Annotated in this window: 43 protein-coding genes, 2 tRNA genes, 2 rRNA genes and 1 pseudogene (1 of these 48 running past the window's edge); 20 read left to right on the top strand and 28 right to left on the bottom strand. The window is 41.4% G+C overall.

The window, feature by feature from the left end:
• The 3 genes from C9J38_RS03940 to ppx all read left to right on the top strand — a co-directional run.
• Nucleotides 1-13, top strand: partial view of a glycine cleavage system protein R gene (locus C9J38_RS03940; RefSeq protein WP_107205967.1) — the end only. It extends 488 nt beyond the left edge of the window; 13 of the gene's 501 nt are visible here — the last part of the coding sequence; the start codon falls outside the window, past its left edge; its stop codon occupies nucleotides 11-13.
• A gap of 121 nt (nucleotides 14-134) precedes the next feature.
• Nucleotides 135-2,222, top strand: coding sequence for a polyphosphate kinase 1 (gene ppk1, locus C9J38_RS03935; protein WP_107205966.1), 2,088 nt, complete (start codon nucleotides 135-137; stop codon nucleotides 2,220-2,222).
• 1 nt (nucleotide 2,223) lies between these two features.
• Nucleotides 2,224-3,744: an exopolyphosphatase gene (gene ppx, locus C9J38_RS03930; RefSeq protein WP_107205965.1), complete on the top strand. Its 1,521-nt coding sequence runs from the start codon at nucleotides 2,224-2,226 to the stop codon at nucleotides 3,742-3,744.
• Nucleotides 3,745-3,841: 97 nt separating this feature from the next.
• On the opposite strand, the gene C9J38_RS03925 is transcribed toward ppx, so the two are convergent.
• The 5 genes from C9J38_RS03925 to C9J38_RS03905 form a co-directional block, all read right to left on the bottom strand.
• Entirely contained in the window at nucleotides 3,842-4,852 is a 1,011-nt protein-coding gene (locus C9J38_RS03925) for a PstS family phosphate ABC transporter substrate-binding protein (RefSeq protein ID WP_233217656.1), read from the bottom strand.
• A gap of 14 nt (nucleotides 4,853-4,866) precedes the next feature.
• Entirely contained in the window at nucleotides 4,867-6,198 is a 1,332-nt protein-coding gene (gene phoR / locus C9J38_RS03920; RefSeq protein ID WP_107205964.1) for a phosphate regulon sensor histidine kinase PhoR, read from the bottom strand.
• Nucleotides 6,199-6,357: 159 nt separating this feature from the next.
• Nucleotides 6,358-7,047 carry a phosphate regulon transcriptional regulator PhoB gene (gene phoB, locus C9J38_RS03915; protein ID WP_107205963.1) on the bottom strand — a complete coding sequence of 230 codons (690 nt, stop codon included), beginning with the start codon at nucleotides 7,045-7,047 and terminating at the stop codon, nucleotides 6,358-6,360.
• A 187-nt stretch (nucleotides 7,048-7,234) separates the two neighbouring features.
• Entirely contained in the window at nucleotides 7,235-11,032 is a 3,798-nt protein-coding gene (locus C9J38_RS03910) for an AAA family ATPase (protein WP_107205962.1), read from the bottom strand.
• A gap of 14 nt (nucleotides 11,033-11,046) precedes the next feature.
• Nucleotides 11,047-12,279: an exonuclease SbcCD subunit D C-terminal domain-containing protein gene (locus tag C9J38_RS03905; protein WP_107205961.1), complete on the bottom strand. Its 1,233-nt coding sequence runs from the start codon at nucleotides 12,277-12,279 to the stop codon at nucleotides 11,047-11,049.
• 335 nt (nucleotides 12,280-12,614) lie between these two features.
• Between C9J38_RS03905 and C9J38_RS03900 the strand changes: the two genes are divergently transcribed.
• Nucleotides 12,615-13,403: a glycosyltransferase family 2 protein gene (locus C9J38_RS03900; RefSeq protein ID WP_107205960.1), complete on the top strand. Its 789-nt coding sequence runs from the start codon at nucleotides 12,615-12,617 to the stop codon at nucleotides 13,401-13,403.
• A gap of 505 nt (nucleotides 13,404-13,908) precedes the next feature.
• Here the strand turns inward: C9J38_RS03900 and C9J38_RS03895 are convergent.
• Nucleotides 13,909-14,067, bottom strand: a complete 159-nt coding sequence (locus C9J38_RS03895) for a hypothetical protein (protein WP_369919083.1) — start codon at nucleotides 14,065-14,067, stop codon at nucleotides 13,909-13,911.
• A gap of 268 nt (nucleotides 14,068-14,335) precedes the next feature.
• Nucleotides 14,336-15,643 (bottom strand): annotated as a pseudogene (locus tag C9J38_RS21970) (serine hydrolase domain-containing protein).
• A 514-nt stretch (nucleotides 15,644-16,157) separates the two neighbouring features.
• Between C9J38_RS21970 and C9J38_RS03875 the strand changes: the two are divergent.
• The 4 genes from C9J38_RS03875 (at nucleotide 16,158) to rdgC (ending at nucleotide 19,555) form a co-directional block, all read left to right on the top strand.
• Nucleotides 16,158-16,400: a hypothetical protein gene (locus C9J38_RS03875; protein WP_107205957.1), complete on the top strand. Its 243-nt coding sequence runs from the start codon at nucleotides 16,158-16,160 to the stop codon at nucleotides 16,398-16,400.
• A 172-nt stretch (nucleotides 16,401-16,572) separates the two neighbouring features.
• Nucleotides 16,573-16,965, top strand: a complete 393-nt coding sequence (locus tag C9J38_RS03870; protein ID WP_005369367.1) for a hypothetical protein — start codon at nucleotides 16,573-16,575, stop codon at nucleotides 16,963-16,965.
• A gap of 294 nt (nucleotides 16,966-17,259) precedes the next feature.
• The gene (locus tag C9J38_RS03865) at nucleotides 17,260-18,486 is read left to right on the top strand and encodes an NAD(P)/FAD-dependent oxidoreductase (protein WP_107205956.1); all 1,227 of its coding nucleotides are present in this window, start codon (nucleotides 17,260-17,262) and stop codon (nucleotides 18,484-18,486) included.
• Between the two features lie 157 nt (nucleotides 18,487-18,643).
• Entirely contained in the window at nucleotides 18,644-19,555 is a 912-nt protein-coding gene (gene rdgC, locus C9J38_RS03860; RefSeq protein ID WP_199195411.1) for a recombination-associated protein RdgC, read from the top strand.
• 102 nt (nucleotides 19,556-19,657) lie between these two features.
• Here the strand turns inward: rdgC and C9J38_RS03855 are convergent, their stop codons facing one another.
• The 3 genes from C9J38_RS03855 to C9J38_RS03845 form a co-directional block, all read right to left on the bottom strand.
• A complete protein-coding gene (locus tag C9J38_RS03855) occupies nucleotides 19,658-21,049 on the bottom strand; it encodes a permease (RefSeq protein WP_107205954.1) in 1,392 nt (463 codons plus the stop codon).
• 132 nt (nucleotides 21,050-21,181) lie between these two features.
• Nucleotides 21,182-21,775 carry a DNA-3-methyladenine glycosylase I gene (locus C9J38_RS03850; protein ID WP_107205953.1) on the bottom strand — a complete coding sequence of 198 codons (594 nt, stop codon included), beginning with the start codon at nucleotides 21,773-21,775 and terminating at the stop codon, nucleotides 21,182-21,184.
• 69 nt (nucleotides 21,776-21,844) lie between these two features.
• Nucleotides 21,845-23,206, bottom strand: a complete 1,362-nt coding sequence (locus C9J38_RS03845) for a GntP family permease (protein WP_107205952.1) — start codon at nucleotides 23,204-23,206, stop codon at nucleotides 21,845-21,847.
• Between the two features lie 163 nt (nucleotides 23,207-23,369).
• On the opposite strand from C9J38_RS03845, the gene C9J38_RS03840 reads away from it, so the two are divergent.
• Genes C9J38_RS03840 through C9J38_RS03830 form a run of 3 tightly spaced genes read left to right on the top strand, consistent with a single transcriptional unit; the run spans nucleotide 23,370 to nucleotide 26,330 of the window.
• Complete coding sequence (locus C9J38_RS03840) at nucleotides 23,370-23,882, top strand: gluconokinase (RefSeq protein ID WP_107205951.1); 513 nt, start codon at nucleotides 23,370-23,372, stop codon at nucleotides 23,880-23,882.
• The gene (gene edd, locus C9J38_RS03835; protein WP_107205950.1) at nucleotides 23,879-25,669 is read left to right on the top strand and encodes a phosphogluconate dehydratase; all 1,791 of its coding nucleotides are present in this window, start codon (nucleotides 23,879-23,881) and stop codon (nucleotides 25,667-25,669) included. Before C9J38_RS03840 ends, edd begins: the two co-directional genes overlap by 4 nt.
• Before the next feature lie 22 nt (nucleotides 25,670-25,691).
• On the top strand, nucleotides 25,692-26,330 hold the full coding sequence (locus C9J38_RS03830; protein ID WP_045127690.1) for a bifunctional 4-hydroxy-2-oxoglutarate aldolase/2-dehydro-3-deoxy-phosphogluconate aldolase: 639 nt from the start codon (nucleotides 25,692-25,694) through the stop codon (nucleotides 26,328-26,330).
• Nucleotides 26,331-26,413: 83 nt separating this feature from the next.
• Here C9J38_RS03830 and C9J38_RS03825 read toward each other — a convergent pair whose 3' ends face one another.
• Entirely contained in the window at nucleotides 26,414-27,442 is a 1,029-nt protein-coding gene (locus C9J38_RS03825) for a substrate-binding domain-containing protein (RefSeq protein ID WP_107205949.1), read from the bottom strand.
• A gap of 278 nt (nucleotides 27,443-27,720) precedes the next feature.
• Here C9J38_RS03825 and yegQ point away from each other — a divergent pair, with 278 nt between their 5' ends.
• On the top strand, nucleotides 27,721-29,109 hold the full coding sequence (yegQ, locus tag C9J38_RS03820) for a tRNA 5-hydroxyuridine modification protein YegQ (protein ID WP_045084309.1): 1,389 nt from the start codon (nucleotides 27,721-27,723) through the stop codon (nucleotides 29,107-29,109).
• A gap of 5 nt (nucleotides 29,110-29,114) precedes the next feature.
• Nucleotides 29,115-29,369: a YfhL family 4Fe-4S dicluster ferredoxin gene (locus tag C9J38_RS03815; RefSeq protein ID WP_005369403.1), complete on the top strand. Its 255-nt coding sequence runs from the start codon at nucleotides 29,115-29,117 to the stop codon at nucleotides 29,367-29,369.
• A gap of 82 nt (nucleotides 29,370-29,451) precedes the next feature.
• On the opposite strand, the gene mepA is transcribed toward C9J38_RS03815, so the two are convergent.
• Complete coding sequence (gene mepA, locus C9J38_RS03810; protein ID WP_107205948.1) at nucleotides 29,452-30,282, bottom strand: penicillin-insensitive murein endopeptidase; 831 nt, start codon at nucleotides 30,280-30,282, stop codon at nucleotides 29,452-29,454.
• 314 nt (nucleotides 30,283-30,596) lie between these two features.
• Nucleotides 30,597-31,424 (bottom strand): formate dehydrogenase accessory sulfurtransferase FdhD, encoded by an 828-nt coding sequence (fdhD, locus tag C9J38_RS03805; protein ID WP_107205947.1) that lies wholly within the window; start codon nucleotides 31,422-31,424, stop codon nucleotides 30,597-30,599.
• Nucleotides 31,425-31,525: 101 nt separating this feature from the next.
• On the opposite strand from fdhD, the gene fdnG reads away from it, so the two are divergent.
• From fdnG to selB, 6 genes are all read left to right on the top strand, one after another.
• The gene (fdnG, locus tag C9J38_RS03795) at nucleotides 31,526-34,540 is read left to right on the top strand and encodes a formate dehydrogenase-N subunit alpha (RefSeq protein WP_146144055.1); all 3,015 of its coding nucleotides are present in this window, start codon (nucleotides 31,526-31,528) and stop codon (nucleotides 34,538-34,540) included.
• A gap of 3 nt (nucleotides 34,541-34,543) precedes the next feature.
• On the top strand, nucleotides 34,544-35,419 hold the full coding sequence (gene fdxH, locus C9J38_RS03790; RefSeq protein ID WP_005369414.1) for a formate dehydrogenase subunit beta: 876 nt from the start codon (nucleotides 34,544-34,546) through the stop codon (nucleotides 35,417-35,419).
• Nucleotides 35,416-36,051, top strand: a complete 636-nt coding sequence (locus C9J38_RS03785; protein ID WP_005369417.1) for a formate dehydrogenase subunit gamma — start codon at nucleotides 35,416-35,418, stop codon at nucleotides 36,049-36,051. Before fdxH ends, C9J38_RS03785 begins: the two co-directional genes overlap by 4 nt.
• A gap of 97 nt (nucleotides 36,052-36,148) precedes the next feature.
• Complete coding sequence (gene fdhE / locus C9J38_RS03780; protein WP_107206455.1) at nucleotides 36,149-37,039, top strand: formate dehydrogenase accessory protein FdhE; 891 nt, start codon at nucleotides 36,149-36,151, stop codon at nucleotides 37,037-37,039.
• Between the two features lie 13 nt (nucleotides 37,040-37,052).
• The gene (gene selA, locus C9J38_RS03775; protein WP_107205945.1) at nucleotides 37,053-38,522 is read left to right on the top strand and encodes an L-seryl-tRNA(Sec) selenium transferase; all 1,470 of its coding nucleotides are present in this window, start codon (nucleotides 37,053-37,055) and stop codon (nucleotides 38,520-38,522) included.
• 23 nt (nucleotides 38,523-38,545) lie between these two features.
• A complete protein-coding gene (selB, locus tag C9J38_RS03770; RefSeq protein ID WP_107205944.1) occupies nucleotides 38,546-40,468 on the top strand; it encodes a selenocysteine-specific translation elongation factor in 1,923 nt (640 codons plus the stop codon).
• 10 nt (nucleotides 40,469-40,478) lie between these two features.
• Here the strand turns inward: selB and C9J38_RS03765 are convergent.
• From C9J38_RS03765 to C9J38_RS03710, 12 genes are all read right to left on the bottom strand, one after another.
• Nucleotides 40,479-40,573: transfer RNA gene (locus tag C9J38_RS03765), tRNA-Sec, on the bottom strand.
• 106 nt (nucleotides 40,574-40,679) lie between these two features.
• Nucleotides 40,680-41,660: a sugar-binding transcriptional regulator gene (locus tag C9J38_RS03760; RefSeq protein WP_005369422.1), complete on the bottom strand. Its 981-nt coding sequence runs from the start codon at nucleotides 41,658-41,660 to the stop codon at nucleotides 40,680-40,682.
• A gap of 267 nt (nucleotides 41,661-41,927) precedes the next feature.
• Entirely contained in the window at nucleotides 41,928-42,704 is a 777-nt protein-coding gene (locus C9J38_RS03755; RefSeq protein ID WP_107205943.1) for an ABC transporter ATP-binding protein, read from the bottom strand.
• Nucleotides 42,704-43,780, bottom strand: coding sequence for an iron ABC transporter permease (locus C9J38_RS03750; RefSeq protein ID WP_107205942.1), 1,077 nt, complete (start codon nucleotides 43,778-43,780; stop codon nucleotides 42,704-42,706). Before C9J38_RS03750 ends, C9J38_RS03755 begins: the two co-directional genes overlap by 1 nt.
• 90 nt (nucleotides 43,781-43,870) lie before the next feature.
• Nucleotides 43,871-45,013 (bottom strand): ABC transporter substrate-binding protein, encoded by a 1,143-nt coding sequence (locus C9J38_RS03745; protein WP_233217655.1) that lies wholly within the window; start codon nucleotides 45,011-45,013, stop codon nucleotides 43,871-43,873.
• Nucleotides 45,014-45,088: 75 nt separating this feature from the next.
• Complete coding sequence (locus C9J38_RS03740) at nucleotides 45,089-47,053, bottom strand: TonB-dependent receptor domain-containing protein (protein WP_107205940.1); 1,965 nt, start codon at nucleotides 47,051-47,053, stop codon at nucleotides 45,089-45,091.
• Nucleotides 47,054-47,200: 147 nt separating this feature from the next.
• Nucleotides 47,201-47,908 (bottom strand): response regulator transcription factor, encoded by a 708-nt coding sequence (locus C9J38_RS03735; protein WP_107205939.1) that lies wholly within the window; start codon nucleotides 47,906-47,908, stop codon nucleotides 47,201-47,203.
• Between the two features lie 131 nt (nucleotides 47,909-48,039).
• Complete coding sequence (locus tag C9J38_RS03730) at nucleotides 48,040-48,879, bottom strand: sugar phosphate isomerase/epimerase (RefSeq protein WP_107205938.1); 840 nt, start codon at nucleotides 48,877-48,879, stop codon at nucleotides 48,040-48,042.
• A gap of 1 nt (nucleotide 48,880) precedes the next feature.
• On the bottom strand, nucleotides 48,881-50,155 hold the full coding sequence (locus C9J38_RS03725) for a DUF6005 family protein (protein ID WP_107205937.1): 1,275 nt from the start codon (nucleotides 50,153-50,155) through the stop codon (nucleotides 48,881-48,883).
• Between the two features lie 9 nt (nucleotides 50,156-50,164).
• Nucleotides 50,165-51,421 carry an AMP-binding protein gene (locus C9J38_RS03720; RefSeq protein WP_107206454.1) on the bottom strand — a complete coding sequence of 419 codons (1,257 nt, stop codon included), beginning with the start codon at nucleotides 51,419-51,421 and terminating at the stop codon, nucleotides 50,165-50,167.
• Nucleotides 51,422-51,431: 10 nt separating this feature from the next.
• Nucleotides 51,432-53,162, bottom strand: a complete 1,731-nt coding sequence (locus tag C9J38_RS03715) for an IucA/IucC family siderophore biosynthesis protein (protein ID WP_107205936.1) — start codon at nucleotides 53,160-53,162, stop codon at nucleotides 51,432-51,434.
• Nucleotides 53,149-54,939: an IucA/IucC family siderophore biosynthesis protein gene (locus C9J38_RS03710; protein WP_107205935.1), complete on the bottom strand. Its 1,791-nt coding sequence runs from the start codon at nucleotides 54,937-54,939 to the stop codon at nucleotides 53,149-53,151. The genes C9J38_RS03715 and C9J38_RS03710 overlap by 14 nt, the downstream gene beginning before the upstream one ends.
• A 191-nt stretch (nucleotides 54,940-55,130) precedes the next feature.
• Between C9J38_RS03710 and C9J38_RS03705 the strand changes: the two genes are divergently transcribed.
• Nucleotides 55,131-56,483 carry an MATE family efflux transporter gene (locus C9J38_RS03705; protein WP_107205934.1) on the top strand — a complete coding sequence of 451 codons (1,353 nt, stop codon included), beginning with the start codon at nucleotides 55,131-55,133 and terminating at the stop codon, nucleotides 56,481-56,483.
• 517 nt (nucleotides 56,484-57,000) lie between these two features.
• Here C9J38_RS03705 and C9J38_RS03700 read toward each other — a convergent pair.
• The 3 genes from C9J38_RS03700 to C9J38_RS03690 form a co-directional block, all read right to left on the bottom strand.
• Nucleotides 57,001-57,077 (bottom strand) — tRNA-Asp (locus C9J38_RS03700).
• Nucleotides 57,078-57,211: 134 nt separating this feature from the next.
• Nucleotides 57,212-57,327, bottom strand: a 5S ribosomal RNA gene (gene rrf / locus C9J38_RS03695).
• Nucleotides 57,328-57,497: 170 nt separating this feature from the next.
• Nucleotides 57,498-57,671 (bottom strand): 23S ribosomal RNA (locus tag C9J38_RS03690); the annotation flags it as partial.

Genomic DNA, 57,671 nt, shown 5'->3' with positions numbered 1-57,671 from the left:
TATTGAACAATAATTTAAATATCTGGCTGATAAAACAATCACTCAAATTTACATCTCACTGTAACGCTAATACCTTATATTTGCCACAAACAGCTTAGTTTTATAATGCAAAGTAACAAGGACGAACACCGCGCATGACTACCGAAAATCTATATATTGAAAAAGAGCTAAGTTGGCTCTCTTTTAACGAACGAGTATTACAAGAAGCAGCAGACAAGTCTGTTCCTCTCATTGAACGAGTACGATTTCTCGGTATTTTTTCCAGCAATACAGATGAGTTCTACAAAGTCCGCTTTGCTGATGTGAAGCGCCAAATTTTAATTCACGAAGCACAAGGTGGCAGTGATCAAGCCAAAAAATTATTGAGCAAGATCCAAAGTCGAGTACTAAAGCTAAATCAAGATTTTGATACGCTATACAATGAAATATTGTTAGAAATGGCGCGTCGTCATATCTTTTTAGTCAATGAATTACAGTTAGAAGACAGCCAGAAAGCATGGTTGAAACATTATTTCCAACACACCATTTTGCCCCATGTTACCCCGATTTTACTTACTGACGATGTCGACATACTGCAAGTCCTCAAGGATGAATACTCCTATCTTGCTGTCGCTATGACCAAAAACCATGAAACCCATTATGCGTTAATAGAGATCCCAACTGATCAACTGCCCCGTTTTGTTCAATTACCCAAAACCAAAGGGAAACGTCATAAAACCCTTATCTTGCTTGATAATATTATTCGACTTTGTATCGATGATTTATTCAACGGCTTTTTTGAATATGACGAACTTGCCGTATTTGCGATGAAAATGACCCGCGATGCAGAATACGATCTCAGCCAAGAAGTTGAACACAGCTTGCTAGAACAAATGTCAGAAGGGTTAAATCAACGCCTAACTGCGATGCCTGTACGTTTTGTATATCAACGTGATATGCCGGGTGATATGATCAATGTGTTATGCGATAAACTCCAAGTATCAAGCTATGACAGTGTGATCCCCGGTGGCCGTTATCACAATTTTAAAGACTTTATTGGTTTCCCTAATGTCGGTAGAAGCTATTTAGAGAACAAAGATCTTCCGCCAATTAAAAGCTATCAATTTACATCGGCTCGTAATGCCTTTGATGCCATCAAAGCGCAAGATATTTTATTGTATTACCCATACCACACCTTTAGTCATATAACTGAGTTGGTACGACAAGCTTCTTACGATCCCAAAGTCCGTAGCATTAAAATCAATATTTATCGTGTTGCTAAAAACTCACGCATTATTGAATCAATGATTGATGCTGCCAACAACGGTAAGAGTGTAACTGTCGTTGTCGAACTGCAAGCACGCTTTGATGAAGAAGCCAATATTGAATGGGCAAGGCGTCTCACTGAGGCTGGAGTAAACGTTATTTTTGGTGTGCCAGGGTTAAAAATCCACTCCAAACTTTGCCTAATCACCCGTAAAGAATCAGGCGAGCTGGTTCGATATGCGCATATCGGTACGGGTAACTTTAATGAAAAAACCGCTCGAATTTATACCGACTTTTCACTCCTAACCTGTGAAAAAGCCATTACCGATGAAGTAAAACAAGTCTTTGCTTATATCGCAAACCCATATCGCCCCGTTAAATTTAACCATTTAATCGTATCCCCGCGTAACTCTCGCTCTCGATTGTATGAACTCATTGATAGAGAAATAGCTCATGCTAAGCAAAAGTTACCATCAGGTATTACACTTAAGGTCAATAACCTCGTCGATAGAGGTTTGATTAATATGCTATATCAAGCCAGTAATAGCGGCGTGAAAATCAAATTAATTGTTCGAGGTATGTGTTCATTAATTCCCGGGATTAAGGGGATCAGCGACAACATTACCGCGATCAGTATTATCGACAGATTTCTAGAGCATCCTCGCGTCGCGGTATTTGAAAATAATGGTGATACTGAGGTTTATATTTCATCAGCTGATTGGATGAGCCGGAATATTGATAATCGTATTGAAGTCGGGTGCCCTATTAATTCACCGGTGTTAAAACAACGTATTATCGATATTCTTAATATCCAACTTTGCGATACTGTCAAAGCACGTATTATCGATGAAGGCATGCATAACCATTATGTACCGCGTGGTAATAGACGAAAAATTCGCTCACAAACGGCAATTTATGATTATCTGAAACACAGCGAGAAAAAACTGAAAAAGCACGCTGAAAAAACAGAGAAATAAAATGACAAAAACTAATTCTTCGCCACAACCTCGCGAAATAGCAGCTATCGATATCGGTTCAAATAGCTTTCATATGGTTGTGGCTCGCATTGTTGGTCAAAGCCTTCAAATTGTCAGCCGTCATAAACAAAGAGTCCACCTTGCATCTGGGCTTGATAAACATTTAAACCTTGATCAAGCCGCCATGAATCGCGGCTTAAGCTGCCTTGCAATGTTTGCCGAAAGACTGCAAGGCTTTAAACCTGAAAATGTCCGTATCGCGGCAACGTACACATTACGTCAGGCGCAAAATGCCCATATTTTTCTCCAACGAGCTGAGCGTATTTTACCCTTCCCCATCGAGATCATTCCCGGAACAGAAGAAGCCCGCTTAATTTATCTTGGCGTTGCACATACCCAACCCGATAAAGGTAAAAAACTGGTGATCGATATCGGTGGCGGTAGCACTGAATTAGTCATTGGTGAAGAATTTGATACCCATATTTTATATAGCAAGCATATGGGGTGTGTAAGCTACAACAAACTCTTTTTTTCTAATGGAAAACTCAGCCGTAAAAATATTGCGGCGGCCCAACTTGCAGCACGCCAGAAGCTTGAAAGTATCGCCAGTAAATATACCGATATTGGATGGGATAAAACCTTAGGTTCGTCTGGCACCATTAAAGCTATCCGTGAAGTATTAATCGCTCAAGGTCATAGCGATGGCGTGATCACATCATCTCGTTTAAACCGATTACTTGATCAAATTAGCACCTTTAAACATCAAGATGATCTCGAACTTCCGGGCTTAACCGATGAGAGAAAGCCTGTTTTTGCCGCTGGAGTAGCGATCTTAAGTGCTGTGTTTGAAGCACTTGATATTGATGATATGCATTTTTCCAGTGGCGCATTACGCGAGGGGTTACTGTATGAAATGGAACAACGATTCCGTCACAGTGATATCCGTATTCGTACTGCTGATGCAATGGCAAAACAATACAATATCGACACCACACAAGCGAAACGTGTTCAAACAACTGCGATTGATATTTACGATCAAATAGATACTCAACCAGGAATGAACAAAAACGAATTATCGACCTTGCTATCATGGGGTGCGTTACTTCATGAAGTTGGGCTAAATATAAGCTATCCCGGATTTCATCGCCATAGTGCTTACTTACTTCGATATAGCACTATGCCAGGATTCAATATCGAACAACAAACGGTACTTTCAACCTTAGTACGCTATCAACGTAAAACATTAAAACTGACAGAAATGCCCGAGTTGACCATCTATAAACGTAAACATCTTTACCCGTTAATTCGTACCTTGCGTATTGCCGTGGTGTTAAATGGGCAGCGCAGTGATGAACCATTACCACATATAAAAGTGAATGCCGATAAAGAGCACTGGCAATTAACCTTACCTAAAGGTTGGACATCAGAAAATAAATTACTCGCAGCAGATATGCGAACGGAACAAGAATATTGGCATAAAGCGGGATGGATGCTAGAAGTTAATGAATTGAGTGACTCATAGTTATACCTAACAGCTAAAACAACAACGCCAGCGAAATGCTGGCGTTGTCAATTAACCATTTCTACTTAGCTTATTAGGCAGTAAACATCATCTACAGTTACAGCCCAAGCGCAGCCATATTTTGTTCAACAACCTTTACGGGTAACGGAATATAACCGTCTTTTTGAACAATTTTCTGGCCGTCACTCGATAGAATAAAGCGCAAAAATTCCCCTTCCATCGGTGCTAACGGCTTGTTCGGGTGTTTATTAACATAAATATATAAAAAGCGGGATAATGGGTAATGACCACTGACTGAATTCTCAATCGTCGCTTCAACATAATCATCTCCTTCACGCGCCACAGGTATCGCTTTAATCCCTGTCGTTTTATAGCCTATCCCGGAATAACCAATCGCATTTAATGAAGTTGATACCGATTGTACAACCGATGCCGATCCCGGTTGCTCATTAACATTGTTACGAAAATCCCCTCGACATAGCGCATGTTTTTTAAAATAGCCATAGGTCCCTGAAACTGAATTTCGTCCATAGATCTGAATACCACGATCTTTCCAGCTACCCGGCAAGCCTAGCTGTCCCCATTTGGTAATAGGTTTTAATGCACCACAACGTAAGGTTTGTGAATAAATCGCATCTAACTGCTCAAAGTTAATCCCCTTTAATGGATTATCTTCATGCACAAACACCGCAAGCGCATCAACGGCAACTTTAATCGCAGTCGGTTTATAACCATACTCTTGCTCAAATGCTTCAATTTCTTTGTTTTTCATTGCTCGGCTCATTGGGCCAAGTTGCGCTGTCGCTTCAATTAATGCGGTTGGCGCTGTTGATGACCCTGCCGTTTGAATTTGAATATTGATGTTTGGATAGCGACGTTTAAATTCTTCCGCCCAATAAGTCATTAAGTTCGCCAAGGTATCTGAACCAACTGACGACAAGTTACCGGAAATGCCGCTCACTTTCTGATAAGGCAATAAGCTTGGCTCTACAGCTTTAACGCTTGATGTTTCTATACTGGATGTTTCAGTTTCAGCCTGAGCGCTGCCAGCCAGTAATAACAACAATACCCCAGTAAAAGATTTCAATCGCTTACTTATACATTTCATCTCTTTAATCACTTCTAAATATCATCGGCTAATTCAGCCGTTTGAGTGTTATCTGCAATTAATCGAGACGGCAGTGTAAATGCAAAGGTACTGCCCTTTTCAAGCTCACTTTCAATTTCTAAATGGGAGTCATGATGGCTCAAAGCATGTTTAACAATCGCCAGTCCCAAACCACTACCGCCAGTTTCACGAGAACGGGCTTTATCCACACGATAGAAACGCTCTGTTAAGCGATGAATATGCTGAGCTTCAATGCCCTCACCACTATCTGTTACTTCTAATCTTGCACCGTTAGGCGAGCGATACCAACGAACCGTAATATCAGCATCACTTGGAGTATGTTTAACCGCGTTATAAACCAAATTAGAAATCGCACTACGTAGCTGATCATCATCTCCTAAGACACTTAAGCTCTGATCAATCTCAAAATTAAAATGCTGATTTTTATCCCCACTGAGTGAGATCGCTTCTTTTTCTAAAATATCTAACATCGCAGGTACATCGACCACTTCCTCTAACTCAATGGTTGGAGCGGCTTCAATTTTTGACAAGGTTAATAACTGTTCAACTAGCGCATTCATTCGCGCTAATTGCTCCGTCATCACCCCATGTGCACGATCCCACATTGGTCCCGATAGCATGTCAGGATCTGACGACATTTCAAGATAACCTTGCAGCACCGTCATTGGCGTGCGCAATTCGTGAGAAACGTTAGCAAAGAAATTACGACGCATGCCTTCAAGCTGCTTAAGCTGAGATACATCACGTACCGCCATCAAATACTCACCTTCGGTATAACGCATGATCCGCAGCTCTAAGGTGCGGTCATAGTTCATAGGTGAAGTGATTTCTAATGGCGTATCAAAAGATTGTCTTGCCAGATAACGGACAAAATCAGGGCTTCTTAATAAGTTACTGATAGGTTGACCCGCATCATCAGGCCAACGCAAGCCCAATAATTGCTGCGCTAATTTATTACACCAAACGATATTGCCTTCACTACGGAATACAACAACCGCATCGGGCAATGATTCAGCACCATTACGGAAACGACGAATTAAGGTAGTGAGTTCTTTACGGCGGCGACGATTACGTTGTTGTAAACGATACATGCCATTAAATAGCGGCTCCCAACTACCAGAGCCAGAAGGAGGAGTAAGGCTACGATCTTTCCATAACCAATCTGACATTTTCAATTGATTGTGGAAATGCCAAATCAGTTGAATCCAAGTTGCGACGAGTAAAAACCACGGTAAATAACCGAAAATCATACCAAGGATGATCCACGGTAGATAAAACAGAATTAACTCCCATACCAATTTTTTCCATGACAATCTTTCGACCATGCTTTACTCCTTGTAACGGAGTTATGGTATGGATCCGTTACATTAAATTTCTTTACTCGTACAAACAACACAACCTCCAACCTTATCGAACTGCGATAATGGGTGAAGGCTCGTATTTTTCTTTATATAGCCAACCCTAGTGTGGGTTGTGGATCATTACTATGGGCGAGTTGAGAAGCGATAGCCCGCTCCACGTACCGTTTGCACCATCTTATCGTGCCCACCTGATTCTAACGCTTTACGTAAACGACGAATGTGAACATCAACAGTACGATCTTCAACATAAACGTTAGTGCCCCAAACATTGTTGAGTAATTGTTCACGACTATAAACGCGCTCTTGGTGCGTCATAAAGAAGTGCAACATTTTAAACTCTGTTGGGCCCATATCTAATGGTTCATCATCCGATGTCACACGATGCGATACAGGATCTAATTTCAGCCCTTGCACATCAATGACATCATCTAATGCTGTTGGTGACACACGACGCATAACCGCTTTTAAGCGTGCCATTAACTCTTTGGGAGAGAATGGTTTAGTGATGTAATCATCCGCACCTACTTCAAGGCCACGAACTTTATCTTCTTCCTCACCACGTGCTGTTAACATTACAACAGGGATTTGGCGTGTAAGTTCATCGCGCTTAAGGTGTTTGATCAGGTTAATACCTGAACCACCGGGTAACATCCAGTCCATGAGAATAAGCTCAGGATAAGGTTCGCACATTTTTTCTAGTGCTGTGTCATAGTCCTCAGCTTCGATCGCTTGATAGCCCTTTTGCTCCAACACGAAACATAGCATTTCACGAATTGGAGCTTCATCTTCTACCACAAGAATCCGTCTTACCATAATCAAATATACCTAGTCGTTTGCTTCATCTGACATGCGCCATTATGTGTTCTTAATATTACACTTTTGTGACTTGTTGTAATAAAAGTATAAACCAAGTTGAATATGTATCATTTAAACACTCTCATAATTTATAAAATAATGAGATAAATATTAAATAATTACAATGGGTTAATGCGTATTTATATTAACCTTTTATGGCAATATGACTACGCCCCCCCCCTTGTGCTTCAACCGCCACTTGCACCCCGATACGTTCAACTAAAGTACCTACATGAGAGATAACACCAATTTGTCGACCATCCGCTTGAAGTGCATCAAGGCAGGCTAATGCCATTTCTAAACTATCAGGATCTAGGGTGCCAAATCCTTCATCAATAAACAGAGAGCCGAGTTGGCGCGTATCTGCCGCCAGTGAGGCTAAGGCTAAAGCCAAAGACAACGACACTAAGAAACTCTCTCCCCCCGAAAGCGATTCCACACTACGTACTTCATCACCCATATCATGATCGATAACCTGCAACGCCAATGGGCTGCCCGGTACTGGTTGTAACGCATAACGTGGCGCAAGATCTTGCAAGTGATGGTTGGCATTAATCACTAACTGTTGCAGTGTTAATCCTTGAGCCAAGGTACGGAATTTATTACCCGTAGCCGATCCGATTAAATCGCTCATTTCTATCCATAGCTCGGTTTGCGTTTGCTGGGTCGCTAATGCTGAGCGAAGATCGCCAGCTTGTTTTTCCGCTTGTTCGCCTAAATCTAAACGCTGACGTAATTGGAAGACTTGATCATCAAGTTGCGATTTTTCCGTCTGCCATTGGTTAAACAATTGCTGTTGAGTTGAGGCGTCATCACCAATGTCATGTTCACTAAACCACTGCTTGGCTAATTCAACCGTCGGCTGATAATCAACCTGTGCTTGCTGTCTTTCTTTAACAATAGTTTCGCCTTGCGACACCGCTTGCTCTAGCTGTTTTAGCTCACTGCGCTCTTGCTGTAACCATGCCTCATCGTGACTTAATAACGCCGTTAATTCAGCTTCTGTTAACGCAAGCTTTTCCAACCATGCTTGCCACACTTGTTGTAAATTCTGTTGTGCTGTTTCAGATTCTGCTAATTGTTGGGTCGCGTTCTGCTGTTTGGTTAACTCTGCGGCAATCACTTCTGCCAATTGGTTTAATTGTGTTTGTCGCTGTTGGCATTGTTGCTGCTGTGCATCAACATCGGCTTTAGCTGAGCGTTCAATCGTATCGAGTGGCTGATCGCCAATAAGCTCAATACGTTGTTGCCAGCAAACCTGTTGCTCTTTCGCAAGACGGGCTACTTTTGCCGTTAACTCATGGGCTTGTTGCTCACTATGTTGAACGCTATTGGTTAACGTCGCTAGCACTGGCGCAAGCTCTGCCAGCTGTTTTTCAAGCAATTGTTGTTGCTCAATATTGGTTTGATATTGCTGAACTTGGCGCTCTAAATCGGCAATAAACCCCGCTTTACCTTGCTGAGCTAATGCATTTACCCATGCGTCATTACCATAGATTGTCATTAACGCCTGCTGTCTTTCAGCTATCACGTTTTGCACATTATTAGCTTGTGCCGTAAACGCATTACATTGTTCTTGCGCTTGAGTTTGCTGCTGAGTTAGCAGATAACCTTGCTCTTTCAGATCCGCTTCTTGCTTAGTTAATTGCTGTAATTGAAGCTGCTGTTGCTTGACTTCTTCAATCAGCACTTTGCGCTGCTCACCCTGAACTTTAATCTGCTGCATTTGCGATTTAGCATCATCGACTGCTTGTGACCAATGTGCTTGATAATGAGAAAGCTGAGCTACATCGCTATCAGTCGATAAGGTAATTTCAGTCAAAGTAATGGCATTTAGATCCGTTGCCATAAGATCGGTCCAATGGCATTGCTGCTGGTTAACTAACGTCTGAATCGTATTATTAAAACCTGCAATTTCTTGCTCAATATCAGTGTGACGTTGCTTCTCTTGCAAGACAGATTGAGTTAGCTGGCGCTGCTCGGCATTAGCATCTTGTAATTGCTGGGCTAATTGCTGTAATCGCTGTTGTTGTTGGCTAATAATGTTTTCAACTTGCGGATTATGCTGCTGATAAGGATGATTTTCAGAGCCACACAGTGGGCAAGCTTCACCTTCAACAAGCTGCTCGCGATAGTCATTTAAGCTCATGACAGCACGGCTTTGGTTTAGCTGAAGCTCTACTTCTTTATGCTGAGCATCTAATTGTAATAACTCAGGCGCTAATGCCGCCAAACGTTGCTCACAGCTAGCAATATTCGTCACTAAACCTTGCTGCTGAAGCTGAGATTTATCACGCTGTTGAAGCAAACCATGCCATTTATCTAGGCCGAATAAACTCTCTTTTAGCTTACTACTTAATTGCTGATATGCAGCGTAATGCTGGCGTTCTTGATCTTGTAATTGCTCTAATGCCGTTAGATCGTGCTCAGCAGTTTGCTGCGTTAATTGCAGCTTTTGCTGATCCAATGCAGAAAGCTGTTTATCCAATTGGATCTGCTGCTGCGCCACGCTCGTTAATGTTGTTTCACGCTGTTTTATGTCAGTTTGCAGCTGTGCAATTTGGCTTTGCGCTTGTTGATACTGGCTGATGTTATCTTTAATCGCATTTTGCTGCTCAGCCAAGGCTTTTACCCCTTGCGTTTGAGCCAATGCAGCGGTCACTTGTTGCTGTTGTAACTGGGCGGCGTGTTGCTGTTGTTGCTTACTCGCAAGTTGCTCACGCTGGATCGTGAGGTCTTTATTTAAGCCAGCTAATTGCTGCTGTAACTCTGCGCTTTGCTGCTGTAAAGCATCACGCTTTTGCTCAATACTTGCCGCTTGTTTTAGTTTTGGCTCAAGATCGGTTAACAGCTGTTGTTTTTGCGCTAATTGCTGCTGGCTTTGCTCAACACTCGTTTGTAATTGCCCTTGTTGCTGCTGCTTAGCCGTTAATTCAGCGGTCGCTAATTGCAATGATTGCTGCCACTTGATCACTTGTTGCTGTGCTTGGGTTAATAGCGTGAAATCACCGCGGGCAGGCAGTGCTTGCTCATATTTTGTCAATTGCAGATAACGCGGCGCGGCTAATTGTTGGTCTTGCTTGGCTTGTACTAACTGCTGCTCACTTTCACCAATACGCTGCGTCAGTTTTTCAGCATTCACCAACACATCTTGATGCTGTTTTAGTTGCTCTAACTTTTGTTGCTGGCTATTTACTTGTTCACGAGCACTGACCAATTGAGTATTTAATGCTTCGCGCTCTTCGTCAGTTAACAGTGCGATATCACCTAACTTACCTTGAAGTTGCGTCAGTTTGAGCTTTTCATCTTTGGCACGTTCATGAGCCGCAATGGATAATCGACCGTAAATTTCACCGCCCGTCATACGCTCTAACAGTGCTGCACGTTCATCAGCCCCAGCTTTTAGAAATGCCGCAAACTCGCCCTGTGGCAGCATCACAGCACGACGAAACTGATCGAAGCTCAAGCCAATCAGCTTTTCAATTTCCGCTTGTAGTTCTTGTTTTTTACCCGCGAAACGCTGCCCTGTTTCAATATTTTCTAACCACTGTTCAGCAGCTTGAATTTTGCCTTCTGCACGACCACGAGCACGACGAACATGCCAATGCGAACGCCAGTGTGAACCATCATTGGCAATAAAATCGACTTCGGCAAAACCTTCACCTTTACCGCGGGATAAAATACTGCGCACATCATTGGCTTTGATGCGGTTATCTTCATCATCACGACCGATTTCAGCATCGTTCTTTTTATTTGATTGCAAACGCGGAATACGATCAAATAACGCCAAACAAATCGCATCGAGCAAGGTAGATTTACCCGCCCCTGTTTTACCTGTGATCGCAAACAAGCCAGCATCGCCTAATCTACCACCCGCAAAATCAATCTCAAATTTGGTTTGTAAACTCGCTAAATTTTCACCACGAAGCGCAAGGATTTTCATTGTTATTATCTCTCTTATTCTTGTTCTTCAACTTGAGTTAATAGGGTTTCAAACGCTTCAGCCATTGCTTCGGTTGGCTCACCATCGAATTTCTTATTCCAACTTAATGCGAACACTTGTTGTGGCGACACCTCGGATAATCGACGGTGTTGCAAGCTATCTTGTTGCTCGCGTTGGCTGTAATGGGGCGTAATTTTGGCAAGACGAACGGATTTGCCTTCTAATGCTTGCAGCACTTTTTCACGCAAGAGGGCTTGTGGTTTATCAAGCAACACATGTACTTCTAAAAAGGGTTGTTGCTCACGTGGCAGTTCATCGTCAGGTAAGACTTTTAATGCGGCTAACACTTCATCTAACGGTGCGGGTTTGGTTGGCACTTTAAGCATATCGACACAGCGAGGAATACTGATCTCTTCAATCGCTTTAACGTTACTACCATCAAATTCTACTGCTAAAATTTGGTGGTTATAATTACGCTCTGACATCGACAGTGGAATCGGCGATCCGCTATAACGCACATGTTTTTTCTTCGCCACTTTTTGAGCTAAATGCAAATGTCCAAGCGCGACATAACTCATGTCATCTGCAAAAATGGAAGCGGGTAGCGCATGTTGATTACCGCCAAGTACTCGGCGTTCCGACATTTCAGATAATTGTCCTGATGCCATGTACACGTGTCCCATACCGATCATCGCTTGTTCTGGCGCAAGCAATTCACGGGCGGCTTGGGTCATATCGCTATATAGCACTTCTACCCCTTTAATTAAGCGGTCTTCGTTTTCATCAAGGTTATCGGTACGTAAATCTGCGCTGCGCAAAAACGGCACAGCTAATACATACGCGGCAGTTTGTTTATCTTTATTAGTGATAGGCACCAGCATACGCTTAACATCTAAGGTGCCATCTTCTAAACGATGGATACCGCCAACCATATGCAAATCAAAGGCTTTTAATAGTTCATGAGGCGCATCAAGCTTGCTTGGTGAATCATGGTTACCGCCAATCATCACTACATCTAAATTCGGTAGGGTTTTCGACACTTTTGCCAAAAAGCGATACAACATGCGCCATGCGCTGGCTGGCGGATTGGCAGTATCGAAAATATCACCAGCAACTAATAAGGCATCCGCTTGCTGAGCTTCAAGTTCATCGGCTAACCAATCTAAGAACGCTTGATGTTCATAGTCGCGGTTATAACCGTGGAGTTGATGCCCTAAGTGCCAGTCAGAGGTATGGATGATTTTCATAATATAATGCGCAACCTAGCCAGAAATAATCTGCTGATTGTACCGTGAGATCTGCCAAACCACATCTGCTATTTCACTGCCTTACACAGCTATCACGGAATTTAATTTTTGATAAATAAGTCAGTGAGTTAGTTTTGGAGAATGATGTAGTTTAAAGTGTTAAAAATTAAAAAACTTTTAGTGTTGTTTTAGTTGAAACTAATTATAATTTATTTCTTTAATGTTTATCGTGCTTTTATTACTACGAGCACTTTCTAGAGCTCTGCTTGTAACGCCTTGATTTAGATAAATACATCTAAATACTTTATATATTATTCAACAATTCGGACACCTTAATGAAAACATCTTTAGTAATAACAACTTATAACTCTAAATTATATTTAAAGGCTGTTCTTAATAGCGTCTGCATGCAAAATATTTTACCAGATGAGGTAGTTATTGCTGATGATGGTTCATCAGACGGTACAGCCGAAATGTTGAGCAGTTTAAAAGATACTTTTCCTGTTCCATTAATTCATGCTTATCAAGAAGATGAAGGTTTTCGAGCTTCTAGAGCCAGGAATTTAGCCGTAAAAGCGGCCTCCGGCGATTTTATTGTAATGATCGATGGAGATATGTTCTTAACTCAAAACTTTATTCAATCACATATTAATAACGCTAAAAAAGGTACTTTAACTCAAGGCCCTAGAGTTAAGATGAGAAAAGAATTAAGTCTTCGTGTTATGAATGGATATGAATTTCCAAACTTATTCTCTTGGGGGATTAAAGGGTTAAGGTATAGAAAAAATGCTATCAACTCATCGTTCTTAACTAAAGCCCTTATATCTATAAGAAATGATATTAAAAATATAAGAAGCTGTAATTTTGCTTTTTGGAAACAAGACTATATAGCTATCAATGGTTTTGATAACGATTTTATTGGATGGGGAAGAGAAGATAGTGATTTTGCGCAACGCCTAGTTAATAACGGAATAAAAATACAGCATATTCGTTGTGGGTGTATTGGCTACCATCTTTGGCATGAAGGTAACTCCCAAGATAATTTAGGCGTAAACCATGAACTGTTATTAGATACAATTAAAAATAAAAAAATACGCTGTGATAATGGTATTGATCAACTTTAGGTATGTTGAATAAAAATTTATTAAATATTACTAACTTTGGCACATTTTAATGACTCTAAAAGGTCGCTTCGGCGGCCATTGTTATACTGAACGTTACCGTTAGTATAGTTTGTACATTAAGGAAACCAGTAGTAGTTGATTCTATTTCTGCCTATGATGAAAAGGGCTCTTTATATCTTGAGCTCTAAAGTCAACTTTTCTTTGTAATGTGTGCTTTATTGTTTCTGTCGCCTTCGTATTTTCAATCAGGTCCTGCTTTAGTTCTTCAGACTCTTCTCTAAACGCAAGAAGTTTACCTTTTTATTCAAATAAACTTTCACATAGAAAATGAGTTAAAACCGTCCTTCTCCAAGCAAAAATCACCGTTTCTCGTTTCAACAGCCCACGCAACATAGTTAACAGCATTATCAAGCCTCAATGACAGATATCCATCGCGAAGAAAAAACGATTTCTGTCTGTAGTGCTGCCGATAACATTAACTATGAACTGGAATACAATTATTTAATTATCGCCATTGATGCGGTAAGTAATGACTTAAGACATCCGCTTGCTGAGCCTCAAGTTCATCGGCTAGCCAATCTAAGAACGCTTGATGTTCATAGTCGCGGTTATAACCGTGGAGTTGATGCCCTAAGTGCCAGTCAGAGGTATGGATAATTTTCATAATATAATGCGCAACCTAGCCAGAAATAATCTGCTGATTGTACCGTGAGATCTGCCAAACCACATCTGCTATTTCACTGCCTTACACAGCTACCACGGAATTTTATTTTTGATAAATAAGTCAGGGAGTTAGTTTGGGGAAATAAGGTATGTTTTTAAGTGAGTTAAAATTAAAAAGACCGCTATGAAGCGATCTTTTAAATGTATATTTAACAGTGGCTCTATTTATACGTACAAAAAATCGTCAAAAGATGATTATTCATCCTGCGTTAGGCTGTTTTTAATACTTCACATAATTTATTAAGCAGTAAGGCTCTTTCCCTGAAATCCACAAAATAGTTATTAATGAGTAGTACCACACCATTTCCAGTATCTGGATCGATCATAACTCGTGACAGAATGCCAGGCCCACCACCATCATGTCCCCAAAATGTACCGTGTCGTGCCGTTTTAAATTGGAACCATCCAAGTCCAAGATTGCTACCTGTTGTAAGATCATTACGCTGAACATGAAAAATACTATCGATGGTTTCTCTTTTGAGTAATGCCGTTTTAGCTTTATTCTGTGAAAGGAAGGATTGCATAAAAGTGGTTAATGCCAAAGTGGAAGATCCTAGTAATCCGGCTGCATTGAAAGGTGAAAAATAACTACAATCATCAATAGTATAATAGTTTTTATTGCCATCAGAAGGGATGACCCTTTGACTTTAGTAACCGCGATCTTTCATGCTTTTGGTATATACGCCCATAATTGGAGCTCGAGGACTGTTTTTCGCTTCGTAAGGCGTAATGAGTTTTTGTTGATCTAAATCGGCTTTCTGCCAACCGATATCTTTGATTCCTAAGGGGGAAAATATATATTTATATGTATATTCTTCAAAGGATAAATTAGTTACTTTTTCAATTAGATAAGCAGCAACTAAAGCATTCAAATTTGAATAACCTGCGATCACACCAATAGGATCTGGTGTAACTTGCGTGAAATCACCAGGCTGGTAAAGGTCAAAAACCAAATCTGAACGGTAATGAGCACCATCCGGAGAAATATTAGATGTAATCCATGCATTCAGATCATCAGAGTAATCTTTACAGAAAAAATCTGCCATGCTGTCCGGGTCTGATGTCATTCTTCGAGAAGACAAGGATGATGTGTGAGTTAACAATTGATATGGCGTGATCGGGATCTCAAGAAAGTGGGGATTTCACATGGTGAATCCCAAATAATCGCTAACATCACCATCTAGCTTTATTTTACCTTTTTCCACTAATTGCATCACGGCAGTCCAAGTGACCAACTTACTGACAGAGCCTAAAGTCGGCCATATGCTTTCAAACGTTGCCGGTTTTTTACTTTCTAGATTTTGATAACCAGAACTCTTTTCCCAGACTAACTCACCATTTTTAATTAGAGCAGCACTGATGCTGGCTGCTGGTAGATCAGTTATTGCATTTTCCAGTAAATCTTCTAACGCTTTTTCTGGTGTTTGCTTTTTAGTAAGAGCCCAAGCTCCGGTTACACCAACTAATCCTCCGATTCCAACACCTTTTAATAACCTTCTTCTCGAAATCTTATTCATTTTTACTCCATCCCTAAAGTAATAAAGCTCTTGATACTAAATAATCATGAGCGAACAATGCCACAATTGATCTTGATTTATTAGATAACACTTAAGGACGGGTATGTTTAAACTATTAAATTAAAATTGGATGCATTTAACATATGGAGTCTTTCATGTATTACGTAATCCTAATTCACATTACAAACCATCCTTTTACTCTCAAAAACGACCTATTTACTTCTAGTTGCCCACGTTACTATTAAGTAAAGAGTGTGAACCATCAGCACACCTCCTCTTTCTCATCAGCTCTTCTTTGCATCACTCAAAAATTTATTCTCACTTAATTTCCCATAAATTCATAAACCTACAAACCCATCCCGAGCCGAATTCATATCACCAACACAATTATTACCCATAAGTAATAATTAATTACCAAATTGTGTAATTGTTTTGCTTTTTGAAAGAATTAATATAGCCACATCGAAACGCACAAGGCGTTCACAAAAATTCAAAACAAAAGGTTTTATTACTCATGAAAACAGTTATTAAAGCAACAATCGCAGCCGCTATTATCGCAACATCTTTTACTGCTGCAGCAAAAGACGGTAACTTCACTGGCAACATTAACGTTAAGCAATCAAAAACTAATGCAGTTAATATTGGTCACTACCAAAAACAAGGCACTGCTGAACGCTCTCACTCTGGCTTAGTATTTTCACAGCACAAAGCTGCATTAAACTTTTCTGAAAAGCTACTTTCAGCAGCAGATAAGTAAGTATTACCCATAAAAGAACACTACTCTTTCTTTTATTATTACTGTTTAACTATTGTTCTTTCTATTTACCATTAATTACTAACTTAAAAGGTAATTATTGTACTTTTTGTTACGCCCTACAAAAGGCTGAATCCGCTATTTCAGCCTTATTATAAAAAATAAGGTCAATCCAATGACAACATTAACCGAAAAGCCAGGCATCACTCTGATTAAATCAGGTACTTTTAAGCTAAATGATTTAAGCAAACTGTTAGAAGTTGAAGGCTTAAAAAGTGATATGGCTGAAGTTGCTGTTACCAATAACAGCGCGCCATTGACGATTGGTCATTTCACTATGTCTCCAGGCGTAGAGTTTGAATACTTTTACGATTCAGTAGAGTACAAAGTGGTTACTAAAGGTAAGATCGTCATGCGTGATACAGACGGCAATAAATACGTTGCTGAAGTGGGCGACGTTATCCTGTTCTCACCTGATGTTACTGTTATCTTCGATGCAGAAAGTGACGGTGAAGCTATCTACACCGCGCACCGCCAAGCTGCAGAAGATTTCGCGCCTGCTAAATAATTTCATTGCCAAATGAATCCTCTAAAGCCTTGAGTTTTGCTCAAGGCTTTTTTCTGTTTATAAATCCCCCCCTCCTTACTTTATTTCATTAACGCATCCGATAATGGCAGAATTCTTTAATAACAAATGTCCACACAATCAGAAAATCCCATCTAGACTCTATAGTAATTTTTAACCCTATCATTTCGCCTTTCTAACTCTCGACCTTAACGGTCTTTTTTATTTTGTCGATGCGGCGACAGTGATAATTATCCCATTATGAACGAACTCATAATCATTATATGAGGACTGACTATGTCACGAATTATTATTGTCGGTGGGGGGGCTGCTGGCATTGAACTATCAACCCTATTAAAGAAAACAATAAGAAAAGAAGATGATGTCATCTTAGTGGAACCAGAAACCCATCACTTCTGGAAACCGCGTTTGCATGAAATCGCAGCGGGGACATTTGATAGCGATCTTGATACGGTTTGTTATTTCACTCATGGCGCGCGACATGGCTATCAGCATTATCAAGCCTCAATGACAGATATCCATCGCGAAGAAAAAACGATTTCTGTCTGTAGTGCTGCCGATAACATTAACTATGAGCTGGATTACGATTATTTAATTATCGCTATTGGCGCGGTAAGCAATGACTTTAATACCCCTGGCGCTAAAGACCATTGCATCTTTTTAGACTCAGCCAACCAAGCACGCCAAGCATGGCACCGAATGAGCTACATTTTACGTGCAGGAGAGCCCCGTACAGTTAATATTGTCGGCGCTGGTGCAACAGGGGTTGAACTGGCAGCAGAGCTTGAACGTGTGAGTAGAAAGCTACAACGTTATAACGGCACACCGTTAACGATTAATTTAATAGAAGCGGCAGATCGCGTATTACCAAATAGTCCTGAAAAAATGTCGCGTAAGGTGCAGCAAGAGCTTGAGAAAAATAACATTAATGTTTTACTTCAAACTCGCATTAGCGAAGTGACTGAGAAAAGTATGATCACAAGCGATGATCGTACGCTTGATGCTGATGTTCAATTTTGGGCAGCTGGGATTAAGGCCCCTGATTGGCTAAATGGTATTGGCGGATTGGCTTATAACCGTATCAATCAAATTGAAGTCAATATGGATTTAACCACAACCGTCGATGGCTGTATTTTCGCGCTCGGTGATTGCGCGGCTATTCCGCAACCCGATGGCAGTTTTGTTCCACCAAAAGCACAGGCGGCGAATCGAGCAGCAGAACATTTAGCCAAAAGTCTGGGTGGTTTTTTACATGGGAAACCACTCACTGACTTTATCTTTAAAGATGGCGGAATGGTGGTTGCGGTTGGGCATTACTTTGCGGTTGGCTCTTTTGCTCCTGGCTCTAAAATGGAAAGCCAATTTGTATTACATGGGCTACTTATTCGCCGCATCTACGATACAATTTTCCGTTTACACCAAAGAACCATCAGTAACATGTTTACGGTTTCTCGGTTAATGGTTGCTAAACGTATGAAAGCGATTTTCAAACCTAAAATATAACGGCTTTATTGTGAGAGCATAAATTTAATTTCACTCACAGTTCAGTAAGTTATTACACAATCTTAAGCTTCAATCACAAACGCCTCTTAGTAATTTTTAGTGGTTAGGTTAATATGTGCGGCCCAACTGTTTAACCCTAGGAAGTGTGACTGCCATGATGTGGTTTAAGAATTTACTAACCTACCGCTTTACGCGTGAAATTAATTTAAATGCAGACCAACTGGAAAAACAGCTGGAAGAGTTCCGCTTCACGCCTTGTGGCAGCCAAGATATCCAAAAATTTGGCTGGGCACACGCATTAGGTAAACATGGTGATATGTTCACCCATGTTTCTGGCGACAATATTTTAATTTGTGCGCGTAAAGAAGAAAAAATGCTGCCTGCTTCTGTGATCAAAGAATCACTAAATAACAAAATTGAGATACAGGAAAAAGATCTTGGTCGTAAGCTGAAAAAGACTGAGAAAGATACGCTTAAAGATGAAATCGTGATGGATTTACTGCCTCGCGCTTTCAGTCGTCAATCGCAAACTTTTGCCCTTATCATGCCAAAGCTTGGCTATATTGTGGTTGATTCAGGCAGCTTTAAAAAAGCAGAAGATATGCTAGCGCTACTACGTAAATCTATCGGTAGCCTACCTGTTGTACCTGTCGTTCCTGAAAAACCGTTAGCCCTAACGATGACAGAATGGGTGCGTAGCAATCAAGCGCCTCATGGTTTCACTATCGGTGAAGAAGCAGAGTTTAAAGCGATTGAAGAAGATGGCGGTGTGATCCGTTGTAAACAACAGGATTTAAACTGCGACGAAATTCTTGCACACATTGAAGCAAACAAGGTGGTAACGAAACTGGCTTTAAACTGGCAAGACCGTGTCGACTTTGTCCTTGCTGATGATTTAACCGTGAAGCGTTTGAAGTTCTCTGATGAAATCAAAGATCAAAACGAAGATATCGACCGTGAAGATATGGCGCAACGTATTGATGCGGATTTATCACTGATGGGCGGTGAATTCTCAGCATTCTTACCAAACCTATTTGAAGTGGTTGGCGGTTTAGAAAATAAAGGCTAATCCCTTTATTTAATCGACATCGAATATGCGAAATAAAAGCCGTGGTGCTCTGTTGTTTTTACAACCTAAGCACCACGGCTTTGTTATTGACTCGCGGATTGATTACATGCTCATTCCCATGCCTGCATTGGCTTTTTTACCTAAACGGTAATACCAAATAGAAAGCGGAATGAAGATCAAGTTCATCACTGTGGTCATGTTCATACCAAAACCGGATTGGTTTAAAGTACGTAAGGTTTGATCGGTTGTGACCCAACCAAAACCGTTGAAAATGGCATCAACGCACATGCCTGTAAATATAATCGCAATAAACAGTAAACCCACCATCCATTTTGTTGGACGTTTACCATAATATTTTTGGTACACACGCATCATTGGAATGGTTAATACGTCGGAAAGAATAAAGCCAATCACCCCACCAAATGAAATGCCACCATGCCACAGTGCTGCCGCTAAAATTAAGTTACCCACTGAACATACATAGGCAATCATAGCAACAAAAACACCGATAATGACATCAAGCAACGAGTGTAACCAAGCAGGTAATCCGGCATCATTACTGATAAATAAGGCGCGCCAACCTTCTTGTGGTACTAAAGCAATTAAGATTGATGATACAACAACACCAATTAAGATCTCTTTGCCTATCATTGCCAAATCCATTTGGAAGAAGCTGGCAGATTTAGTGATTTTTGCCATTGTGCCAGTGTCATTTTTTGCTGGCATAGCCATGTTCGACATATCCATGCCGCAATCACTGCTCTCATGCTTCATTTCAGACATATCCATGCCACAATCATTGCTCTCATGTTTCATGTTAGACATGTCCATGCCGCAATCACTGCTGTCATGTTTCATGTTAGACATGTCCATGCCGCAATCACTTCCCTCATGCTTCATGTTAGACATGTCCATGCCGCAATCACTGCTCTCATGTTTCATGTTAGACATGTCCATACCGCAATCACTGCTCTCATGCTTCATTTCAGACATATCCATGCCACAACTGGCTTTTTGTTGCGGCGCAGCATTGGCTATGTGCTGACGTAATTCTTGTTCAACATCTTTGGGATAAAAACGGCTAAACAAAAAGCCAACAGTTGCAATTAAGATCAAGCCACCAATAACTTCACCCCATAAAAATGTCCAGCCCATGAGTGCTACCAGCACAATAAACATTTCCACTATCAAATTAGTGCTTGATACTAAAAATGCCATTGCGTTAGCGACTGTTGCCTTTTTGGCTAATAGGGTGTGAGACAGTGACGCCGCAGCATAAGAACACGATGATGACATCATGCCTAATAGCGTGGTAAAGCTAAGGCTTTTCACATCGGTTTTACCCAAGTGTTGCACCACGGTATCAACGGGTAATAAGTTACGAATAAAAGAAGAGAGTATTAAGCCAAAGGCTAATGGCCAAAAGATTTGCCATGACATGTTAAAAAACACAGAAATGACATGAAAGATGATATTGCTATCCCCACTTTCCATGAAGAGACCTTTGTTGTTATTTATAAGAGAGATGTCGTTAAGCATAGTACGCTTATCTAAAGCGTTGCATTGCTTTATCACTCAAACTAACTTTGCAAATGTGCCTAAATAAAAGTTTAACAATATCAATAACTAGCTATTTTTTGAATAACCGTGACAGGTTGTTAGATGATCGTTCACCATACCTACTGCTTGCATAAAGGAATAACAAGTCACCGCACCTATAAATTTAAAACCTTGCTTTTTTAGCACCTTACTCATATTTGCTGATTGCTCAGTTTGTGCTGGTATTTCAGCAATGGTTTGCCATTGATTTATAATGGCTTTGTTATCAACAAACTGCCAAAAGAAATCGACTAATGGGGTGTGTTTTCGCACTGCAACCAAAAGCTCTAAATTATTCAATGCTGCCGCGATTTTACCTTTATGCTTGATAACATCGAACTGCTGGCAAATATGCTCAACTAATCCTTCTCGTGGCTGTGGCAATAATTCTGCTTCAATTTTAGCTAAATCAAAATCAAGAAAAGCTGCTCGATAAGCCGGACGTTTACGCAGAACGGTTAACCAACTCAAGCCACTTTGCATACTCTCTAAAATAAAGCATTCAGCAAGGGCGTTATCATCACACGTTTTTTTGCCCCATTCGGTATCGTGATAATGCTGTAGCAGTGGATCGGTCGTTGCCCAGTCACAACATGTTGTTGGCTTACTCTGGGTTGTCATAATACAGTCCTTATAAAAAAATACGGGAGTATCACTACTCCCGTATTGGCTTCTACACGTTATTTTAATTTATAAGAAAATACTTAATGTTGCAGCAATTGTGAAGGCAATTGTACCTAGAAGAGTTTCCATTACCGTCCACGTTTTTAGGGTTGTTTTCTCATCCATATCTAGCAGTTTACCTACTAGCCAGAATCCTGAATCGTTGAAGTGAGATAACACGGTTGCGCCCGATGCAATTGCAATTACGATGAAACATAAATCTAAAGCACTTAGACCTGTTGTTGCGGCAACCATAGGTGCAATCAGCGCTGCTGTTGTAGTTAGAGCAACCGTTGCTGAACCTTGCGCGACACGTAACGCTGTTGAAACTAAGAATGCCGCCACAATCACTGGCATACCAGTATCAGACATTAAGTTAGCTAACGCGTCACCAATACCACTTGCACGTAGTACGCCACCGAACATACCGCCCGCACCCGTTACAAGAATAACGGCACAGATTGGCGCAAGTGAATCACCACATAGCTTTTCAAGTTTTGCCATGCCGTAATTCTTAGAAAATAGCGCTAAACAGAACAACAAGGTGATCATCAATGCGATAGGAGTTTTACCCAACATACGTAAGGCATTAACCCAAGCGTCATCACCATTTACCACACCCATTACTGTTAGCGTGTGTAGACCCGTGTCCATAAAGATAAGCACTAAAGGCATTAACAAAATAGCAAGAACTGTTGAAAACTTAGGTAAGTTGTTTTCGTCAATTACTTCTTGCGTTGCCAAGAAAGCTTGTGGCAATGGCAGTTTAAAGCGTTCACCCGCCCATAGACCGTAAAGGTAAGCACCTAGGTACCAAGTTGGTAGTGCAATCAACAAACCAACAATGGTCAATAAACCAATATTTGCACCTAATAACTCACTTGCAGCGACAGGACCTGGGTGTGGCGGCAAGAATGCGTGCATTACAGCAAAAGCACCAGCAACAGGTAGCGCGTACTTAATTGTTGAGCCACCAAATTGTTTAGCAACACTAAACAAAATAGGCATCATAACCATTAACCCAGCATCGAAGAAGATTGGAAAACCAAACAACAGCGACGCAACACCTAATGCAAAAGGTGCTCTTTCAGGGCCAAACCTACCAATTAAGGTATCCGCTAGTACTTTAGCGCCCCCTGTTACTTCAAGAATTCGCCCTATCATGGTACCTAGACCGACAAGCAGAGCAACAGAGGCTAATGTGCCTCCAAACCCTGACATCATGGTAGGTACAACTTGATCAGCATTTACACCTGTTACTACTGCTGTAATAAAACTCACTAAAGTTAAAGCTAGGAAAGCATGTAACTTAAATTTCATTATTAGTAATAATAACAACAAGATAGAACATACTGCGATGAACAATAAGTAGGTTGGGTCTAACGTCATACAGGATCTCTCCAGCAAAAAAGAATGTTTTATTCCGTTGTGAATATTTTTATTGTGAGTATCTTCACAACGCTAAATGTTACGGGTAACATGTTACCCGTAACATGGTAACTTACAAGAAAATAGAACAACTGATGTTCAAAAGTGAGATAGAGGTTAAAAAATGGCAGGTCAAAGCATAATTGTAATGGGGGTATGTGGTTGCGGGAAATCTACGATTGGTGAAGGTATCGCCCACAGCTTAAATGCAAAGTTCATCGATGGTGATGATTTACACCCAAGAGCCAACATCCAAAAAATGGCCAGTGGAAATCCATTGAACGATACCGATCGTGAACCTTGGTTAGAACGTATTCGTGATGCGGCTTATAGCCTCGAGAATAAAAATGAAGTTGGGATCATTGTTTGCTCAGCTTTAAAGAAGAAATATCGCGATCAGATCCGTGAAGGTAATCAAAATGTATCGTTCATCTTTTTAGATGGTGATCGTGAATTGATCCTTGACCGAATGCGTACCCGTAAAGGTCATTTTATGCGTGACACCATGTTAACTAGCCAACTTGAAACTCTTGAGCGTCCTGTTGATGAGATGGATGTGTTCACTGTCTCTATCGATGGTTCTATTAACGAAATTATTGAAGATGCTGTTCAGCAATTACGTGAGGCAAATCTATGAATCCGATTATTTCAGCCGTTACCGAGCGCATTAAAGCAAGAAGTGCTGAAAGTTATCCGCAATGGTTAGCCATGACCAAAGAAATGGAACAAGCGGGTAAAGGCCGTAGCCAACTTTCTTGCGGTAATCTTGCTCACGTTGTTGCCGCTAATTGCGCCCAAGAAAAATCAGCAATTTTAGATTTTCTGCATGCCAACATTGCTATCGTCAGTGGCTACAATGACATGCTAAGTGCCCACCAGCCTTATAAATATTACCCAGATATTATTGCAAAATCGCTAGCGGAATACGGTCATACGAGCCAAGTCGCTGGTTGTGTTCCTGCAATGTGTGACGGTATTACTCAAGGTCAACCAGGCATGGAAATGTCGCTCTTTTCTCGTGATATTGTCGCTCAAGCAACGGCAATTACCTTAAGTCATAACGCTTTTGATGCAACATTATTGTTAAGCATCTGCGACAAAATCGCCCCGGGACAATTGATCGGTGCATTATCTTTTGCACACCTTCCAACAGCATTCGTGCCAGTTGGACCTATGGGTACCGGCATAAGCAATGATGAAAAGGTTAGTGTTCGTCAACAATATGCCGCTGGTGAAGTCGATTCCGCTGCGCTATTAACCATGGAATGTCAGGCATACCACTCACCGGGGACTTGTACGTTTTATGGCACAGCGAATACTAATCAACTTATTTTAGAAGCCATGGGCTTAATGCTACCGGGCTCGGCGTTTGTACCACCAACAAGCGAGCTACGTAAAGTATTAACCGAAGAAGCGGCTTGTCGTATTGCTGCGGCAGCAAATCAGCAATCAAGCCAATACCGCCCTCTTTATGAAGTAATGACGGCAGAAAGTTTGGTAAATGGTTTAGTGGCATGGTTAGCCTCGGGTGGCAGTACTAACCATAGCTTACATATGGTGGCGATTGCTCGTAGTGCGGGCATTATTTTAACGTGGGATGACATTAGTGATTTATCTGATGTGGTTCCTTTATTGGTGCGCATGTACCCGAATGGGCCTGCTGATATTAATGCTTTCCAACAAGCAGGTGGCGTACCAACCTTAATGAAAACATTGCACCAACGTGGGCTACTCAATACCAATGTGAAAACGGCGTTTGGTGAATTTACTGATCAAATGACCACCCCAAGCTTACAAGATGGCAAACTGGTATGGTCGCCTTGTGCAGACTCAACAGATAGTGATGTAATTTGTACACCTGAGATCACTTTTAACCCGACAGGTGGCTTAAAAGTATTAAAGGGAAATATTGGTACATCGGTGATTAAAGTGTCTGCGGTTGCAAAACAGCATCAACATATTACAGCACCAGCGAAAGTATTCCGTTGCCAAAACGAGGTTGAAAAAGCCTATAAACAAGGTTTGTTAGATCAAGATGCGATGATTGTTGTGACCCATAACGGACCTGCAGCAAATGGTATGCCTGAACTTCACAAATTAATGCCAATTTTAGGTAATATCCAAAAGAAAGGATATCAAGTCGCATTGGTTACCGATGGTCGCTTATCAGGTGCATCAGGCAAAATTCCTGCTGCAATCCATATTACGCCAGAAGCACTACGTGGTGGTGCAATTGGTTTAATTCAAGATGGCGATATGGTGGAATTAAATGCGATCACAGGTGAGCTAACGGTTAACGCTGATCTTACAGCTCGTCGCGCACCGATTGAAAACGATATACCTGCATTTACCTTTGGTCGTAACTTATTCGCCAATTTACGCAAGCAAGTTTCAAGTGCCGATACTGGCGCCACTATTTTTTAAGTTATTGGATAGGAAGAAAAACATGAATACTTGGCAAGTTAATCCACAAGATGTGTTTGCCGCATCGCCAGTTGTACCTGTAATGATCATTGAACGCGTAGAAGACGCTGTTCCTATGGCACAAGCACTAAAAAATGGTGGTATCACGGTATTTGAAATTACCCTTCGTACGCCTGTTGCTCTTGATGCAATTCGTGCGATTGCGGAAGCGATGCCTGATGCGATGGTAGGAGCAGGAACGGTACTTACCTGCGAGCAGTATGACGCTGCAGTTGAAGCTGGCGCAAAATTTGTGATTTCTCCAGGAATGACACCTAAGCTACTTAGCTATGCAAAATCTGGCACTGCACCTTTAATTCCAGGTGTGAGTACACCATCAGAAATCATGCAAGCATTAGAGCTTGGCTACCAGCAATTAAAATTCTTCCCTGCAGAAGCGAATGGTGGTGCTAAAGCTCTCGCCGCTATTGCAGCGCCATTACCACAAGTACAGTTCTGCCCAACTGGCGGCATTAGCCCAGCAAACGTTGATCAGTACAAAGCGGTGAAATGTGTTGCCACCGTTGGTGGTTCTTGGATGCTACCTAAAGATCTGATTGATAATGGTCAGTGGGAAGAAATCACCAAACTTTCTCAAGAGGCGGTAGCGCTATTAGCGTAATGCTAAATCAATCAGTGATTAATAAATAAAGATTGATGAATAAATGTAGGCAGCGCACGTGACTCTCGTGCGCTGTTTTTTTATTACTTACTTTCTACTTCAGGCTTTCCTAAGCTCTCGCCTAAGTACAAGCTATAACCAATATCTTGAATAGGATTAGCCACTTTCTTTCCTGCTAATTTCTTCAATAATAATGTCGCAGCTGCAGCACCAATTTCTTCACGTGGTGTATTCACACTCGCAAGCGTCGGTGAAATCGCTTTACCAATATCTAAGGCGTTATAACCTGCAATGGCTACCTGACTTGGAATGGCAACATTGTGCTCTTGGCAATGCATCATAGCGCCAATTGCTAAGTCATCATTGGTACAAAACACAGCATCTAACTCTGGGTGTTGCGAGAGAGCCTGACGCATTAATTCTCGCCCTTGGGTAAAGCTCGAGTGCTCTTCTGTCGAGACAATACGTGGCGTTAGTCCTTTTGCTTCCATCGCTTGAATATAGCCGTCACAACGCAATTGGGTACGGCGATCTAATCGCGCAGCGAAATAAACAATATTGCAGCGTCCGTATTCAATCATCTTAGAGACTAAATCAAATGCCGCCTGTTGGTGATCCAACCCTACCGCCATATCAATTGGATGTTCAGGCAAATCAATCGTTTCTACCACTGGAATAGCCGCAGCATTGATCATCTTATAACTGCGTTCGCTGTGAATACTTTCAGTCAAAATCAAACCATCAACATGGTAAGACAATAACGAAGCAATCTTCTCTTCTTCCTCTTCCGCACTGTAGCCATAGTGGGTGATCAGGGTTTGATAACCTTCTTTTTTGGTTACCGATTCAATCCCTTGTAATAAAGAAGCAAACACTTGGTTAGATAACGATGGCAGTAAGATCCCAATCGCCTTACTGTTACGGTTCGATAAAATATCAGGCGCGCGACTGGCGACATAACCTAGCTCTTCCACCACTACCGCGATTTTTTCTCGTGTACTTTCAGCCACAGAGCTAGGATCACGCAAATAACGACTCACCGTCATTTTTGTTACTCCCACCTGTTTTGCAACATCATTTAATGTGGGACGGTGTTTCGGTTTGGTTGTCATTAGTCTGTCCTGACGATGAAATGAAGAAAATAAAATGCAATAGACGTAGATTATGAGGTAAATCTAATAGCAGCAACTATTTATCTGTAATTTCATCACGATTAGATTGTTTACGCCCCGCCTTAAAAGCGATTTTACCGAATGTAATTATTGCAACAAAGAAAAAACTCAAGGAGAAAAGTGGCACTTAGGTCACGAAAAACGTAAAATCCCGCCTTAACTTTGTATCACTAGGTGATACGAACTGATCTGGAATCAGAATAAGAGAATATAGAGCAATGTTTAAACCAGAATTACTTTCACCTGCAGGCAGCCTTAAAAACATGCGTTACGCATTTGCCTACGGCGCTGATGCCGTTTATGCAGGTCAACCTCGCTACAGTCTTCGCGTTCGTAATAACGAGTTCAACCACGAAAACCTAAAGATTGGTATTGATGAAGCACATGCTCAAGGTAAAAAGCTGTATGTGGTATGTAATATTCAACCGCATAACTCAAAGCTAAAAACCTTCATTCGCGATCTTAAACCAATCGTAGAAATGGGCCCTGACGCACTTATCATGTCAGATCCAGGTCTTATTATGATGGTTCGTGAAGCATTCCCTGAGGTTGTTATTCACCTGTCAGTTCAAGCCAACGCAGTTAACTGGGCAACAGTGAAATTCTGGGCTAGCCAAGGTGTTGAGCGTGTCATTCTATCTCGTGAGTTATCACTAGAAGAAATCGAAGAAATTCGTGAGCATTGCCCTGACACTGAACTAGAAATCTTCGTTCATGGTGCTCTTTGCATGGCTTACTCTGGTCGCTGCCTACTTTCTGGTTACATCAACAAGCGCGATCCAAACCAAGGCACATGTACGAATGCTTGCCGTTGGGAATATAAAACAGAAAAAGCGACTGAAAACGATGCGGGTCAAATCGTTGAAATTCAAGACGCAGTGCAAACACAAGACGTTGAAGAGCGTCCTGATAATACACTAGGTCTAGGAAAACCCATTGATGATGTTGTGCTACTAAGCGAATCTCACCGTCCTGAAGAAAAAATGGCGGCGTTTGAAGATGAGCATGGTACTTACATTATGAACTCAAAAGATCTTCGTGCGGTTCAACACGTTGAGCGTCTAACTAAGATGGGTGTTCACTCACTGAAGATTGAAGGCCGTACTAAGTCGTTCTATTACTGTGCACGTACTGCGCAAGTTTACCGTAAAGCGATTGATGATGCCGTTGCAGGTAAACCATTTGATGAATCATTACTAGGCACATTAGAAAGCTTAGCGCACCGTGGTTATACTGAAGGTTTCCTACGTCGTCACACCCATGACACGTACCAAAACTATGACTACGGTTACTCAATTTCTGATTCTCAACAATTTGTTGGTGAGTTCACAGGTAAACGCCGTGGCGATCTTGCTGAAGTTGAAGTGAAGAACAAGTTCGTTGTTGGTGATAGCCTTGAAGTAATGACACCAAAAGGTAACGTTATCTTCAATCTTGAGACGATGGAAAACCGTAAGTCTGAAGTGATTGATGACGCGAAAGGCAATGGACACTTCGTATTTATCCCTGTACCTGCTGATATGGATCTTGATTTTGGTCTGTTAATGCGTAACTTGGGTAATGGCGAAGATACACGTAACCCTCACGCTCCTAAAGACGGTAAATAAGCACTATGGCACTGCTCATTACAAGCAAATGCATTAACTGCGACATGTGTGATCCTGAATGCCCTAACGAGGCGATCACCATGGGTGATAGCATCTATGAAATAAACCCAGATCGCTGTACTGAATGTAAAGGGCATTACGACAAGCCGACCTGTCAGTCGGTTTGTCCAATCACCAACTGCATTATTACCGATCCTGATCACGTTGAATCTGACGATGAACTGCTAGAAAAGTTTGTAACCTTACAAGGTCTTGCTTAGTTCTTATTCGATCCAACCACAAACAATAAAAAAGCGCCTTGCGGCGCTTTTTTTATACCTATACACAGTTAATTTAGCAAAATTAACTATTAATAAGCACCTTACACTGAGCTGGTAACACTGGCTTCGGTTTAGGTTTTGGTTTAACCGCCGGTTTATTTGACTCAGGCTTTTTAAAATCTGGTGACCATGAGGCTAACTCTTTACCACAGCCATCACCTGCTGGTGGTGGGGTTTGTGGCTCACAATAGGTACTGCCTTCAGGACAATTTAACCGGACATGGAAATGGTAGTAATGACCAAACCAAGGACGAACTTTACGTAACCAATCACGATCTTTCCACTCCGTTTTACAAAGCTGCTCTTTGATCACAGGATGAACGAATATACGGGCGACACGATCATCACTTGCCGCAAGCTGGATCAAATGCGCTTGTTTACTGCTCCAGTTCTTTTCGATGATTTTGTGATTTTTCACATCAACCATAGGTAGTGCTGAAACTGTTTTTAGATCGTTCTGTGATAACGGTTTTTCTGGAATACGTAACCAAATATCCGCATCCAAGCCTGTTTGGTGGCTGGCGTGACCTGATGAAAAGCGTCCACCACGAGGCATCGCAATATCTCCCACCAGCACATTACCAATTTTCAGTTGCTGTGCAGTTTTCATTAACTCTTTTAAGAAAGTGATTGTTTCAGGGTTACCATAGTAACGGCCGCGTTCAGCGCGGATAACTTGATAACCATCACCTTCCAGTGGCAGTGCTTCCGCGCCTGCTAAACACCCATTCGAGTATGAGCCGATAGACATTGACTCACCAGATGTTGGTGTTTTTACTTTTTCCCAAGGTGTTGCTATCACGCTCGTACTTGAAGCTACAAGTAACAATCCTGTTAATATTTTCCCTAACACAACTGATTCCTAATTATGATAAAAAACAAATCATAACTTATGCATTTTAATGACTCCAATAAAATCATGCTGTTAATCATTTATAATTCACAGTTATAAAAATATTTATATATCACCTATAATTAAAAGTCTGGTTATCTTATACAACTAAAATTAAAGGGGATTATTGGTTTGTTTAAGTCAGTCTTTGTTACTTTTACTTATTTAACATGATTATTACTGATTAATGGAAATATAAACAAAGAAAGTATTAACGTCATAAACCTCTTATATTATTTTATAAATAATCTAGGTTTTAATTTTATGAAATATGCTTAATTTATTATTCTATGTTTTTTTGTATAAATAGTAGCCCTACCTTCTCGACAAAAACCTATTAATGTCAATCCAGATTCTTCAGCTAAATTAATTGCTAATGCTGTAGGTGCTGATACTGCAAATAATATCTCCACACCGACAGATGTTGCCTTTTGCACTATTTCATAACTAGCACGACTGGTAATTAAGATTGCACCTTTGGTAAGTTGCGAATATTTTGCACGAGCGCCTATTAACTTATCTAGCGCCACATGACGACCAACATCTTCATAAATCGCCGCTAATTCACCGTGTTCATTTAACCATACGGCAGCATGGGTACAACCTGTACGGTTAGCGAGTTCCTGATTCTCATGTAGAAACTTAATAGATTGATTAATAAAAGAAAGAGGCATTCTTTGCGTATCAGGAACCGTATTTACAGGCTTCATTGCTTGCTTTAAATGTTCAATACCACACAACCCACAACCGGTTCTTCCTACCAGTTGTCGACGCTGTTCTTTTAGCATCATAAAAGCACGATTTTGTAATTCTATATAAACTTCTATCCCCTCTTTACTACTTTTTATATCAATATTTTTTATTTCTTTAATATTATTAATAATTCTTTCAGATAATGAAAAACCAATTGCGAAGTTTTCTAGATTTGATGGGGTTGCCATCATTACTGCATGAGATATTCCATTATAAATAAGCGCAATGGGAACTTCTTCAGCAATAAAGTCTTCACATTCTATTTTTATTCCGTTCTTATATTTAATTATTTCATGAACAGAATATCCCTGATGCTCTATATATTCATCAGTAATTAAACAACTAGACATTTATTATTTCACACAAAGATTTGACGATATTATATTCGCGCCTATAATATCCGACCTCTTATGTAATACAATTCTTTTTATAATAATTAGGTGAGTTGACTTTGAATATAAGTAGACGTCAATTATTTAAATTGTGCGCGGGAGCTGTCGCTACGACATCTATTGCCTCCCTTGCCACAATACCGCAAAAAGCTTGGGCGCAAGCTCGAGAATTTAAATTAACAGCAGCAAAAGAAACGCGTAATACGTGTTCTTACTGTTCTGTTGGTTGCGGAACTTTACTTTACAGTACTGGTGCAGCAAACGGTAATATCAAACAAAAGGTATTCCACGTTGAAGGTGATCCCGATCATCCAGTAAGTCGTGGTGCATTATGTCCAAAAGGTGCGGGTCTAGCTGGTTTTGTTAACAGCGAACAACGTTTGAAATTCCCCGAATATCGCGCACCTGGTTCAGACAAATGGCAACGTATTTCATGGGATGAAGCATTCACTCGTATTGCCAAGTTAATGAAGCAAGACCGTGATGAAAACCTTGTTAAAACAAATGAGCAAGGCACCACAGTTAACCGCTGGCTAACCACAGGTATGCTATGTGCTTCGGCAGAAAGCAACGAAAATGGTTGGTTAACACAAAAATTTGCCCGTGGTTTGGGCATGGTTCCAGTTGACACTCAAGCGCGTATTTGACACGGCCCAACGGTAGCAAGTCTTGCTCCAACATTTGGCCGCGGTGCGATGACCAACAACTGGGTTGACATTAAAAATGCCAACGTAATCCTTGTAATGGGCGGCAACGCAGCAGAAGCACACCCTGTAGGCTTCCGCTGGGCAATTGAAGCTCAAAAAACCAATAACGCTGAAATCATTGTGGTTGATCCACGTTTCACGCGTACTGCAGCAGTGGCTGATCACTATGCACCAATCCGTTCTGGTGCTGATATTGCCTTCCTATTAGGTGCTATTCGTTACCTGATCGCAAGCAGCCAAGTAAATCACGAATATGTAAAAGCCTACACTAACGCTAGCTTTATCGTACGTGATGATTACGCATTCCATGATGGTCTGTTCTCAGGTTATGACGCAGAGAAACGTCAGTACGATCGTAGTAGCTGGTTCTACAAGCTAGACGATAACGGCTACGCAATGAAGGATGAATCCCTACAACATCCTCGCTGTGTATGGAACTTACTGAAAGAGCACGTATCTCGCTACACACCTGATGTAGTTTCAAACATTACAGGTACGCCTGTTGATATGTTTGAACACGTATGTCAAGCGCTAGGTAGCACTGCTGCCGATAACCGTGTTGCCACTATTTTGTACGCAACTGGTTGGACTCAGCACTCAAAAGGCGCTGAAAACATCCGTTGTATGGCAATGATCCAGTTACTTCTAGGTAACATGGGTATGGCTGGCGGCGGTGTTAACGCCCTACGTGGTCACTCAAATATCCAAGGTATTACTGACCTTGGTTTGTTAGCACAAAATCTGCCGGGTTACTTGAAACTGCCATCTGATAAAGATGTCGATCTTGCCACTCACCTTAAGCACCACACACCAGTGGCACTTGAAGCAGATCAAACTAACTACTGGCAACACTACCCGTCTTTCTTCGTATCATTACTGAAGTCGTTCTACGGTAAAAATGCAACCGCAGAAAATAACTTTGGTTACGACATGATGCCGAAGTGGGATCAGGGTTACGACATGCTTCGCGTCTTCGACATGATGAAGAAAGGCGAAATGAACGGTTACATCTGTCAAGGTTTTAACCCTGTTGGCTCTATGTCCAACAAGCAAAAAACATTGGATGCGTTATCTAAGTTGAAATACTTAGTGGTTATCGATCCACTAGCGACAGAAACATCAACGTTCTGGCAGAACAAACCAAACGTAAACGAAGTGGATACCAAGAATATCCAAACGGAAGTATTCCGTTTACCTTGTGCATGTTTTGCTGAAGAAGATGGCACCATCGTAAGTTCAGCGCGCTGGTTACAGTGGCACTGGAAAGCGGCAGATATGCCGGGAGAAGCGAAAGGTGATGCTGAGATCTTAGCGGGTATCTTCATGAAGATGCGTAATATGTACCAACAACATAGTGGTACATACCCAGATCCAATCCTTTCTCTAGATTGGAACTACGCCATTCCTGATGCGCCAAACACTAAAGAATTAGCACAAGAACTTAACGGTAAAGATGCTAACGGCAACCAGCTATCTAGCTTTGCTCAACTAAAAGCTGATGGTTCTACTACAGCAGGTTGTTGGCTGTACACCGGTAGTTGGACTCCTTCGGGTAACCAAACTGCACGTCGTGATAACAGCGATCCATCTGGTTTAGGTTTAGCACCAAACTGGGCATGGTCTTGGCCGGCTAACCGTCGTGTTCTGTACAACCGTGCATCAACACGTCCTGACGGCACACCTTGGGATAAGTCACGCACTTTAGTTGAATGGAATGGTAGCAAATGGGTTGGCCCTGATGTGCCTGACTTTAACGCTAAGCTTCCACCATCAAGCAATGCGGGTCCATTTATCATGCAACCAGAAGGCGTTGGTCGTCTATTTGCATTAGATAAAATGGCTGAAGGTCCGTTCCCTGAACACTACGAACCGTTTGAAACACCCATTGGTACCAACCCATTACATAAGAATGTGGTATCAAACCCAGCGGCACGTATTTTCAAAGACGATCTTGCACAGCTTGGTCAAAAAGAGCAGTTCCCATTTGTGGGTACGACTTACCGCTTAACGGAGCACTTCCATACGTGGACAAGTCACTCTCACTTCAACGCTGTTCTACAACCAGAACAATTTGTTGAGATTGGCGAAGGCTTGGCAAAAGAACGTGGCATTAAGAATGCTGACATGGTTCGCGTCACCTCTAAGCGTGGCTTCATTGAAGCAAAAGCGTATGTGTCTAAGCGTATTACACCACTGCATGTTAATGGCCAAGCCGTTCACACTGTGGGTATTCCTATTCACTGGGGTTATGAAGGCGACACCAAACCTGGCTACTTAGCAAATGCGCTATCGCCATGTGTGGGTGATGCTAACTCACAAACGCCAGAGTACAAGGCATTCTTGGTTAACGTGGAAAAGGTGAAGTAAGCCATGGGTATGGAATCACAGAATATTATTCGTAGTTCTGCGACATCATCGCTAACGCCTTCACCTGATGCGCGTAAACGCCAAATTCAGGTAACAAAGCTTATCGATGTAACGTGCTGTACTGGCTGTAAAGGCTGTATGGATGCGTGTAGCGAATGGAACAACTTGCGCGGCAAAGTCGGTACCTTTGAAGGTACCTACCAAAATCCGCCAAATACAACCGCTGAAACATGGACCACTATCCACTTCAAAGAAATTGAAGAAGATAACAAGTTCAAATGGTTATTCAGCAAACACAGCTGTATGCACTGTTCAGATCCAGGCTGTTTAAAAGCCTGTCCAGAGCCTGATGCTATCGTGCAATACGAAAACGGTGTTGTCGATTTTAACTCTGAAAAGTGTGTCGGTTGTGGCTACTGTATTGCTGGTTGTCCGTTTGATATTCCACGCATGAACCCAGTCGATAACCGTGTTTACAAGTGTACTTTGTGTCTTGATCGCCTACAGGCAGGTCAAGTGCCTTCATGTGCAAAAACCTGTCCTACAGGTGCACTACGTTTTGGTGAGCGAGAAGAAATTCTTGAATACGCTAACCAACGAGTGGCTGCACTGCAAGCCAAAGGTCACAAGAACGCGGGTATTTACAACCCAGCTGGTGTGGGCGGCACACACGTGATTTATGTGTTGCACGATATTACTGATCCTGAACGTTACGATCTGCCAAAAGATCCAAAGATCAGCGAAACAGTGAAATTGTGGAAAGACGATGTGAAGCCACTTGCAGCAGCAGGTTTAGTGGGTACGCTTGCGTTGGCAGCGATTCACCGTGTGACTGTTGGTCGCAGCCGTGTTGCGGAAGAAGAAGGAGATGAAAAATGAGTTTGAATAAAACAATTTTACGTCATAAGCCTTTAGATCGCGTTGTGCACTGGACGGTAGCACTAACGGGTATCTGGACTCTATTGTCTGGTTTATCTTTTATGTTCGCACCATTGCACTTCCTTAGCTATGTCTACGGTTCACCGCAACTTGCACGTATTTTGCACCCATTCGGCGCAATTGTGATGACAATCGGACTTGCGTTTTTAGTTGCACGCTACTGGAGCCATAACCACTTTGAAAAAGGTGATCTCCAGTGGATGCTAAAAGTTAAAGACGTCTTAACCGAGAACGAAGAAAACGTACCAGAAGCTGGACAATACAACGCAGGTCAAAAAATGATCCTACGTCAATTTATTGCTTGTGGTCTGATCCTTCTTGTTACCGGTTTGATTGCATGGCGTGCCTACTTTGCGGCTTACTTCAGCATTGATGTCGTTCGCATTGCACTGATTGTTCACTCAATCACAGCCATTGTTTTTGCTCTTAGCCTGATTATCCATGCTTACATGGCGTACTGGGTAGAAGGCTCTATCGATGGCATGTTAGAAGGGAAGGTTTCTCCTGCTTGGGCGAAAAAACACCACCCTCGTTGGCTACGTTCGCTAACTAGCGGCAAAAACCAACACTAACAACATGATTAAAAGCGGTAAGCCTGCACTTACCGCTTTACCTTTTTATACCAACCAAGGTTTACTTTGGTTGGTATTCTTGTCATTGGAAAACAGCATGAGCGTTAAAATTCTAGATAAAAATACCATTATAAAACAAAAAAGTGATGGCTTTACTCCGTTAATTATTGGTGATCCTGCAACCATTTTTTCAGCTCGTGCCGAGCGTTTACGTGCACTGGCTAAAGACTCTTTCATGGCAGATTACCTACTATTAGCCGGACAAATTGTTCAACAACAAGCGCGATTGGCCGAAGACTTTGCCCAACCTGTTGCTAACTTCGTATCAGAAAATGCTTTAACTTGGCCGCTATCTTTAGATCAAGCTTGGTTTCCAATCTTAGAAGCCATGTTAGCGCAATTAACCACCTCATTACGTTTAGTTGCATCTGACGACATCGTAAAAGTGATCGATTCACTTCAAGATCTTGATAGCGACACCCTACACCATTACTTCACCGCACTTCAGCATAACCAGCCTGAGCGTGTACCTGCTGATCTTGCTATTTTGCTATGGGCTTGTATTAATACATTCACCAGCCTACTTGTAAAAACCACGGCACTAGAGTGGCAACCCGAGCCCAATGTAAAACAGCATTTCTGCCCTCTTTGTGGTGGTGCGCCAGTGGCAAGTTTGATTAAAGGCAGTGGCCACCGTTACTTGCATTGCAGCCAATGTGAAACAGAATGGCATCGTCTTCGTGCTGAATGTACTCAATGTGCGGATGGTGAAAATATTCATCTACAAAGTGAAACCCTAGAAGATGCGGTACGTGCTGAAACTTGCGGTCACTGTAATAGCTACCTCAAGATTTTATTTTTAGAAAAGCAACCAAACCTTGATCCTATCGCAGACGATCTTGCGACATTAGTGTTAGATCATAAGCTAAACCAAAACGAATTATACCGTAATGGATTTAACCCATTCTTTTTACCACTAATACAGTAATACTGAGAGCGATATGACAGCCCAAGCACTCTATGCCCACTTACCCAGTGTTGATCTGATTTTAAATCACGAATTACAACAGCCTTTGATCCATCAATTTGGTAAAGAGCACATCACTACGCTTGTTCGTCAATTATTAGATCAAGCCCGCGAGACAATTCGAGATCAACAACAATTACCTCAGTGGCTGACACTTAATGAGTGCGACGGGCTGGCACTATCGCAACAGAAACTTGCACGTATAAATCTGTTTTCTCATCATCTCGCGCAATCGACCCTGCCTTTACAACATCAAGGGCAACGTCGTGTTTTTAACTTAACCGGTACTATCTTACACACCAATTTAGGTCGTTCGCTGCAAGCAGAAGCTGCAATAAAAGCGGTGACAGAGGTGATGCGTTTCCCTTCGACTTTAGAGTATTCTCTCCAGCAAGGTAAACGAGGCCACCGCGATCAAGCCATCAGTGAACAACTGCAACAGCTCATTGGTTGTGAAGATGCGTGCTTAGTAAATAACAATGCCGCTGCGGTACTGTTAATGCTAGCCAGCCTTGCCAGTGGAAAAGAAGTCATTGTATCGCGTGGTGAGTTAGTTGAAATTGGTGGCTCATTTCGCATTCCAGATGTCATGCGACAAGCAGGGTGTCAGCTCGTTGAAGTCGGTGCCACGAATCGCACTCACTTGAAAGACTATCAACAAGCGATTAATGAAAATACCGCGTTACTGATGAAAGTACACACCAGTAACTACATGATCCAAGGCTTTACCAGCGCGGTATCTGAAGCTGAACTGTGTGCGTTGGGACGCGCAATGCAAGTACCAGTGATCAGCGATTTAGGCAGTGGGTCATTAATCGATTTAGCCCAATACGGACTACCAAGCGAGCCGATGCCACAAAAGATGCTGCAAGATGGCATTGATTTAGTGAGCTTTTCTGGCGATAAATTACTCGGTGGACCACAAGCTGGGATCATTGCTGGGAAATCTGAATTCATTGAACAGCTGCAACATCACCCACTTAAACGTGCACTTCGCTGTGACAAGATGACCTTAGCAGCGCTTGAAGCAACATTGAATTTATACCGTCATCCAGAGCGTTTACCTTGCGATCTCCCTACGCTGTCGATGCTAACTCGCAGCCTTGATACGCTGACAGATTTGGGGGAACGTCTAGTGCCTTACTGTCAGCAATTGGTTGGTCAGTACTTTACAGTAACGGTGATGCCTTCAATGGGGCAAATAGGCAGTGGTGCGCTACCCACCGAACAACTTGAATCTGTCGCGTTATGTTTCAGTGTTAACAATAATCAAACATCCTACACGCTTAATGATCTTGCGGATCTTTTAGCAAGCGGTGAGATCCCAATTATCGGTCGTATTCACCATGACAAACTGTGGTTATGTTTACGTGGGATCAGCCATGAACAAGATTTCATCGCTCAGCTTGCTCAACTTTCACTTTCTAATGCTAATCACGAATAACAAAGAACTAATAACGCCACTTTATGATAATTGCCACCGCTGGCCATGTTGATCATGGTAAAACCCATTTACTTCAAGCCCTAACAGGCACCAATGCTGATCGCTTACCAGAAGAGCAAAAACGTGGGCTAACCATTGATTTAGGGTATGCGTTTATGCCCTATCACTCACAGCAAACGCAACAACAAGAAACCCTCGGATTTATTGATGTACCGGGTCACGAGAAGTTTCTTTCCAACATGCTCGCCGGTGTCGGTACAGCCCATCATGCGATGCTGATTGTCGCAGGTGATGAAGGCATGATGGCGCAAAGCTATGAGCATTTAGCCATTTTGCGTTTATTGGCGATGGATAGCCTCACAGTGGTGATCACCAAATCAGATCTCACTACCTTAGAGCAACAACAGCAGTTAGAAGCACAACTCACTCAACTCTTATTTCAGCAAGGTTTTACCGAGCCAACAATATTTCATTGCTCCGCGTTTACTGGTGATGGTATTGATGTACTTAAAGCTCACTTAATCGCTTTAGCTGACAATGAAAAACAGCAACAAAATGATTTAGGCTTTCGTCTTGCCATTGATCGTGCTTTTCACGTAAAAGGGGCAGGATTGGTTGTTACTGGGACGGCATTAAGTGGCAGCATAAAGGTCGGTGATAGCCTGAATTTTGTTAGCCATAACAAACTTAAGCAAGGTCAAACACAGGCAAAAACTGTCCGTATAAAAGGTTTACACGTCCAAGGAAATACAGCGCAAACGGCAACAGCAAACCAGCGTGTAGCGATGAATATCGTTGGTGACATTGATAAGGACGAGCTTAGCCGTGGCGACTGGTTAGTCAATATTGTGCCCGATGCCGTGAGCAATCGCGTAACTATTACACTGGCTGCCAATACCGATATTAAACACTGGCAAGCAGTACAAGTTTTCCATGCTGCAGCCCATACCACGGGTCGTATTGCGCTACTTGAAACAGATAAGGCGAAGGCAGGCGAGCATGTACTGGCTGAGATTACCTTCGATAGTCCATTATGTTTAGCAGAGCAAGATCGTCTATTACTGCGCGATCCCGCTTTAAAAACCAACCTTGGTAGTGGCGTCGTCATTGATTTGCTACCACCTAATCGTGGTAAGCGAAAGCCAGAGCGTTTAGCTTATTTAACCCAACGTGCAGAACTTGATTCCCTTAAAGATATTATTGCCTTTAAACTTGCCAATAAACCACAATCTATCAGTGAGTTAACCTGGCAGCATCAAAGTCAGCACATAGAACAAGTCGCAGGTAGTCATGTTGAAAATGATATTACCCAGTACGGTGATTTCCTTTGTACTTCTGAGTATCAAGTACAACTACAGCAGAACATCATTGAAAAACTCGCGTTATACCATCAACAAGAAAATGACCACATCGGCTTAGGTAAAGATCGTCTTTATCGCATTGCAGCACTCAACCAACCTACTGCTATTTTTAATGAGCTGTTGGCTCAGCTATTAGCCCAGCAAACCATTATCAATACTCGTGGTTGGTTACACCTTGCCAGCCACCAGCTACAACTCACAGATCTTGAACAAAGAAGCTGGCAGCGCATTGCCCAGATCATGCAGCAAAATTCAACCCCTTGGTGGGTGCGAGATCTCGCCAATGAATGTGATCTTGATGAAGACGAATTGCGTGCTCTGAGCTATAAATTGGCACAACTGGGCTATATCTCTGCGATTGTTAAAGATCGCTATGTAAGCCACGACTATTTGATCTCGATTGCTAATCGTGTCCGTGAACATATTGAACACCATCAAAAACTGGAAACAGCAGAGTTTAGAACGATTAGTCAACTAGGACGAAAAGTCGCCATTCAGATCTTGGAATATTTCGATAAGATTGGTTTTACAAAAAGGAAATTTAACTATCGCGAACTGCGAGATGAAGGTTTACTAAAAGGATAAACAAATGAAGTGGCGGAAGAACATAGGAGTCGAACCTACCCAGGACTGCTGGCAGCCCTATCCGGATTTGAAATCCGGACGCATCACCGGATACGCCGTTCTTCCTCATTTGTGTGATGTATTTTATGCATTAAAGGTATAGTTATCAACTGCTATCACCATATTTCAGGGATAGCAGTTGTTTTTTAAGAACAACTGATTAAATATCAAGCTACTTCATTTGCTGATCTAAATTTAAAATAGTGAGCGCGTTACTTACACTGGTTGCTAATACATCAACAACCCCAGAACGCAGTGCGCCTAATAATGCTAAGGCTTTACTATTTTCTGCTGCCGTTACCACAACAGTTGGAATATTTCGTAATTCTTCCATGGTTAAACCAATAACACGATCGCTCATCATGGTATCAGCTTGTTTTCCATGGCTATCAAAAAAGTCATAGCCCGCAATATCACCGACCACACCTTTACGAATTCGCGCTTCAACAATTTCTTGTGGTGTAAACCAACCTAACTTCACCATATGGCTATTTTCATTCATATCGCCTACGCCAACCAACGCTAAATCAGCACGACGAGCACGATCTAAGGTTTCTTTTACCGTGCCATTTTTCATAAATGCTTCTTTCACTATGATGTCGTCAACATAAGCGGGGGCATACAAGGTTTCACTAATACCATCATATTTTTTCGCCAATTGGCGACAAATGTGATCGGCATTAATGGCATTGCCTGAACGGTGTGTACCACCAATACCAGAAACAAATCGACATTTACGATGCGGCACAACACCAACATGATTAGCAATAGACGCGATATTACGTCCTTGCCCAACCGCAACCACCATATCATCAGTTAATGTCGTCGTTAGGTAGCTCGAAACCAGACTTGCCACTTGCTGACGTTGGGTTTCGTCATCAGGCTGATCGAGTGCAACCAATGCGCGTTTTAAGTTAAAACGCTCAATCAATTGCTGTTCTAATTTTTCACTAAAAACAGGGTGATATTTAACGGTAATTTCCACTACCCCTTCATCACGCGCACGACGAAGTAAACGACCGACTTTAGCGCGAGACATACCAAAGCGCTGAGAGATCTCTTCTTGAGTAGCACCATCCTGATAATAAGCAATAGCGATCTCGGTAAGTAAATCACTGTCTACATGGTTACTGTCAGTACTGCTTATGCTCATTTTTGTGCCCTTTGTGTGGATAACCGATTTATTTATATTATCGGTTTATTCTATCACTGAGCAGAACAAAGCAATACTGACTAAACTCTCACATTTAGACGTGTACAGCTTTCACTCATAAAAACAGCACAAAAGTGAACGTGTTTTTTACCACCTATAGGCCAACTCCCAACACCACATATAACAGGCTGATATATAAACACTTAATATCACGTACAGCTTTTTACCTTAAATATACCAAAAACTAAAAAGGCTGCACACAATTCATTACGCACTCATCGCTTCATCCACCAGTACTATCGGATAACCTTGCGAACACTGCTCCACTCGCCCTTTGACACCATAAGCGTTACGTAATACCTCTGCTGTTAACACTTGCTCTCCTTTGCCCATAACGACTACTCCATCAGGGCTGAGGACCAACACTTTATCGCAAAAACGTAAGGCTAAATTTATGTCATGGATCGCGACAAGACCCATGCCTCCAGTGTGCGCCAAATTTTGTTTTACAGCCTGAAGCACACTAATTTGCCAATGCAGATCTAACGCACTGGTTGGCTCATCAAGTAATAATAATCGAGGCTCTCGAATCAGCACTTGCGCTAATCCGATCATCTGTCGCTGCCCACCTGACATTTGTGCTAGCTGTTTAAGTGCTAAATGGGTTATTCCTAATTGGGAAAATGTTTTTTCAATGATTTGCTCAATATAACTTTTACTCAGTTCGGATTTTACCGCGCGACAAGCACTAAATACAATTTCATAAGCAACAAGGCTAGTTGCCTGAGGCAGTGTTTGTGGCAAGTAACCGATTCTTCTGGCACTTTCGCTAAGGGCTAACTGACTTAATATTTCGCCATCAAGAGACACATCACCTTGATATTTTTGTAATCGCGCTATCGCTTTGAGCAATGTCGATTTACCTACTCCATTAGGGCCGAGTACCGCCACCAACTCACCATTTTGGATCGGCTCAACAGAAAGTTGCTCAATGATCTTTTGCTGACCATACCCCGTTGTGAGGCTATTAATATTTAATGACATTACAACTTCCCTTTACTCGATAAAATAAGGCTCATGAAGAATGGGATACCAATTAATGATGTTACGATTCCAATTGGTAAAATCACTCCAGGGATCAAGCTTTTACTCGCGATGGAAGCCAGCGATAACAACAATGCACCGGCAATGGCACTCCCCGGAAGAAAAAAGCGATGATCTTCGCCTAATAACATTCTTGTTATATGAGGACCGACTAACCCAACAAAGCCAATTTCCCCCACAAACGCCACAGCGACAGCCGTTAATAAGCTCACTCTCAACAACACCATTAAGCGCATGCGCTCTACGCGAATACCGATACTTCTTGCTTGATCTTCTCCCGAGCGAATCGCTGTCATCGCCCATGCTTGACGCATAGAAAGCGGGAAACACACCGCAAAGACAAGTGCGACAATCAACACTTTTTCGTTATTTGCTCGCACCAAACTGCCCATGGTCCAAAACACTATCTGTTGTAAAGCATTACTGTCTGCGACAAACATTAATAAACTGACTAAGGCGTTAAGGGCAAAAAAGAGTGAAATACCAAACAAGATCACGGTATTAACCGATGCGCCTTGGCTTCGTGATAACACCACCACCAAAAGTGATGCTAAAAGCGCAAAAGCAAAAGCAAACAAAGGCAAAATGTAGTCAAAGCGAAACGGTAACCATGACCAATCAAATAAGATAGCAACCGCCGCGCCTAATGTTGCAGCCGCACCAATGCCTAAGGTAAACGGACTCGCTAACGGATTATTTAAAGAGGTTTGCATTTCAGCCCCCGCTAACCCTAATGCCGCACCAACAACAATGGCCATTAAAGCGTAAGGGATCCTGACATCAAAAATAATCACTTGTTGGACGGGATCGAGTACTTCAGGCTGAAAGAGCGCGGAAAAAATATGGTTTAAGCCAATTTGAGAAGGGCCGGTTGCAGTATCAATAACCCATGCAATGACAAGTGCTATCGCCATCATACTTAACAAGAGAATTCGTTTAATCACAAAGCGCCGATAACGCTGTGACAAACTGGTTGTTTGATGGTTTTCATCAACACTTAATGTGGCTAATTTCATGATATTTCCTTTATCTTACAAAGCCAAAAACCGGATAACAGTGACGTCATCCGGCTCATTGAATTAATTAAAACAACACTAATATTTAATTTATAACGCCATCCAATAGGTACCATTAAGAGGCACTGGCTGATAATCACGATATAGTGTTTCTAATGTTTTTTGTGGTGATAGCTCAGCAAACGTTTTGGGGTAGGCCCATTTAGCAAACGTCTGAATAGCAACAATATTGAGCGGCGTATTATAAAAATGGTGCCAGATAGAATAAGCCCGTTTATTTTTCACTGCGGTTAATTGATTAAGTGGCGGTCGTTGAGTAATGGCAGCCAAAGACTGGTGTGCTACTTTGGCACTAATACTGGTACCAAGAACAATATATTGCGGTGCTTCTTTTTGAGTCTGGGTTGAGCCAACAGCAGTACCAATATAAATGTCAGGCTGATGCGTTAATAAATACTCTTGATTTAATACGCCCACAGATCCCGGAAGTAGTGGCTGTGCCATATTCTTCACCCCAATAAAGTCAAGCATTTGAGCAACCATACCCCGAGCCATGGTCTCACAACATTCACCGTTAACACCTACACGACTATGAAGAAAGACTGTCGGAACATCTTCAGGTTTTACCGTTGCAAGACCTTGCTTCACCTTATCTAATTCTTGGTTATAAAATTGAATATAGCTTTTCGCTTGCGCTTCTCGACCCAGTACTTTGCCCATGACCTCTAAACTACGTAAGGTATTTTTCACCGGATCTTTGCGAAAATCGATAAAGACGACCGTTACGCCCGCACGCTCTAAAATTTCAATAATTTCGCTATTTCGCGCATTAGGCCCATGACCTTCGACACCTAAAAAAGCCACATCCGCTTTAAGCGCTAATGCGGTTTCTAAACTAAAACTCTCCGTTGCGCCTTTACCAAACAGAGGGATATTATCGATGTCAGGAAATGCGGTTTGATATTGTTGATAAGAATCAGGATCGACTAACTTCATGTCTCCCATCATACCGACAATACGAGATAACACTTGATCGCCTTCTAAAATCGCTAACGCGGGAATATAGCGACTTTCACTTAACAGTAATCTTTCCGCAGGTTGAGATATTACGACTTCTCGCCCAGCTAAATCCGTTACAGTAATGCTTTTCGCTACACTGTGAGTACTACATAACACCAAGCAAACACTGAGCAGAGCAATAAGACGATTTTTTATTGATAGAAATTGCGGCATAACTTTCCCTTTGATCACATTCACCTAGCCTTAAACGAAAAAAGGAGAGACAGACGTCCCTCCTTGTTCATTTATTTAAAAGGCATACGCAACATTAAAGCGGATATCACGACCCGGCTCGCGTGGTGCACTCGCAATAGCGTTTACATCACCGTAGCTAGCATGATCACGATAATCTTTATCAAAGAGATTTTTAACTGCCAGAGAGAGTGTTAACTCTTCACCCGATAATGGTTGCCACTGGCTGTAAATATCATGAACGGCATAACCTGGCTTTTCACTGTAGTTAGTGACGTACTCTTCACCTTTATAGATTTCAACCACTTCTACTGCATCATCAAGACGAGCAACATAGCGACCTGTATAACCAATTAACAAGTTATCAAATACATAGTAATTAATATCCGCAACCCATGTATCACCTGTCGAGGTACCAATACCAAAGTTCTCATCAATTAAACGTTGACCATCAAGATCCGAGAGAGAGTGATTGAAGCTTAATGACATACTTAAATCATTGAAGGTGTAGCCAGCACGCGCAGTGAAACCTTTGGTTTCTAAGTCGCCTTGATTTTTCGCACTTTTACCGACCACATCGTCAATTTTATTAATGTACGCCGTTGCTGATAGATTTAGACCGCCGTTTACCCAGCTAGCCCCCACTTCGGTATTATGTGCTCGCTCTGCTTTACGGTTTGGATCTAACTCAATATCAGTCATGAATGAATCTGGGATCTGGGCGCCACGGAAAGCTTCTGCGTAACCGGCATAAACATTCAAACCCGGTATAACGCTGTAGTTCAGGCTAACATTAGGGCTAAAGCCTGAATGATCGACTTCTGTACCGTAAGAATCTTTTAATTTATATGTATCGTAACGACCACCAACACTTAATAGTAGCGGCTCAACAATACGGAAATCACTCTGTACATAGACGCCTGCAACAGTGCCTTTAAACTCATAAGTATCTGGGCTATAAGCTAAGAATGTGCCATCTGTTATATCTTTACGGTAATCAACACCATACGTAACAGCAAACAAGTTAAAGCTACTCGTGTTGCGAATATCACCACCATAGCTGTGTGTTTTCGCGATATTATTTGTTTCACGAGGTACGTCTGGACGACTCTTATGCTTTAGCTCAGTTTCGGTGTTATATGCGGTAACATCAAGATCAAGGTATGGGTTATCAGCAGGATTTAAACCGTAATTCAGCGTGAAAGTATCTCGGTTCATCTCTTGGTCAAGCGGGAAATTCTTTCTACTTTCCGCCCAGTGAGGTCGGAAGTTACGATACGCTTCATCACCGCGGTGATCATAACTTAAAGTGATTTTCTGCGCGTCAGTAATATCACCAACAAGTTTAATAAAGCCAACTTTGTTTCGTGCTTCAGTAAACGGCTGCTCGTTACCATCGCCATCTGTGTAGTTACCTAAATCGCTATACACCATAGTAGCAACAACGCTTACGTTGTCAGTAAGGTAACCATAGCCGCTGACGCTCGTTTTATATCCTTTCGTATTATCATAGTAGCCCGCCTTCACTAAGCCACCAAAACGTTCGTCACCTTGCAACATATCTTCAGCATCTTTGGTTTTAAAACGAATCGCACCACCCAGTGCCCCCGCACCATCTGTCGCACGTCCAGCACCCGCCGCAACTTCAACTTGTTTCAATAATTCTGGTTCTATTGATAAACGCCCTTGGTGGTGAAAAATATTGCCTGATTGAACAGCACCATCAATAGTCACGTTTAGCTGGCTATCTTCTAAACCACGAACATAAATCTTTTGAGCAACACCAGTACCGCCACCGATGCTGACTTCGGGATCTGTGCGGAAAATATCATTGATATCGTTGGCTTGTTGTCGTTCAAGCTGCTCAGAATCAATAAACACTTCTGTCGCTTGTAATGGGTTACCCATTACAACCATTTTTTCATGTTCACCTTCTGAGTCGGCAACCGCAATTTGTGTAAACAACGCACTTGAGACAGCAACCGTTGTCGGTAGCAGCTTGAATTTGCATCCTTTCAACATCTTAATTTTCCATTGTTAATGATAATAATTATCATTATTTTGCTTCTACGCACTAAGATGTAAATGCTTTTTACAATTGTTACAACCACACAACTAATTAATTACTATGAAAAAAGCCCTTACCTTTCGATAAGAGCTTTTTCCTTATTAACTAAAACTGTAACCAACGCCATGAGCCGTTTTCAGCCGCTCAACTGGCATACCTGCCGATACTAATTTTCGTCGAACTCGGCTTAAGTGCATATCTAAACTGCGGTCATATAAGCTAAACTCACGTGACAATACCTGTCGGTATAAATAGTCTTTACTCAATACTTGATTTTGTTGAAAAGCTAATGTCCAAAGTAAATTAAATTGAATTGGTGTCATTGATAATGTGGTTTCTTTATAACTTACCGCTAAACTTTGCTTATCCATTTTCAAATCATCAACAATTAATAACTTGGTTTTATTTGACGGTAATTGCCGCTGCTGAATACGCCTTAAAATCGCAATAACACGACACAAGACTTCCTTAATCGGCTGTTTACGTGGAATGTAATCATCTACACCATGGAAAAAACTGTTTACGCATTCAGTATCGCTATAGTTATCCGCTAATAAGACAATAGGAATGTGAGAAACTTGCCGGCACTGTTTTAAAAACGTAAACCCTTTCATTTCAGGTAATTGATTAGAGACCAGCATAAGATCTACTGTCGCATTTTTATAAACGTTTTCAGCTTCAAGTGCAGATTGGCAACGTTTGATCACAAAACCTTCACGCCAAAACAGTTCAATTAACTGCTGACCATAATTATGCTCAGGTTCCACAATTAAGATTGTTCTTGAATGATGGACCTTATCTATATTCATGCCAATCCCTAGCTAAGTATCTGTCACTTTATTGATAATAGTTATCACTATCAGTTAGGTGACTGATAGTATACGAGCGTTTTTTTATAATCAATGCCTATTTATCGAAATCAGTTAAATAAAAATTAAAACTAAAACAGTAATTCAGCCTGTTTTATATTCTCACCAAACCTATCCAATGCTTTTTTGTCATTTATTAAGATTTGCTTTACATTATTACCGAACCACTCAAGTGATGCGGTTGTATTTTTATTTCGAGATAATCCATCAATAAAATGTTGATAATCTAATACCCCCTCAAATAAAGGTGTCATTCCTTCACGGCTACCTGCTGGCGAATAAACGTTATCAGGTGAAAACACGTTTAAATATTCTCGGGAAGCGATATTTTTTAAGTGGTAATGATCGACATAATCACTAATTTGATTGTGAAAATAATTAATGTCAGCACCAGATTCCCAAACATGTAAGCTGTCAAAATTAATTTTTAAAGCCGGATGGTAAACCTCATCTAAAAGCTGCAGAATCGATTCTGTCGTATCCGCTAAAGTATTGGGATGGGTTTCAACAAGTACATTTAACCCTTGGTGATGCGCGTATTCACAAATATGACGTAGTCTTGTAACCAGCTTTTCTCGGTCATTTTTATTAACCTTATCGCTGGCTTGATGCCCCGCAAAAGTACGTATTTTATTTGTGTTCCAATAGTTCGCTAACTTACAAATATGCGCACACTTTTGTTGAGTAACGGTTAGATCCCCCACTAAGGGTAAGTAATCACTTAGCATCGAAATCGAGAGTCCCATTTCCTTTAACCATTGCGCATCATATTGAGGTTGTGACTCCAGACTTATGGCATGTACCCCCCAAAGCTCGATACCTTGAAAGTCATGGCTTCTTGCCCATTGCGCTAAGTGTTCTAATGACATTAATTGATGACGAAACGAAATAGTACAAATAGATAATTGCATATCAGCAAACCTCCATAACAGAATCACACGGTAAGTCGTTTAACTCACACCAATCGGAATACATATCAAATAACCCTTTCTTAATACGTTTTTCTGTTCTGTCTTGCTTATCCAACAAGTATTGAATACCTGTATATAAATTAAGATCTTTGGTTTCTGCCATTTTCATTACTTGATACTGAATACTGGTATAGGTCTGGATTAATTCTTCAATCACATCACACCAATATTCAAAATCATCATCACTTTGACCTAACGCTCTGCCAAAATAAGCAAAGCCATGTTCGTAAGCATATTTACGCACCGCGATAACTTTTAATTCACGTAAAGCAAGTGGGAGATCTGACAAACTAATCCCCTGCGTTTCATCAAGGTGAGCTTGGATAATTTCACGAACGGCATTTGTTAGCGGGTTTTTATCTTCAATAAAGCAAAGCTTGAAATAATCTTGCACCACATGTAACGGCGCATCGTGCAGAGCATTTTCATTAAAAATATACCCTCCCTCAACGGTCGGCTGAGAGATCGCATTTTCAATGCGATCTTGTGAAATTTCACCTTGCCAACGAAAGTCAGGATCCCACATCATCCAGTGCTCTGGCGTCTCTGTTTCCGTCAACATAACGTAATGGGGAAATGGGTTCTGATTAAATTTATTTTCACGCTCAGGAAGGTGATAAAGATCGAGCATCACCATCAAGTGCTCTGAGTTCGATTTATTACCAAGTAACGCTCTCATGGTGGCTAAATTCGCGAGCTTGGTTTTCTCACTGTCATACCAAGCGATAAGCTCGCCACCAAACAAACGTTGGTACCAATCAATAAATAATTGGTGATTAATGTCGTCACTATGGTATTGCAGTTGGTAGCGCTCACTTACATCAAACGTCGCATCCCATACCGCAAAATAAAATGGTCGATGATCAATGCCTTTGCTCTTTAACGCTTCACATACACAACTAACAAAGCAATGTACTTTTACATCTTCAAATTCAACCTCAGGCTCTTTCGGTGCGAGCTCTGACTCATTGTTAACTTGGCATAGGAAATCGGCTAGGCTCGCAACTGTCGCATAATCTGCAGCTGTAATATGTTGCTCTGGTACGGTCAATCCTAAATCGAGCTCTAAATGTAAAATAAGCTGAAGTATTAACACTGAATCTAAATACAACTCTTCATTCAACTTTGCTGATGGACTAAAAAGCGCCATATGGCTATTTTGCATATTTTCTTCAAGCACTTTTTTGATAGCTTGGATCATCTCTTCGCGCTGCATTTTTCTTCCTTAACCAATCGCTGCAATTGAAACACTACTTTGTGAAAGCGCTTTTCGATTTATCTTTCCGTTTGCCGCTTTTTCGATAATCTCGCGCTGCTCTATATCAACGGGTAACTGGTGATTCGCTAAACGCGTTCCACACCATTGACGAATCCGGCTTGGTTCAATCATTGTGTCAGCCACAAACTGCAAACACACACGCTCACCAGATAACTCATCGGCACGCTTAAACACCACCGCATCTGTAATTTCAGCCAATTCCATCACAACGTTTTCCACATCTTGTGGATACACATTCAGCCCAGAAACATTGATCATGTCATCGCTACGGGAAACGAAACATAACTGCCCTTGCACATCAAAAAAACCAAGATCTTGAGTATTAATATCAAGCTTATTTTTGGATACGATGATCTCTTGCGGGGAAGTGACATCACTCCCTGCTGATACCCTTAAATGTGGAAGTGGAAAGCCCATTTGATTGGCATATTCAGGATTTTCACAGACGGCAATACAACCGGCTTCAGAACAACCGTATTGCTGGAATAAATACTGACTTCGTACCTTTATCGCTTCAAACCAGGCTTGCGGTAGCACCGTTCCTGACGTCATCACAGCATGTAGTTGTTCTTGTTTGGGATAGAGCTGTACGAGGGAATGCAGTAAGTTTGGTGATGAATAAAGCAAGTGCTCACTATTCTCTAAGCATTTTCTCAATAGGTATTTAGGATTAATGTTGGTTATGATCACTGGCACTAAACCACGCTTAAGCGCGACAAGTACGCCACAAATTAATCCATAAGAGTGGGTAATTGGACAAGCAATTAAAGGGGTCATGGACTGAGGTGCAGCAAAGCTTGCCACATAACTTTCAATTTCTTCATCAATAGACAACCAAGAGCGAGTGATCACTTTCGGCTCACCAGTTGTCCCAGAGCTAGTTTGTACTAAAACCGCTTGTTGATCTTTATCTTCTCTTTTTAGCGTCAGTCCCGTCTGCTCAATATCAAAAATAACGATATGACAGTTTGCTTTGTCTGCTAAACGCTTTGCCGCTAAACGCGGAGTCGTGGCTAAAATAGGATAAAATGAACCACCATTTCTTTTTAAATATAAACAAAGTGCTAGCAACTGAGCAGGATTTTGTAGGCACACGGCAACGCGTTTTCCTGCACAGTCTTTTAACTGAGGGTGCGCTGAAAATATTTGGAAGCACTGTGAGAAAAAAGCACTATCGATATAATCATCGTTAACGTAAATCATAATATCCCTATTATTTAAAAGCGCACGAAAGCGCATTCGACACGATATGGTGACACTCTTGTTTCTTAGCCTGAAATTTTCGAGCTAATAATGATTCTGTTGCAATTGAAGTAGATTGGTAATCGAGTTGAGCTATCCGATCAGCAAGCTCTGGATGCGCTGCACTGTATTGTTCGAGCTTATTCTCAACCAGTTGCCAGAACTGCCTTTCCGTTCCACCGTAATGCCATTCAATAAGGTGAGAAACCTCTGCAAGGTTATAAATGAATAAGGTATCCATCACTAATTCGCGCAGCAGCTCTACCGAACTCATGGCATAAAATATATCTAGAGGTGCCTTGGCTAAGGTTGGTTCTAATAATGCTAAATCAGGTGCTGGAAAATCAGTACTAAGGAACGCAGAGTGGTATTCAACACTTTCATGAAAATCACGAATAATAATCTTTTCAGGCCAACCATTGCGGTGAACCAATACCATGTTTTGTCCGTGCGGCTCCGTTCCCACCCCATACTTGACCAATAAGTGCCAAATTGGGATCACTGCCACCTCGATAAGTTGCGAGAGCCACGGTACTAAGCCATATTTATCAATCCAATGATCAATGAATGGCTGACCATCTTGCTCGACCATCATCAACGCATTAAATGGTACCGCCGTTTGCTCAGGTGATAATTTGTTCTCTAAGCTTTCTCTAAAAATAACCGCCAGTTGGTCACTTAAAGGATCACACTCTACCGTTTTCCCTAACGGTACATAAATCCCGCCAGCGTATTCGGCTAATATGTCTAATCCTGACAACTCAGGATCTTGACTAACAATGGTTTCAAGCCATGTTGATATCTCTGGTGCCAAGCAAACGGAATAACCAGCTAAGGTCCGCTTAGAAGAGGTGTTCACCATATTCAATGGCAATTTGATATTGGCTTTTGCTTGATTCGTTACATTGAGTAAAGTTCTGACCGATTGCGAAGCAACATATTGGTCTCCTAACTCTCCCAAATCGATAATAATTTTCTGCTCAAGTAAAGATGGAAAATCTTCTTTGTGTAATTGACGCCACTGCCAAGGATGAACAGGCAATAAAGCATACTCCTGCCAGTTACCTTGCTGCTGAGATAAAATAAAACTCAATGTTTGCCAGTGATCTTGATCTAATTCACTAGACCAAAAACGATCATGCTCATCAGGTAAATGTGAACGAAAATGTGTTCTTTTTATCGCGATCCAGTGCAAACAAAATGATTCCCCAGCTTCAGGTCCATAACATTGATGATCAAGAAAGTTAAACCCTGTTCGCGCTTTAAAAGAGGGGTGATAAGGATGTCCTTCATCAAGTTGTGCTTCCAACTCAATAAAACTTGCCTGCCGACGTGAATCACGAGCTGGAATATTGTCTTGATTCCAGCGACACAAATTGGAGGTTTGTTTAAACTCTTCGATAATAGATAACTTAACTTGCTCAAGGGCAGGCAAATCTCGAACAATATCTTCCCAAGATTGCGAGATAAGCTGAGGCTGACCATCAATCGTTAAGGTTGAAATATCTAAACGATAACGCCCAAAAGCGCCAATATGACCACGAACGTGATAATGCTTTTCCGCCATGATCCAAGTAAACGTGTTGTAACCATTCTCAGAGCCAACATCAATTTCAACCAATTGTTCAAACATGATAGCTTCAAAAAGTTGCTTAATGATTCTCTGTTCAGGTTCTAGCGTAAGACAATTAGGCAATGGCATCTGATACCTCCTTTTTCTGATTTGTGGTATCAGCTGTTATAAATGGATTATCGATGTAGCAATAAATCGCCTGTTCGTTCTCAACCATTAATTCATCGACATCGTGGACACGTGTCAGTAAATTCGCTTTCATTGCCCATTGCTTATTGGTCAGTAATTGCTCGACAAATAATTTACCGCCACCCAGTAATGATTTATGTAATGCGGTGAGCCGTTGCTTAACAAAATTCAGTAATAAAGCTTCATCAATAATATGATCAGCGCCTAGTCGACCAATAATCGAAAAGAGATGGTTGATCATTAAATAATAAGTGAATCGCTCACAGATCATTTCATCATCAAAATACAAGTCATGAACACGGCTAGATTCAGGCTCCATACCTTCTAAATAACTGCGGTAGCTTTTTGATAAATAGAAACCTTGGTTATCTCGGAAATAATAATTCGATGGATAACCAGTCTCTAATTGAATAACGCTATTTTGTTGGTGTGCTTCTAACGCAATGCCATGCTCATCATACAAACGGATCATAGGATCTATCGCACAATCCCAATAGCGGGCAAACCATCGCATCGCTACATGAGATTCAGAGCAATGCTCTTTCGTTGCCAACTCAACAATAATAGAGGCTAATAACGATGCTTGATTTGGCAGCGGATCTTGTGTCAATGCAGCAATAGTAAGAACATCCTGATCTTGATCCGCCTGAAATGGATTTTCTCGAATAATCGTTTCAAAACCACTTTCTTCTCGCTCTGGTAATAATACGGTGACGTATGCAGGATCTGTCACAACATTAAAGCTAGGATAATCACCACTAAATCCCGTCTTACGATATAACCCAGCCATAACTACGCCAGCATCAAGTTCATGACGTTTATTTACTCTAAGAGAATTCGTAATTTTTACAGGTATCGAAAACTTATACATCCAAGATAAATGCGCACTGTATAGCGATCTCACAGAGGACGTTGCGGTGAACTTACAACCATGCTGTCCGCTATCAATAATTAGCCCCTGAGTCATTAAATCCAGAATAGCAGGATCATGTAATAATTTTTGCGCTTGCAGCGGATGCATAGGCAAGACTATAAACTCATCTGAAATTTGTAAGTCTGCGGTTTCGAGAGAAGAAGCAATGATCTCTTCAGCTGAAATTGATAATGCTGAGCGCTGGCAAATCAAAGAGCGGGCAACATTAAAGTAATGAAGTGCAAACTCCCCTTTTAATTCAGGCGCATAATATTGATGATGAAAATCAAGCATCCCTTGACGACTTTTAGGCGTCGGATGTTGCCAATGTCCAAAAGCTAAACTCTGTTCAGCATCAATAAAACAGCGAGAAGGCGGTGCATTTTTTGTCATATTTTCCGCCAAAAAATACTCCATGAGCGACATACTTTCTAACAGGCGAATCAATAGTTCCTGTTTTTTCAGTGACATTGTCTTTTGCTCAAAAAATGAATCTAAAAGCGTAATTGCAGCTTCTTTTTCAGAGATGGTATACCAATTTTCATCATTATTTTTTAACCAGATATCACCAAAAGTATGGCGACCAACAATGGTTTTATAAGTCACTTCAACGGCTATAACTACATGTTCTATAGGTAAGTTTATTTCAATAATCCACTGACACGATGGTGAACAACATAATTCATTTTTCTCCATCCACGCATCAACTCGGTACCATGAATCTTGCTTACATTCTTTTAAGTAACAATTAAAGAGGGCCTGAAATGAAGCGACTTCAGCTATTTTTTTTGCTGTTAACATCATGTTGAACCGACTATTTATTGATAAATAAGAAATTAATTAAAGATTCTTAATGATATTAATTCTCATTTCAATAATGATTACATTTGTTACACAAAAATGTATGCAGCAGCAAAACGTGGCACTTCAACGCTCGTACTTATGATTGAAACGCTTCAAAATGGACATTAAGCTCATTCATAAAACATAAATTCATGACGTATAACAAGGTCACTCAGGGCCCTATCATTAGTACTTTTTTCCTGTTTGCTTTTCCTGCACTCATTGCATTACTTGCTATCACCACTGCAAGTTTGGTCGATGGGATCTTTGTAGGAAAATATCTAGGTTATGAAGCTTTAGCAGCTATCAATATTCTTATTCCTTACATCACATTCATGTTTGCATTGGGTCTAATGGTGGCTATTGGTGGGACAGTAACTGCAGGAAAATTTATCGGAGAAGGAAACTATAAAGAGGCTAATGGTATTTTTACCTTATCGTTAATCTCTATTTTTTTATTCGCTACCTTGATGGCGATTATTAGTTTATTTTTCAATGAGACTTTATTTTTATTTCTTGGTGTTGATGAACAATTAACCCCCCTTACTCAAGCTTACTTCCAAGTAATATCAGTCGTACTCATCATTCAACTAACCACGATGGTTTTATATTATTTTGTACGCGCAGATGGCTTTCCAACGCTAGCAACATCAGCTTTAGTCTTGGGCTCTGTCGTTAACATCATGCTTGATGTCCTTTTTCTTGGCTATTTTCAGTGGGGAATTCAATCGGCCGCTTGGGCAACAGGTATAGCACAGATAATACAGTTATTAGTGCTCTGTACTTTTTTCACTAAGAAACAAAGATTAATTAAATTTAAGCTCTGTTATTCAAGCGTGAAACCTTACTTCAGAGGGCTACTTAATGGGATTTCAGAATATATCAATGAAATTTCTGTTGGTATTGTTATTTTCACTATTCATTGGCTATTGATGAAAGAGCAGGGCAATACTGCTATCTCAGGCTTCGCTGTCGCAAACTATATGTTATTTATTAGCATGATGCTGTTTTACGGCATTATCGATGCTCTTCATATACTGGTAAGCCAAAACTATGGAGCAAGAAATTTCACACGCATCAACCAATTCATGCTTTTAGCTACCGTTACCGTGATAAGTATTAGTACACTATTAATATTAAGTGCGCTGTCAGGATCAGATTCAATAACGAAGCTTTTCATTGAAAATACAGAGTCTGACGCCTATCAATTGGCATTAAGTTATATTGGCGTTATATGGCCCTGTTTTATCTTTAGCGGAATAAATGTCTTACTATCTTGTTATTTCACAGCGATGCATTGTCCTCTTCAATCATCTATTATCGCTTTATCAAGAGGGTTAGTTTTACCTGTATCACTACTTCTACTCTTCACAAATTTTATTTCAAGCATCCCGTTTCTTTTTGCTTTACCTATCGCAGAGTTAAGCACTTTTATTATTGCATTAACGCTTTACCTTCGTTTCCAACACAGCATAAAACACAAGTCTAAGCTGGTAACTATATGATGCTTATCAATAATCAGTCATACAAAAAAGCTCTACTGAGATCTTAAATAAGTGGTCGAAAGTGCTGGACTTGCCTAAGCTTCGCAATAAAAGCTTAACTACACACTATCATTTCCACTTTCTACAGACGAAAAAAAAACTCGCTATCACTAGCGAGGCTTCTTAATAAGTGGCGGAGCGGACGGGACTCGAACCCGCGCCCCCCGGCGTGACAGGCCGCTAAGCCCTCCAATAAAGAGCCTAACCAACTGAACTACCAACTCACTCAAATACATTTAACTCATTTATTATAAATATAAAAAAGCCCCAGTCTTTCGACTAGGGCTTAATATAAGTGGCGGAGCGGACGGGCTTGCGCTCAAGCGGGACTCGAACCCGCGTTCCCCCAACGTGACAGGCCGCTAAGCTCTCCAATAAAGAGGCTAACCAACTGAACTGCCAACTCACTCAAATACATTTAACTCATTTATTCCAAATGTAAAAAAGCCCCAGTCTTTCGACTAGGGCTTAATATAAGTGGCGGAGCGGACGGGACTCGAACCCGCGACCCCCGGCGTGACAGGCCGGTATTCTAACCAACTGAACTACCGCTCCGACGAACATGGATGTTCTAATATCGCGAAGCCATGGATGGCTAAGAGCGATAACACCACATGCGATATCCATAGTTCAAATAGATATCTATTTTTGCTTTCGTCTTTTTTTAAAAAGATGAAAACGAATTGGAAGCCTGGCGATGTCCTACTCTCACATGGGGAGACCCCACACTACCATCGGCGCTATTACGTTTCACTACTGAGTTCGGCATGGGATCAGGTGGGTCCATAACGCTATGGTCGCCAAGCAAATTCGACGTGAAAGGATTCACTAATATCGCGATGCCATGGATGGCAAGGAGCGATGTGACCTAACACTAAATCTGGAAATTATCTAACTAGTTGTTCTCAATACTCATTCAAGTATTTGTAGAGTCCGATGCTTCTCTGATGAGAAGTAAAACCCCTTGGGTGTTGTATGGTTAAGCCTCACGGGCAATTAGTATCGGTTAGCTCAATGCCTCGCAGCACTTACACACCCGACCTATCAACGTTGTAGTCTTCAACAACCCTTTAGAGACCTTAAAGGTCTAGGGATGACTCATCTTGAGGCTCGCTTCCCGCTTAGATGCTTTCAGCGGTTATCGATTCC

It is taken from the genome of Photobacterium sp. GB-210, from assembly GCF_003026075.1.
Classification (GTDB): domain Bacteria; phylum Pseudomonadota; class Gammaproteobacteria; order Enterobacterales; family Vibrionaceae; genus Photobacterium.
The sequence above is the reverse complement of the archived record's forward strand: the minus strand, read 5'-3'. Positions and strand labels throughout refer to the sequence as shown.

Coding starts and splice junctions, on each gene's coding strand:
- ppk1 (WP_107205966.1), top strand. CDS start 135: ATGACTACCGAAAATCTATATATTGAAAAAGAGCTAAGTTGGCTCTCT.
- ppx (WP_107205965.1), top strand. CDS start 2,224: ATGACAAAAACTAATTCTTCGCCACAACCTCGCGAAATAGCAGCTATC.
- C9J38_RS03925 (WP_233217656.1), bottom strand. CDS start 4,852: ATGAAATGTATAAGTAAGCGATTGAAATCTTTTACTGGGGTATTGTTG.
- phoR (WP_107205964.1), bottom strand. CDS start 6,198: ATGGTCGAAAGATTGTCATGGAAAAAATTGGTATGGGAGTTAATTCTG.
- phoB (WP_107205963.1), bottom strand. CDS start 7,047: ATGGTAAGACGGATTCTTGTGGTAGAAGATGAAGCTCCAATTCGTGAA.
- C9J38_RS03910 (WP_107205962.1), bottom strand. CDS start 11,032: ATGAAAATCCTTGCGCTTCGTGGTGAAAATTTAGCGAGTTTACAAACC.
- C9J38_RS03905 (WP_107205961.1), bottom strand. CDS start 12,279: ATGAAAATCATCCATACCTCTGACTGGCACTTAGGGCATCAACTCCAC.
- C9J38_RS03900 (WP_107205960.1), top strand. CDS start 12,615: ATGAAAACATCTTTAGTAATAACAACTTATAACTCTAAATTATATTTA.
- C9J38_RS03895 (WP_369919083.1), bottom strand. CDS start 14,067: ATGAAAATTATCCATACCTCTGACTGGCACTTAGGGCATCAACTCCAC.
- C9J38_RS03875 (WP_107205957.1), top strand. CDS start 16,158: ATGAAAACAGTTATTAAAGCAACAATCGCAGCCGCTATTATCGCAACA.
- C9J38_RS03870 (WP_005369367.1), top strand. CDS start 16,573: ATGACAACATTAACCGAAAAGCCAGGCATCACTCTGATTAAATCAGGT.
- C9J38_RS03865 (WP_107205956.1), top strand. CDS start 17,260: ATGTCACGAATTATTATTGTCGGTGGGGGGGCTGCTGGCATTGAACTA.
- rdgC (WP_199195411.1), top strand. CDS start 18,644: ATGTGGTTTAAGAATTTACTAACCTACCGCTTTACGCGTGAAATTAAT.
- C9J38_RS03855 (WP_107205954.1), bottom strand. CDS start 21,049: ATGGAAAGTGGGGATAGCAATATCATCTTTCATGTCATTTCTGTGTTT.
- C9J38_RS03850 (WP_107205953.1), bottom strand. CDS start 21,775: ATGACAACCCAGAGTAAGCCAACAACATGTTGTGACTGGGCAACGACC.
- C9J38_RS03845 (WP_107205952.1), bottom strand. CDS start 23,206: ATGACGTTAGACCCAACCTACTTATTGTTCATCGCAGTATGTTCTATC.
- C9J38_RS03840 (WP_107205951.1), top strand. CDS start 23,370: ATGGCAGGTCAAAGCATAATTGTAATGGGGGTATGTGGTTGCGGGAAA.
- edd (WP_107205950.1), top strand. CDS start 23,879: ATGAATCCGATTATTTCAGCCGTTACCGAGCGCATTAAAGCAAGAAGT.
- C9J38_RS03830 (WP_045127690.1), top strand. CDS start 25,692: ATGAATACTTGGCAAGTTAATCCACAAGATGTGTTTGCCGCATCGCCA.
- C9J38_RS03825 (WP_107205949.1), bottom strand. CDS start 27,442: ATGACAACCAAACCGAAACACCGTCCCACATTAAATGATGTTGCAAAA.
- yegQ (WP_045084309.1), top strand. CDS start 27,721: ATGTTTAAACCAGAATTACTTTCACCTGCAGGCAGCCTTAAAAACATG.
- C9J38_RS03815 (WP_005369403.1), top strand. CDS start 29,115: ATGGCACTGCTCATTACAAGCAAATGCATTAACTGCGACATGTGTGAT.
- fdhD (WP_107205947.1), bottom strand. CDS start 31,424: ATGTCTAGTTGTTTAATTACTGATGAATATATAGAGCATCAGGGATAT.
- fdxH (WP_005369414.1), top strand. CDS start 34,544: ATGGGTATGGAATCACAGAATATTATTCGTAGTTCTGCGACATCATCG.
- C9J38_RS03785 (WP_005369417.1), top strand. CDS start 35,416: ATGAGTTTGAATAAAACAATTTTACGTCATAAGCCTTTAGATCGCGTT.
- fdhE (WP_107206455.1), top strand. CDS start 36,149: ATGAGCGTTAAAATTCTAGATAAAAATACCATTATAAAACAAAAAAGT.
- selA (WP_107205945.1), top strand. CDS start 37,053: ATGACAGCCCAAGCACTCTATGCCCACTTACCCAGTGTTGATCTGATT.
- selB (WP_107205944.1), top strand. CDS start 38,546: ATGATAATTGCCACCGCTGGCCATGTTGATCATGGTAAAACCCATTTA.
- C9J38_RS03760 (WP_005369422.1), bottom strand. CDS start 41,660: ATGAGCATAAGCAGTACTGACAGTAACCATGTAGACAGTGATTTACTT.
- C9J38_RS03755 (WP_107205943.1), bottom strand. CDS start 42,704: ATGTCATTAAATATTAATAGCCTCACAACGGGGTATGGTCAGCAAAAG.
- C9J38_RS03750 (WP_107205942.1), bottom strand. CDS start 43,780: ATGAAATTAGCCACATTAAGTGTTGATGAAAACCATCAAACAACCAGT.
- C9J38_RS03745 (WP_233217655.1), bottom strand. CDS start 45,013: ATGCCGCAATTTCTATCAATAAAAAATCGTCTTATTGCTCTGCTCAGT.
- C9J38_RS03740 (WP_107205940.1), bottom strand. CDS start 47,053: ATGTTGAAAGGATGCAAATTCAAGCTGCTACCGACAACGGTTGCTGTC.
- C9J38_RS03735 (WP_107205939.1), bottom strand. CDS start 47,908: ATGAATATAGATAAGGTCCATCATTCAAGAACAATCTTAATTGTGGAA.
- C9J38_RS03730 (WP_107205938.1), bottom strand. CDS start 48,879: ATGCAATTATCTATTTGTACTATTTCGTTTCGTCATCAATTAATGTCA.
- C9J38_RS03725 (WP_107205937.1), bottom strand. CDS start 50,155: ATGCAGCGCGAAGAGATGATCCAAGCTATCAAAAAAGTGCTTGAAGAA.
- C9J38_RS03720 (WP_107206454.1), bottom strand. CDS start 51,421: ATGATTTACGTTAACGATGATTATATCGATAGTGCTTTTTTCTCACAG.
- C9J38_RS03715 (WP_107205936.1), bottom strand. CDS start 53,162: ATGCCATTGCCTAATTGTCTTACGCTAGAACCTGAACAGAGAATCATT.
- C9J38_RS03710 (WP_107205935.1), bottom strand. CDS start 54,939: ATGATGTTAACAGCAAAAAAAATAGCTGAAGTCGCTTCATTTCAGGCC.
- C9J38_RS03705 (WP_107205934.1), top strand. CDS start 55,131: ATGACGTATAACAAGGTCACTCAGGGCCCTATCATTAGTACTTTTTTC.